The sequence below is a fragment of the Parabacteroides faecalis genome, assembly GCF_022809355.1.
Lineage (GTDB): Bacteria > Bacteroidota > Bacteroidia > Bacteroidales > Tannerellaceae > Parabacteroides > Parabacteroides faecalis.
This window is the reverse complement of sequence record NZ_JAKZMM010000010.1, coordinates 57672-111737: the sequence shown is the minus strand read 5'-3', so window position 1 is coordinate 111737 and position 54066 is coordinate 57672. Positions and strand designations below refer to the sequence as shown.

The following is a 54066-nucleotide window of genomic DNA, read 5'->3' as shown; positions in this document are numbered from 1 at the left end:
AAACTTCTTCGACAAGCGGTCTACTAATGCTGCTTCTGAGTCCTTCAATGCTAAAATAAAGAACTTTCGTTCTCAGTTCAGAGGGGTGAAAGACAAAGCTTTCTTTCTCTTTAGACTTTGCAATATTTATGCTTAAATTTCTAATCCCTCATATTTTTACGTTGATCCGAAATTAGCTCCAAGCCACCAATAATTAAACTAGAAAGGATCTTTTCACCAGAACGATATGATGACTTTCTATACATTCCGTGATATCTGCGATAATATCCTCGCTTATTTATGCCACCGTTATACCCCATAAATCAGATCTGCTATATGTAGAAGCAAAGTTACGATGTTTTTCATGTATTTCAAGATATACATAGATTCTGCTGTATAATAAAGTCTCATATGGGATCATTGGTATCTTATTTTAACGGAACACTAATGATAATAAGATATATTTTTCATAGAATCTTATAAATCAAGATTCTTTTCCACTGGATAATTGGAAACAATCCTAAAAATAAAAAAGAGTTAAGTGCTGAATGTTCAGTTACTTGACTCTTTTTTCCTTGTACCCAGAGCCGGGATCGAACCGGCATGGAAGTGAATCCACTGGTGTTTGAGACCAGCGCGTCTACCAATTCCGCCATCTGGGCATTTGATCAACTTTTACTTTAATTGAGTAGCTTTGTTTCTCAATTGCGATGCAAAGGTAAGGCTTTTTTTTGAACCTGCAAATATTTCTCCGCTTTTTTTCAACTTTTTTTTTCTGGCAGGCTAAATCAAAGATTATTTCGTTAGATTTGTAGTGTGTATAACTTTCTAAGTCTATTAAACTATGACCAACAATTATTGTGTTATTATGGGCGGTGGTATTGGAAGTCGTTTCTGGCCGTTTAGTCGGGAAGCTTATCCAAAACAGTTCCTTGATTTTTTTGGAACTGGCCGTACTTTGCTGCAAATGACGTATGACCGTTTCGCGAAGATTATTCCGGCGGAAAATATATATATCGTAACAAATGAATTGTATGCAGACCTGATCAAGCAGCAATTGCCTGAACTGGATGCTCGTCAGATCTTGCTAGAACCAGCTCGTCGTAATACGGCTCCGTGTATTGCTTATGCGGCTTATCATATACGGGCTTTGAATCCAAATGCCAATATGGTTGTAGCTCCGTGTGATCATCTGATCTTAAAAGAAGAAGAGTTTTTGGATGATGTACGGAAAGGATTGGATTTTGTTGATGGTCAGGATATATTGTTAACTATGGGGATTCGTCCGAGTCGTCCGGAAACAGGTTATGGTTATATTCAAAGTTGTGACGAAGCAGAGAATCGATTTTCTAAAGTAAAGACCTTTACAGAAAAACCGAATTTGGATTTGGCCAAGGTCTTTTATGAAAGCGGAGAATTTTTCTGGAATTCGGGTATTTTCTTGTGGAATGTAAATGCCATTATTAATGCACTTCATAAATATTTGCCTGATGTTACGGCTCGCTTTGATTTAGGTTTGCCTGAATTCAATACGGCAGAAGAATGTACATTTATTACGCAGAATTTTCCATACTGCCCGAATATCTCTATTGATTATGCCGTTATGGAAAAAGCTGAAAATGTATATATGCTTTGTGTTGATTTTGGTTGGGCCGATTTAGGTACATGGGGATCATTGTATGATATTGCTCCAAAAGACAAAAATAATAACGCTCCATTAAAAGCTCAGACATTGTTGTATGAAAGTAGTGGTAATGTGATTGCTTTGGCCGATCCGGAACGAATGGCCGTTATTCAAGGTTTGAATGATTATATCATTGCCGAGTCGGGAAATGTTCTGCTGATTTGTAAACGTGAAGACGAACATCGTATCAAAGAGTTTATGGCAGATGCCCAAATGCTACATGGAAAAGAGTTCAGTTGAAAAATAGAGAGAGAGCGAAGTAAGAAGGTTTCTCAAATGAAACTAACGGGAATTAAAATTGAAACTCACGAGAATCCTTCTTGAAATTAACGACTTTCGGTACATACTTTATATATAATGGAATCCTATTTCTTGTATGGTTTCAGACAAGGAATAGGATTCTTTTCTTATAAAGAATTAAATGAAGAATCATTATGAAAACAAGATTTTATTGGTTAAGTATATTGATGTTGCTGGTAGCTTTGCCGGCTTGGTGTGATATAAAGATTTTACATGGACCTTATTTGCAGAACTTAGGAGAACAGGAAGCTACAATTGTTTGGATATCGGATAAACCATCGGTGGGGTGGTTGGAGATGGCTCCTGATGATGCTAGTCATTTTTATGCGAAAGAACGGAAGAAGATCTTTGATACTAGAATAGGAATCAAAGTAACGTCAACGATTCATGCTGTGAAAGTAACGGGTTTGCAACCGGGTACGCGGTATCGTTATCGTGTTTGTGTACAAGAAGTATTAGAACATGATGGACATAAGGTTATTTATGGATGTATGGTCTCGACGGATGTATATGGGAAAGAACCATTATCATTTATTACGAATGATATAAGTAAGCCGCAAGTCTCGTTTGCTATGGTCAATGATATTCATGGAAGGAATGATGCGTTGGAACAAATGATTAAACAGTGTGACCTGAAGAAAACGGATTTGTTTCTGTTTAATGGAGATATGGTATCGATAGCAGAAGACCAGGAGCAGCTGTTTGGTGGATTTATGGATAAATCAGTGGAATTGTTTGCCGGTTCGGTTCCGATGTATTATTGTCGGGGTAATCATGAAACGAGAGGACCTATGGCTCCTGAGTTTCAGCAATACTTTAATCCGAAAGAAGAAGAACTCTTTTATATGTTCCGTCAGGGACCTGTTTGCTTTGTTGTTCTGGATTGTGGTGAAGACAAACCTGATACGGATGTTGAATATTATGGAATAACAGCTTATGATGAATATAGAACAAAGCAGGCCGAATGGTTGAAAACGGTATTACATTCAGATTTGTATAAGCAGGCTCCATTTAAAGTTATCGTTTGCCATATGCCTCCTTTTGGTGGCTGGCATGGTGAGCTGGATATCGCGGAGAAGTTTATTCCTTTGTTGAATGAGGCAAATCCGGATGTCTATTTGTGTGCACATTTACATCGGACAATCCAAAAGAATGCTGGGGAAGATGGTGTACGTTTTCCGATCCTCGTTAATTCAAACAATTCATTGTTGAAGGCTGATGTGGATAATAAGAAGATGGATATTCGCATTTATGACCTTTCTGGTAAGGAGGTTGAGCATTTGTTGATTGAGAAATGAACAGAATAGTACTGGAATAGCACAGACTGGTAAACTTAATGGTGAAGCAAGTCTGTGCTGATCCTTCTATTTCCGAATCCACTTTCTTCCAAGGTATCGTACGGGATACCAGGCTGCCAGGAATCCGATAACTAATACAGTAATGAAGATCATGCAGATATCACCCGGCAAGACATGTACCGGATAAGCATCAATGATGAAGGCTCCTGCTGTATCTCCCAGTTGAATTAGTCCGTATTCTTGTTGTATGAGGCAAAGAATTAAGCCAACCAATATGCCAAAGATGGCACCAAAACCAGAAATCATCCAACCTTCGAATAAGAAAATCTGCTGGATTTGTGATTCGTTGGCTCCCATATTGCGAAGTGTTTGTACATCTTCTTTCTTTTCAATCATCAGCATGGATAAAGAACCTACTATGTTGAAAAGAGCAATTGCCAGGATGAAGCATAAAATCAGAAAGGTAATCCATTTCTCTACTTGCATCATCTTGAAGGATGCTTCTTGTTGTTCAAATCTGTTTTGGACAATATATCGGTCGCCCACACAGGCTTTTATCTGTTTTTCTACGGACTCTATTGAAACTCCTTCTTTGATTTTGAGTTCCAAAGCTGATATTTCATTCTCATAATGCAATAGCGACCGGGCCTGCTCAAGCGGTATCAGCATATAATAATCGTCGTATTGCTGCTGGTTTATCCGGAATACAGCCGAGATAAACGAATAGCCGATGTTGAATGAAGTAGCCGGATTGGCCATATTAACCTTTTGGTCTCGTTTGGGTACATAAATCTCAAGGGGCGAGATAAAACCTGCATTAATACCCAAATGAGATGCCAGTCCGATTCCTAAAATAGCATAATTGGCAACTTCATCAGATAGTTTGAATTCTCCGTCTATCAAGACGGAATCAATGTTGACTAATTGGGAAAAACGGTTGTCAACTCCTTTGATGACACCAACTTCCTGCCGTTCTTTGTATTTGATAAGTGCATTGTCTTGTAGAACTTCACTGGCAATGGCTACTTCCGGCATGTTACGGATCTGCCGGATGGTATCATTATCCGGATTGAATACTTTTCCATAGCGGGCAGTAATCTTCAGTTCAGGATCAAAATGACTGAACAACGAAGAAACCAAGTCGTTAAACCCATTATAAACCGATAGAGCACAGACGAGTGCGATGGTAGCAATCACGACACCACATACCGAAATCAATGAAATAACATTGATCGCGTTATGTGATTTCTTGGAGAAAAGATATCGGCGAGCTATGTAAAAAGGAAAATTCAATGCCTTATTTTATTTCTTCAACAGTTCGTCGATATGTTCGATATAATCCAATGAGTCGTCGATAAAGAACGTCAGTTCAGGAATGATACGTAGTTGCATACGAACCCGTTGTCCCAGATCATAACGGATTGCTTTGGTATTGGCACGTATAGCCTCCATCAGTTCTTTTCCTTTTTCAGACGGGAAGATGCTGAGGTACGCTTTTGCTACACTTAAATCCGGACTGATCCGAACGGCGCTTACTGAGATCAGTACGCCTGGCATGCCTTTAGCCTGCTTAAGGAAGATATCTCCCAATTCTTTTTGTAGCAGTCTTTCTATTTTACTGATTCTTGTACTTTCCATATTGTCTGTATTTATCTGAATTTAATTTGACAGGAGAAAGATAGTCAATTCCTGAGAATGTTGATGCTTCAGAAGTGGATTATTTCTTCCAGATCATGGTTAATCCATCCCGTAAAGGAAGAATGACTTTCTCTACCCGTTCGTCGGCCTTTATCTTGTCGTTGAAATCTAAGATACCGTGTGTTTGTTTGTCGGCAGCCGGTACATATTCATCTGTTACTTTTCCGTCCCAAAGCGTGTTGTCTGCCAAGATTAATCCTCCTGGACGTACCATAGGGAAGACCAAATCATAGTATTCGGAGTACAAACGCTTGTTGGCATCGATAAAGACCAAGTCGAAGGTCTCGTTTAATTGAGGGATAATGTCCATCGCATCTCCGTAGTGAACCTTTATCTTGTCTTTATGCGGTGACTGAGATACATATTTTTGGATGAAGTCTTCCATCTCATCATTGATCTCGATGGTATGGATGAGCGAACCTTCTTCCATGCCTTCTGCCATACACAAAGTGGCGTATGCTGTGTAAGTCCCTATTTCAAGGGCCCGTTTGGGGCGTAACATCCGGCAGAACATCTTTAGGATTCTACCTTGTAGATGACCTGACAGCATACGAGGACGAAGGAGGTTTACGTTTGCATCCCGGTTGAGGGCTGCCAGTAAAGCTCCTTCGTCATCTGAGTGCGACAGGATATAATCGTTGATATCGATCTTTTCCATGTCTTTACTTTCTTCTTATTCCTGGAAGGTAGGTAATGTATAGTTGCTGTTTGCATCTAATACTTTTCCTACATTGTTGATTTCAAGGAATGTTGTTCCGCCTCCTTCTCCAAAGCTACCACTTAAGTAGGCAACCATATTGTCGCGAGTAATACGTCCACTCTTGATCAATTGGTTCAAAGCGTCATAGAAATAACCGCGGCGACTGTCGTTCCAAGGCTGGTGAACGGCCCATACTCCGTATGAAAGAGACAACATACGCATGACACGTTCGCGATAACAGATAGCAAATACTGTAGATGTTCCACGGAATGCTGCCAGATAACGGGCTGTACGTCCGGTATGACTATCGGTGATGATGGCCTTGACATTTAGTTTGGATGACGATTTTACAGCTTGTTTAGCCAGGAAAGAAGTTACATCCAAGTCGTTTCCTTCAATAGGAACACGAATGTCATTAGCCGCCAACTTTGTTTTCTCTGCTTCACGGGCTACTTTGGTCATGGTCTGAACAGCCTCTACCGGATATTTTCCATATGCAGTCTCACCACTTAGCATCAAAGCATCTGTGCGATAATAAATGGCATTGGCGATATCCGTTACTTCTGCTCTTGTAGGACGCGGATTGTTGATCATTGAATGCAACATCTGAGTAGCTACGATCACCGGCTTCTTGACTTCCACACATTTGCGGATAAGGACACGTTGGATTCCAGGAATTTTCTCAGCCGCTACTTCGATACCTAAGTCTCCGCGAGCAATCATAATACCATAAGCTGCTTCCAGAATCTCATCGATGTTATCTACACCTTCCTGGTTTTCTATTTTAGCGATGATCTTGATCGGGCTATTATATTCGTCCAAGATATGCTGGATGTCTAATACATCCTGCTTGCTGCGGACAAAAGAGTGGGCAATAAAGTCCAAGTCGTTTTGAATAGCCCATAAAATATTCTTCCGGTCTTTTTCTGTTAAAGAAGGCAGATTGATACGGACACCCGGTACATTGACGCTCTTCCGGCATCCCATGGTTGCTTCATTCTGCACTTCACAAAGCAAATAGTCTTCTTGTTTTTCAAGAACCTTAAGCTCCAAATCTCCGTCGTCAATCAGGATGGTGCTTCCAACGGATAAGTCATGTACGAACCGAGGATAAGAAACATAGATATGATCACGGGTAGTAATTTCATTCGGATTACCGGAGATCTTTACCAAATCACCTGACTGGAATGAAATAGGTTCTTTATTTTCAGTAAGGGTTGTTCTGACTTCCGGGCCTTTGGTATCCATCAAAATACCAATTCGATTGGAAACGGCACGGACATTATTAACAACACGTGATAAACCTTCTGCATCCATGTGTGCTGTATTCAGGCGAACAACATTCATGCCTGCCTTATACAAAGCGTCGATAAACTCGACATCACAACGCTGGTCTGATACAGTAGCAACAATCTTTGTATGCTTTAACATATAATTAATGAGTTTGAATAATTTACTTCTTGTTATTTCCCGATAAACGACTCTAATGCCAACCGGTAAGATTCTAATCCAAATCCTATGACGATACCTTTGCAAGCAGCAGAAATCATGGATACATGACGAAAAGATTCACGGGCGTGAACATTGGAAATGTGAACCTCTATAACCGGAGTTGTAACTGCCTTGATAGCGTCGTGTAGGGCAATAGATGTATGCGTATAAGCTCCTGCATTTAAGATAATGCCATCGTAGCTGAAGCCAACTTCATGAATCTTATTGATCAATTCCCCTTCTACATTGCTTTGGTAATAGGCTATTTCGCATTGTGGATATTTCTCACGTAACTGCTTCAGATAATCTTCGAATGAATCATTGCCATATACGGTAGGTTCTCTTTTCCCCAGCAAATTTAAATTCGGGCCATTGATAATTAAGATCTTCTTCATACGCATTGATGTTATTGCTGTAATAGTTGGTATAAGGAAATATTACGGTACAAAGATACGCATTTTTCTTGGATTTGTTGTTAGGTTTTGGCGAAACAGTTAAGGAATGAGCTAAGTGCAAAGAAGTCTTTCATGGAAATGGAAATAATATCCATCCATGAAAGACTCTATCTAAACTTGATATTTTGTTTGTCACTCGTTTAAAATACAGCTTGGATCATTACAGGGAAATGATCAGAAGGGAAACGACCATATTGCATATCGTTCAGTACAGCATATTTCGTTACAGTTATTGGTTGCGTAACCCAAATATAATCGATTCGGTTTTTCATTGGAGCATCTAATTGGAAACTACTGAAAGTTCCATCTGTTCCATATCTAGGTGTTTCTGTTCGTGTATATGAATCAAGTAATAATCCATCGGCTGCTAAAGTTGTGATGGGCTCATCTGTTGGTACTGCATTAAAATCTCCTGTAGCGAAAATAATTGATTCTTCTCCAGTAATTTCACGGATCTTTTTTAATAACAAATGAGAAGATTCCCGACGTGCTACTTTCCCTTGATGATCATAATGTGAATTAAAGAAGAAAAAGATTTTTCCACTTACCTTATCTCTGAATTTTCCCCAAGAACAGATACGGTTACAGCAAATAGCATCCCAGCCTTTTCCTGGAATATCTGGCGTTTCAGAGAACCAGAAGTTTCCTTTATCCAATACTTCAAAGCGGTCTGTTTTGTAAAAGATGGCAGAGTGTTCTCCTGCTTCTTTTCCGTCATCGCGCCCAACTCCTATGTAAGCGTAATTCCCTAATTCCAAAATGTTATCTAACTGATGTTTGAAACCTTCTTGTGTGCCGAAAATATCGAAATCATGGAAGCGGATTAATCCTTTAACCATTTCTTTACGATTAGGCCAGGCATTAACTCCATCTTTAGGTGTATCCATTCGTAAGTTGAAGGTTGCAACATTTACTGTGCAGGATGATTTTTTTGCTTGTTGGGCCACTACGGCTGGCAAGGTTGCAAACCATACCAGCGCAGTGCATAAATATAGAACGATTCTTTTCATACTTGTTTATTTGATTTATTCCCAACCGGGATTTTGTTTCAGATTTTCATTTAAGTTGATTGCTGATTTGGGTATTGGATAATAATACTGACGTCCGTCTTCATACCATACTCGGGAAGGATCATTGTCATACCAAGTCAAATTACCAGAATTATTCCCTGTCAGACTTTGACGGGTAACGTCGCCTCCATCCACAGCAATAGGAGTACAAGAAGCTGGTAATCCAGTTGGCGTGTCTCCTTTATAGAAAATAACATCTGTTGTTCCATCATGATCCAAGTCTATTTGTTCATTCAATTTGGGAACATAGATTCCGGTCCATCTCATTGTCATTAAATCTCCACGTTTCCAGCGTAATAAATCGGTAAAGCGGAAACCTTCTAATGCCAGCTCAATGGAACGTTCACGACGTACTTCCAAAATGGTTGGATCTGATATACTGGGGAAATAGGTCTCTTGAATGTATTTATCTACTTTTGTTGGTTTTACTGTTAATCCGCCTGTAATTCCTGCACGAGAACGTAATACACCAATTGTATTAGCCCAGTCCGCATCGGTCAATGTCCCCATTTCAGCTTTGGCCTCAGCATAATTCAGTAATACTTCTGCATAACGGAATAGAGGGATCGCATTGGTATTCAATGCTCCTGCATCATAGTATGAATCATCTAGCGTATACTTGATTGGTTGATAGCCGGTATAGGAATATCCATTGAAATTGGGAGCCGCAGGTTTGCCATCTCGCATATAACCCGGCGTACGGATTGTTTGGGCCAAACGTTTATCTCGGTTCTGGCATTCATCATAGAACTCGATTTTTTCATGGTTTGGTTTGTCCGTGAACGGAGTTCCATCAGTCATTAAGAACAAATTGATAAATGAACGGATCATGCTGAAACGAGGTCCGTATGTTCCGGATGTCCACCACCAGTTTGCAGAACCTAAGACTCCTAAACCTTCATCAGCGACGCTTGCCAACATCACTTCAGAAGTGATAGGTGAATTACTTATGAATAAAGAACGGAAAGAAGCATCTTCTCCTGCTCCAGTATAAATGGAGAGTCCACTTTCCTGCATTACAGTTTCAGAGGCATTGGCTGCTTCTTGTAACCATTTATCAGCCGTATCAGTTAATCCTAATTCTGTATGATATTTACGGAACGTTCCTTCAAATAGGCAAATACGGGATTTGAGAGCGTAGGCAACCCATTTTGTTACAAGCGAACCGGTTTCATCACTGGTTCGGGTAATATGTTCACAAGCAAAGTTCAAGTCTTCTAAAACATGATCCATGACAACAGTACGTGAATCACGAGGTGCGTAAAGTAATTCGTCATCAACCGTTAATGTACGGTCAATCCATGGAACATCTCCGAAACGAACGACTTTTTCGTAATAAAAATAGGCTCGGAAGAAACGGGCTAAACCTATGTAATTGTTCCGAATGGATTCATCTACCGCATCATTAGTACAGTTCTCAATAAAATAATTGATATTACGAAGATCTGTCCAACTCCAACCCGAACTAACTTCAGGTGAATAAGCTCCGGCACGGATAAAGTCATCATAATTAGTTACGGCACCGTAATCACACATGGCATCTTGGCTATATCCGTCAGTTACAGAAGGTAACATATTATAGAAAGAATAGGAATAGGTCTCGAGACCTTTCTCATTGCTGAATACCGTTTCTTTATCGACAGATGCCTGTGGTATTTCGTCCATGGAACAAGCAGAAAGAAATAAACAGGCGGAAACAAAAGGAACTATAATATTTTTCATCTTTGTCTATTCAATTAAAAAGTTACAGAAACACCTAAACTAATACTTTTCATTTGTGGATAACTTTGTCCATCACCACTTCCTCCATCTGTCAAATCCGGGTCAGAACCGTAAATGTTGGTTACGTCTAAATCTCGTGTATGTTTATATAGAGGAGACCAGCACCATAGATTTTCAGCAGAAATGTAAATACGTGCATTCTGCATTTTAGCTTTAGAAACGATCTCTTGAGGTAACGTGTAACCAAACTGTAAATTCTTGAGTCGGATATAAGCAACATTTTGTAAATAACGAGTCTGTGTTGTTGATTTTAAAGAGGAATTATAACCTGCATAACGAGGTAAATAAGCGTCGGTATTATCCTCCGTCCAATAGTTACCTAAATGCCATTCTGGTAAATTGTTGTATGGACGGTTGTATTGTCCCCAGAAAATACATTCACTACTTGGATACCAATCTTGTTTTCCTACACCTTGGAAGAAGGCAGAAACGAAGAAGTTATTCCAGTCACCACTTAAATTCAAACTGTAAGAAAAACGAGGTAAACTGTTACCTATAACGGTTTTGTCGCCATGATCGCTTAAGGTATTATTTCCATAATCAATGACTCCATCTCCATTTAAGTCCTTGATCTTAACATCTCCTGGATAAGTAACGTGTTGAGAAGATGATTGGATCAAGGTTTGGTCAGCATGATTGTCAATTTCTTCTTGGCTTTGGAACAAGCCTTCGGTTACGTATCCCCAGATTTCACCTACTCGCTGCCCTGCATAATAGTCGGAGAGTTTTCCGTCTTTATTATTATAACGGTCAATGGTAGAGATATAATCGGATAAGGTCCCTCGAATTTCATAATTGAATGGTTTGCTGGCTAACTGGAATTGATCTCTCCAAGTTAATGTGATTTCCCAGCCTCGTGTTGTCATATCTGCGTAGTTTCCTTTAGGAGAACTAGCTCCGAATACATCTGGCAGGGTCTCTCCTACAGTGTACATATCGGTTGTCTTACGGATGTAATAGTCTCCTGAAAAGCGAAGTCTTCCGTTCAGAGAACCGAAATCGGCTCCGATGTCGGTTGTTGTTGCTGTTTCCCAAGTCAATCCATCTGGCATAACTCCAGGAGCACTGGTATATTTGTTCTTTAATCCATTTAATACACGTCCAGAGGTGTTGATACTGAGTAATTCAAGGTAGCTATACGGATCAACATTACCATTTCCTAAAGAACCATAGGAAGCACGGATCTTGACATCAGAAAGAACCTCTGGCTTGACATTCCAAAATTCTTCTTCTGATATACGCCAGCCTCCTGAAATAGATGGGAAGAATGCCCATTGTTGATCTGTCGGAAATTTGGAAGAACCATCATAACGGCCGTTAACTTCAACCAGATAACGATCTTTGAATGCATAGTTTAAACGGAAGAAACCACCGGCAATACGCCATCTGTTATATTCACCCGATGTGGTAATAGCATCACCTAATGCCATGTTTATATTTTCAGAGTCTTCTAGCAATAAGCCGTTTCTCAGAACTTTCAGTCCATCGTATGTTGACTGTTCATAATTATAACCAACCATGCCTTTGAAGTAATGAGCTTCGTTGAATGTATTTTCATAATCGGCATAGATGTTAGTTGCAATATAATTGGTACGTGTCTTGTATTCTTGTATATCATTATATTGCGTACTTAATTCGCGGGTTTCACCTTCGTATGTGCTATAGGGAACTGGTACACGACGCTGTGTTTGTCCGTAATCTGTATTACGGAAGGTGAAGTCTCCACGGACATGTAATTTATTTTCCAGGAAAGAGGCTGTAAAGCCTGTTGTATTTCTCAGAACACGATTATTTGTATCTAATCCATTCTTGCCGTAGATAAAGTCTCCAATAGTATAGGCGGCTGAGAATGTTAATGAACCGTCTGGATTAAAGATTGGAGAACTGGGATGTCCTTCATCTGCTATATTACGCCAAATAGAACCTCCTTCACCTACATTAATGGGGTTATGGTAATCCATATTAGAGAATTCCATATTATTTTCGATCTTTAACCAGTCGAATACTTGAACAGAACCTTTTGCACGCAGGTTCATTGTTTTATATTCATCGGTGTTGTACTTGAACAAACCATCGTATCCGTAAAAACGGCCTGAAACATAGTAATTCAATTTCCCATTGTTTCCACTGACTGACAGATTATGATCTTGGGCAAATGTGTTTTTCTTGTATAAAGCGTCATAGTAATCTTCATTACCATAATAAACATATTTACCGTTCGAGTCAATTTCCCATTCTTGGGTAATACCTTGTTCTTTTCGTTGACGGAAATTCTCAAGCCAGGACAATGAGAATTCCTGTGTCTTATTGATGTTTTTGGGATCTGCTGAATAATTGTTCCATGCATGATAGGCCTCGTAGAAATGACTGGCGTATTCATAACCATCTGTTACGAAATCCGGAACTGTTGTAGGCTGTTGTAAAGAGAAGTTGCCTGAATAGGTGATGGATGTTTTATCTTTGTTCGGTTCTTTTGTGGTAATTAATACTACACCAAATGTACCACGTGCACCATAAATAGCTGCAGAAGCCGCATCTTTCAGTACTGAAACACTGGCAATATCATTGGGGTTTAGTGTTGAGGGATCGCCTTCAACTCCGTCAATTAAAACCAAGGCATCTCCTCCTTGTCCGATAGAAGTAGTTCCACGTACGTTATAACTAGCAGTACGTGTCGGTTTACCATCAGTAATTTGTATGTTTAAGTTAGGAATAGAACCTTGTAAAGCTTGGGTAACGTTGGGTACAGAGCGATTATCGAATACTTCACTTGTAACTTGTTCTACTGCACCAGTTAAATTGACTTTCTTCTGTGTACCATAACCTACGACAACCAACTCGTCTAATGCCTGGGAGTCTTCTTTTAGTACAATATGTAATGTTTGGGCAGCATTGACTGCTATTTCTTGATCGGAGTACCCGATATAAGAGACGGTGAGTGTAGAATTTTTACGGATTTGGATAGAGAAGTTACCATCGAGGTCTGTAACAGTTCCATTTGTTGTTCCTTTTTCAACGATGTTGGCACCAATGACAGGAATACCTGCTTCATCAATTACTGTACCTGTTAGCATGTAAGTGTCACTTTGCTGAGTGATACTTGGGATCATGTTGGGAACAGAAGCATACAAGGACGGAATGCCTTGTAGAGTACTTGCAACACAAAGTAGTCCGGTTAATCGAACCATTTTACTTGAAAGATCCATTTTTGAAAATTTAGTTTAAAAATCTTTTTGTTTGACGTTGCAAAGGACGGTTAACCGGATTAAAACATTATTGCTATTTTATTACATTTGTTTGTCATTATAGATGGTGGCTTTTCCGTATTTTTGTTTCATGATTCCTGTTGGGAGGATGAGGAAGAATGGATGGAAAAGAAAACATATATCAGCGATATAAAACCTATTTGCGCTTGGAAAAGGCGCTTTCTGCAAATACAATAGAGGCTTATCTGGCAGATTTAGATAAGTTAGTCCGTTTTGTGGAGTCGGAAGGAAAGGATATCCGGAAAATTACTTATGATGATTTGCAGCAGTTTGTGGCTCAATTACACGATGTGGGTATTCATGCGCGTTCGCAGGCTCGTATTATTTCGGGAATCAAGTCGTTTTATAAGTATTTGTTGTTGGATGGCTATATCGAATCGGATCCGACGGAATTGCTGGAGCTTCCTAAGATTGGGATGAAATTACCGGAAGTTCTTTCGGTACAGGAAATCGACCGGATGCTGGATTCTATTGACCTTTCTACGCCTGAAGGTCAACGGAACCGGGCTATGCTGGAAGTGCTTTACAGTTGCGGACTGCGTGTTTCTGAATTGGTAGGGTTACGTATCTCGGACGTATATCCGGAAGAAGGTTTCATTCGGGTAGAAGGAAAGGGATCCAAACAACGTCTGGTACCGATCTCGCAAACGGCTTTACGGGAAATCAAGAATTATTTGTATTATCGCGGTATGATGGTGGTTAAAAAGGGGGCAGAAGATATTCTGTTCCTAAACCGTCGGGGCGCGCCGTTGACCCGCGTGATGGTTTTCTATATTATCAAGCAGCATGCAGAACTGGCCGGAATACATAAGACGGTTAGTCCGCATACTTTCCGCCATTCTTTTGCTACCCATCTCTTGGAAGGTGGCGCTAATCTACGTGCTATCCAAGAAATGTTGGGGCATGAAAGTATAACCACAACCGAGATTTATACGCACATCGACCGGGAGTCGCTGCGGAAAGAGATTTTAGAACATCATCCCCGTAATCGGAAAAGGAATGAATGAGATGTCTAGTAAGTAAACCGCAGGGTTTATGCTACGTGGATATTTGCTAGATCACGGCCGATAGAACGAATTGTTTCCAGGATTTCTTCTAACCGTTCTTTTGAAGGCTTCTTGCTACCACTGATATATTGAGCAAACAAACTTTGTGATAGACCTAAGCGACGGGCTATTGCGGATGCATTCAATTCTGGATGTGTTATGAATAATTGGTATAACGGATTCTGTTTTTTCTCATGAAAGAATCCGTCGAAACATAAATCTTCATCTAACTCTTCCCAATGTATTCCCTCTGCACTTAATGTGTAATGTGATCTTTGTTCGGGAGTTGCGTATTTTAATCGTGGGTATTCGTTAAAGTTTTCACAGGCTTCTTTTCCGTCAACTGTACGAATCCATACAGCTGTTTCTGTTAACCATACCTTATCGATGAAGATTGTATCCATGTTCTGTTACTTTTCTTTGTTGAAGAACTTATTCCAATGCTCGGCAATGATTTCCTGATTTTCTTCGATGATTGACTCTACAAGTTTTATTTCTGATGGTTTCAAGCCTTTGTTCTTTACCAGATTAACCGGGAATAGTGAAAACTTTGCACTGATATCTCCTTTTACAACGTGTACATGAAGCGGCTCATGATCATTGGCATAAAACATAAACCGAAAACCAAAAAGAATAAAAATAGTAGGCATTGGATTGTCTTTTGATATTTCGCTTTAAATGTAGGTAATAATTTTATAACCAACAAATATTTAAACTAAAAATAAATTATCTGTAAGAAAAGTAGATAGAGGAGATATCTCTGCCAATCTGTCGTATTGAATCCCCTTTATTTTTGGCGTATTCGGACCGTGGTTCGGGAGTGTTGACTTTTATCGCCTGTATGGCGAGTTGAGGTTTTTCAGTTTGATAGTAGAAATGGCTGAAATGGAATCATTTGTTTGAGGGAACAAAACAAGGTAGGCAGGAAAGGTTGAGGGCTGTTAGTCGCTGGTGAAATTATATAGCAAAAAGACAGCTCAAAAAAGGAGCTTCTTTGGATCAAAAAATGAAGAGAAAATAGTTCTTTTAAGCTCATTTTCTGCAAAAATAGAGCCTTTGGGGAATTTCCCGGCGTGTTTTTTGTGAAACACGCCGGCTTTTCGTTCGTTTCCTACTAGGTTTTTGATGAAAAGTCGTAGGATTTTGCTTCAAATCCAAGCATAAAAATGGGTAGAATCAAGGCTTTTTTGCCTTATTCTGGTCTGAATTTTCTAAAAATAAACCAAAATGAGGCGAAAAAAGGACGGAATCCCTCTTTTTTTCTCGTCCGGAAGAAGAAATTTTTGTCAAAATGTCAGTCTTTCTAGACTTGGATAACGGCTTTTTGTATGCTTTCCCGGATTGGCAGATACAGTCCGCTTTCTGTCTTTTTGATACAGGCGGCCTGCGTATAGGCGTCGTGGCAGAAAACGATCCGTTGTTGTTCTTGAACAGCTTGTTCCAGCAATCTGCATTTTTCTTCGTATGAAGTCAATGGAGCGATATCGTAGGCTGAAATCCATTCCGGCGAGATGCTGGCAAAAAGCGGGATGACATCTCCGGCAAAAACGACTGTTTCGTTGGCTGTTCGGATATAAGGCACTATTTGTCCTGCTGTATGTCCGTCGAAGAGCCGCAAAGTCACATCCGGCGTAAGTACCAGATCTTCAAAAAGCAACTGTAATTTCCCAGCTTCTTCAACGGCCTGCATGTCTTCTTTGAAATAAGATTCTTTTTCCAGCGCATTGGGATGCTGCAGATTATGCCATTGGCGTTCGCTGACCCAATATCTGGCATTCGGGAAAGTCATTTTCATCTTTCCGCCTTCTTCTTGGGTACAAAAGCCGCAATGATCGAAATGTAAGTGCGTTAAAACAACATCGGTAATGTCTTCCGGTTGTAAGTTCCGGACAGAAAGTTCATCTGTTAGGTTATGCAATCCGAAGAAACGGTAATAACTTAGTCGCTGAAGATGCTTAAAACCAGCTCCGGTATCAATCAGGATATGCCGATGGTCTTCGGTTGTAATCAGCAGGCTGCGCATCGCCAGGATGCATGCGTTGCTTTCGTCTGAAGGATATTTCCGAAACCAGGCCGTTTTGGGAATAGCTCCGAACATGGCACCGCCGTCGGCATAGAAATAACCGGTGTCGAATAGATCAATTGTTGCCATAAACGATTCTTTTTGGAGTGAAAATATGCTATTTGCGCCCGAAAGTTATGAAAAATAAGAGAGAAAGCAATTCGGATTTTTGCAGATTTAGCGGAAAGTCGTAATTTTGCAGCATCTATTCATGTAGCAAATAATTATAACATAAAGAAAACAAATATGATTAACTCACAAGACATTAAGAAAGGTACTTGTATCCGCCTTGACGGTAAACTTTATTTCTGTATAGATTTCTTGCATGTAAAGCCGGGAAAAGGTAATACAATCATGCGTACCACATTGAAAGATGTAGTAAAAGGTTATGTTATCGAACGTCGCTTTAACATCGGTGAAAAACTGGAAGATGTACGTGTAGAACGTCGTCCTTATCAATATACTTATCGTGAAGGTGAACATTATCATTTCATGAATCAGGAAACTTTCGAAGATGTCATCATCGACAAGGAACTGATCAATGGTGTTGACTTCATGAAAGAAGGAGAAATTGTAGATGTTGTATCAGATGCTTCTACAGAAACAGTATTGTATGCTGATATGCCTGTTAAAGTTCAGTTGACAGTTACTTATACTGAACCGGGTGTTAAAGGTGATACTGCAACAAACACATTGAAACCGGCTACTGTTGAAACAGGTGCTGAAGTACGTGTTCCGTTGTTTATCAATGAAGGTGAAGTAATTGAAGTGAATACGCAAGACGGTTCATACGTAGGTCGTGTTCGTTAATTCATAAAAAGCCAGGGAACGTCACAAACCGCTAGGATACAACCCGGTTGTGACGTTTCTTTTTTATCAGAAAGTTCAAACCTTTTAGCTATGAAAAAGTTAACTATCAAAGATTGGGCGGAAGATGATCGTCCGCGTGAAAAAGTCCTTCTCCGGGGAATTACCTCTTTAAGCAATGCCGAATTATTAGCCATCCTGATTGGTTCTGGAAACAACGACGAATCGGCAATCCAGCTTTCCCAACGTATCTTGAATACGGTAAATAATAATTTATATGCTTTGGGCAAATTGTCGTTAAGCGATCAGACTACAGGATTTAAGGGGATTGGTGTAGCCAAAGGTGTGACCATTCTTGCGGCTCTGGAATTAGGACGCCGACGTCGGGAAGCCGAACCTGCTGTTCGTTTACAGATTACTTGTAGTCGGGATGTTTATGATTTATTCTTTCCTTTGCTGGCCGATTTACCCCATGAAGAGTTTTGGGTTGCTTATTTAAACCGTTCCAATCGTGTTATAGACAAGGTGAAGTTAAGTCAGGGTGGCGTTTCGGAGACAGTTGCCGATATAAAGATTCTATTGAAAGGCGCTTTGAATCTGTTAGCTTCCGGTATGGTACTTTGCCATAATCATCCTTCCGGAACATTACGTCCCAGTTCGGCCGACGATCAGCTCACTCGTCGAATCCAGCAAGCAGCAAAGTTGCTGGATATACAAGTGGTTGATCATCTTATCCTTGCCGAAAACCGATATTATAGTTATGCTGATGAAGGGCGACTTCACTGAATAGACGTTTTGTTCTTCCGCAGAGGCAGTTTGGGGAATAACTTTCGGAAACGGATCAAATGGGGTGAAATGTTATTCCCGGCGATAATTAATGTGACAGCTACCAGGATCAATATAATACCACAACTCAATTGAACGGTTAATGTTTCCCCGAAGAGCAAAACTCCGAAAAACAATGCTGTTAATGGTTCTAATGCTCCTAAGATTGCTGTCGGTGTAGAACCGATGTATTGGATAGCCTGTGTCGTACAGACGAAGGAAAGGGCAGTGGGCAAAGCGGCCAGTGCAATCAGATTGCCCCATAAATACCATTTATCCGGAACGATGAGCGATTGCCCAAAACCAACGCGATAAATAAATAAGGAAACTCCGAAAAGTAAAACGTAGAATGTAAGTTTTACCGTCGGTATTTCTTTGAGTGTAGAACGGTTGACACCAACAATATAAATGGCATACGAAAGGGCAGAAGCCATTACCAGTAAGACGCCTTGCAGACCAATAGGTTGCCCGTTGTCTCCTTGGTATAAAAGACCGATACCCGATAAAGCCATAAAGATGCAAAAGATAGTGAGCGGCTTGATCTCTTCTTTGAATACACAGCTCATGATCAGGGCAACCATGATCGGGTAAACGAAGAGTAGGGTTGAGGCGATGCCGGCTTCCATGTAATTATAGCTGAGGAATAAAGTCAGGGAAGAAAGAGCAACCATGATTCCCATGATAATCAACGGAAGAATTTCTTTTCGCTGCAAGCGGAAACTTCTTCTTCTGGACTTAATCATCAGTGCCATGATGGGAATAGCAAATAAATAACGGAAGAAAAGAACAGAATCCGGGTCCATTCCTTCTTTATAAAGCGGCAATGCAAATAGTGGATTCATGCCATAAGAAGCTGCAGCTATGGCTCCTAAGATATAACCTTTCGCTTTTACGTTCATACTTATAGGAAATTAATGAAATATTATTCAGCTTCGAACTGGTCCAAAAAGAGGCTTTCTCCGTCCCAGACGATATAAGAAAAATGTTGCATCCAGTCACCGGCTATCAACAGGCGGCTGGTACGTGATAACATCAGATCCAACATGATGTGGCGATGTCCGAAAATAAAGAAATTGATGTCAGGATGTGACTGTAAATATTGTTTGGCAAATAATACCAGATACTCCGAACTCTCTCCTTGATAGGTTACTTCCTCTTCTTTCTTCAACCCTTTTTTACGACTGCTAAGCGACCATCCCAAAGCGAAACCGAATGTCCAGCGCGGATGGATGGCACTGTATAGAATTTGACAGAAACGATTTCGGAAGATTTGACGGATTACACGGAACGCACGACTGCGATAATCGACTTCATCACCGTGGGCCAGGAAAAAGCGTTTGCCCAGCAAGTCAACGGTAAGTGGTTCCCGATGAATAATAGCTCCAATCTCTTGCGGCAGATAGTCGAACATCCATATATCGTGGTTCCCGATAAAAATATGAATTTCAACTCCGCTGTCAGACAATTCTGCCAGTTTCCCCAGGAATCGGGTAAAACCTTTAGGAACAACATATTTGTATTCATACCAATAGTCAAACATGTCGCCTAAAAACCAAACAGCCTGTGCATCTGCCTTGATACTGTCAAGCCAGCGGACCAGCTTCTTCTCGACGGCTCTTGGATCAGCATGAAAACGAGCTCCTAAATGAGCGTCGGAAGCAAAGTATATTTTGGTACGGGATGTTTCCATTACAAGAAGCCCAATTCAAGTTTTGCTTCTTCAGACATCATGTCTTTATCCCATTCCGGTTCGAATACCAGATTGACATCTACATTTTTGACATCGTCAATCGAAGCTACTTTCATACGGATATCTTCAATAAGAAAATCAGCTGCCGGGCAATTAGGTGCCGTCAGTGTCATATCAATGCGTACATTCTTTTGCTCGTCCACTTCCACTTTATAGATAAGTCCCAGATCATATACATTTACCGGGATTTCCGGATCGTATACGGTCTTCAACATAGCAACAATCGCTTCTTCAGTCTGGAGAAATTCGTTCTTCATTGTTTTATCAATAATCATTTGGTCTGCAAAGATACAATATGCAGCGATTGTCTGAAAGAGTTCCGTGCTTTATCCGGTAATAATTTCTGTTTCTTCCGGGAAATCTTTATCGAGATGCCTTTATGCAAGAAGACAGAATCGGAGTGTGACAACAAAAAGAAGAGGCAGCCTTTGGATTTGAGGCTGCCTCGTAGTTAAGTTCACGCTCTCATAAGCCTGACAAGAGTCAGCTAAACAGATGAGTGCCATTCGTATTAATAATAGTGTTGTAATATAAAGTTTATGTTCTACTTTCCGAGAAAGTAGCTTCTTATTATAAAAGATCTATGAGTGTTTCCAAAGCCATGCTGTGCGATCCCTTCAACAAAATATGAAAACCGCTGAGTGGATGCGCTTGTAGGTAATCTTTCAAAGCTGCTGTTGTTGGGAAAGTCTGGAAACCATCTCCTGTACGGCTGAAATGTTCACCACATAAAATAACCTGATCAAATCCGCTTCCTTGGAGCTGATGAACTACTTCCTGATGTAATGCATCACTTGTTGGTCCGAGTTCGCGCATATCGCCGAGTATAACGGCTTTGGGTGTTACATCCATTTGGGCAAAATTCTCCAGAGCCAGTTTCATACTGCTCGGATTGGCATTATAGGCATCTATGATGAGGTGATTCTTTTCCGTCTCTTTCCACTGCGAACGGTTGTTGGTTGGTTCGTAGGTAGCGATGGCCCGACTGATACGTTCGGCAGGAATCTTGAAATATCGTCCCACTGCGATAGCTGCCAAGATATTGTCCAGGTTGTAAGCTCCGATAAGATGCGTATCGACAACATGAACTTTCCCCTGTTGTTTCCAGTCGAAAGTCAGGAACGGATTACAACTGACTACATGTCCCACTGTAAAGTCTCCTTCTTCTTGTCCGTATGAAATTTGTTCCAATCCTTTGGCTATCTGCTGTAGTATCTTATTCTCATGTTGGATGAATATTTTGCCTTTAGTATGTCGTAAATAGTCATATAATTCACCCTTGGTTTGGATGACACCTTCCAAAGAACCAAATCCTTCCAGATGTGCACAACCAATATTGGTTATGATTCCATAGTTGGGTGCTACAATTTCAACCAATTCTTTAATATCCCCAGGATGATTGGCTCCCATTTCGATGACAGCCATTTCGTGATCATTGTCCAACCGAAGCAATGTAAGTGGAACACCGATTTGATTATTCAGGTTTCCTTCCGTATATAAAGTGTTATATTTGGTTGAGAGCACAGCTGCTATCAACTCTTTGGTTGTTGTCTTTCCATTTGTTCCGGTAATACCGATAATGGGAATACCTAACATTTTACGATGGCGATGAGCCAGTTGTTGCAATGTCTTTAATACATTGTCCACAAGAATGGTTCGTTCGTTTATTTGGTATTCCGGGTTATCAATGATTGCATATGCAGCACCGGCATCCAATGCTTTAGCGGCAAATTGATTGCCATCGAAATTTTCTCCTTTCAATGCGAAAAATAAAGAACCGAACGGACAATTTCGGCTGTCCGTGGATATTTTACGATGATGTACGAATAGTTCGTATAGCTCCGTTGTATTCATAGAATAACCTCATTTAAAGTTGGGGCAAAAGTAAGAATAAAAGAAGAATAATATTGTATCTTTGCCATCATAAAATAGAAAGATGATGAATAGCAAAACAATAAACATCAAAGGACAGCTTCTTTCGTTAGATGAACCACAGGTGATGGGCATTTTGAATGTTACACCCGATTCTTTTTACGCCGGAAGTCGGAAACAAACGGAAGCGGCTATTATTGATCGGATCGAAACGATATTGCGAGAAGGTGCTTCAATAATTGATGTCGGTGGTTATTCTTCTCGTCCCGATGCGGCAGAAGTATCGGAAACAGAAGAAATGCAGCGACTGGAAATGGCTTTGCAGCCACTTCTGCAACATTATCCGGATGTTGTTGTTTCGGTAGATACTTTTCGCTCGTCTGTTGCCAGGCAGTGTGTGGAAAAGTATGGTGTGGCCATGATCAATGATATTTCGGGAGGCGAATTGGATGAACGGATGTTTGATACTGTTGCTCAGTTACGCGTACCTTATATTATGATGCATATGCGAGGTACTCCGCAAACCATGCAGCAACAAACCGATTATGAAGATGTGACAGCTGACTTACTTAAATACTTTTCCCATAAGCTGGAGCGTTTGTTCCGTTTAGGAGTGAACGATGTTATTCTGGATCCAGGATTTGGTTTTAGTAAGACGTTGACTCAGAATTATGAACTGATGCGGCATTTAGGTGATTTCCGGATATTTGGTCTGCCATTATTGGTAGGTGTTTCCAGAAAGAGTATGATCTATAAATTACTGGAAACGACACCTGAAGAAAGCTTAAATGGAACTACGGTTTTACATACCTATGCTCTATTACAAGGTGCAGATATTCTGCGAGTACACGATGTTCGTGCTGCAAAAGAAGCAATTCGGATTGTTCAACAATTGAAAGGGTAATACAAAAGGAAGTTTTATATGTGGATGCACTTTGGTATAAAAGATCTGATTGACGTCTTGCTGGTAGCCGTCTTTTTGTATCAGACGTATAAGATCATGAAGAGTTCCGGCACGTTGGCTATCTTCAGTGGTGTTGTATCGTTTGTCATTGTATGGATTCTGGTATCTCAGATTTTAGAGATGCGTTTACTGGGAGCAATCTTGGATAAAGTGATTAGTGTGGGTGTCATTGTCTTGATTATCCTGTTCCAAGATGAGATCCGTCGTTTCCTGTTGGCTTTGGGTTCACATAAAGGCTGGAAATTCTTGAGTAAACTCTTTGGTAAACATCGGGAGAATGGAGAAAATGATCCCAGCTTTGTGGCTCCGGTTGTATTAGCTTGTATGAATATGGCCAAGAAAAAGACAGGTGCGTTAATCTGTATCGAGCAAGATGTTGATTTGACGGTTTATGAACATACCGGAGAAATGTTTAATGCCGATGTTAATGCTCGCCTGATAGAAAACATCTTCTTTAAGAATAGTCCATTACACGATGGAGCCATGATCATCGCCAAGAATCGTATCCGTGCGGCAGGTTGTATTTTGCCGGTAGCCCAAACGGCTAATTTACCTAAAGAAATGGGTTTGCGGCATCGTTCGGGTTTGGGTATGTCGTTTGAGACAGATGCTTTGGTAATTATCGTATCAGAAGAAAGAGGAAAGATTTCCGTGGCTCATAACGGGAATCTAAGCGTGAATATTTCAGGTGAAGAATTGCAACAAATCTTATGTGGAGAGCGGCAAGTGACAAATTACTGTTAAAAGATTTGAAAGCGGTCGGACCATCTTAAAAATATTAGTTGATTTTGCTAACTCTATATGGCATTTTGCCTACTTTTGTGAATCGAGAGAAAGACAATTATTAAATAACTATAAAATCATCTACGATGGACTTAATGCAAGGAATTATTGCGCGTGCTAAAGCAAACAAGCAGCGCATCGTTCTTCCTGAAGGAACTGAAGAAAGAACATTAAAGGCTGCCGACCGTTTATTGGCCGACGAAGTTGCTGACATTATTTTGATTGGCGATCCTTCTGAAATTAATAAATTGGCTGCTGAATTCGGATTGACTCATATTCAAGAGGCAAAGATCGTAGATCCGAAGAACCATGAAAAGAAGGCTGCTTATGCAGATTTATTGTTCCAATTGCGCCAGAAAAAAGGAATGACTCCGGAAAAAGCCGCAGTCTTGGTTGAAGATCCTTTGTTCTTGGCTTGTTTGATGATCAAGGCAGGTGATGCTGATGGCGAAATTGCCGGTGCATTGAATACAACTGGAAATGTATTGCGCCCTGCATTGCAGATTATCAAGACAGCTCCGGGTATGAGTTGTGTGTCTGGTGCTTTCTTGATGTTTACAAAGACTCCTCAATACGGAGAAGACGGCTTGTTTGTATTTGCTGATTGTGCTGTTATGCCGAATCCGAATGCTCAGGAATTGGCAAGTATCGCAGTTGCTACTGCTCAGACAGCTCGTCATATTGCCGATATCGAACCTCGTGTAGCTATGTTGAGTTTCTCAACAAAAGGTAGTGCATCTCACGAAATGGTTGATAAAGTAGTTGAAGCAACTCGTTTGGCTAAGGAAATGGCTCCTGATTTGAAGATTGACGGAGAATTACAGGCTGATGCTGCTTTGGTTGAAAAGGTAGCTGCTCAGAAAGCTCCGGGCAGTGAGATCGCTGGTAAAGCAAATGTATTGGTATTCCCGACTTTGGAAGTAGGAAATATTGCTTATAAGTTAGTACAGCGTTTGGGTGGTGCTGAAGCTGTAGGCCCAATCTTGCAAGGTATGGCTGCTCCGGTTAACGACTTGTCTCGCGGATGCTCGGTAGATGATGTATATAAGATGGTAGCTATTGCTTGTAACCAATCAATTGCCTTGAAGGCGTCAAAGTGATTATTAACCACATAAACACAAATAGGTATGAAGATATTAGTATTGAATTGCGGTAGTAGTTCTATCAAATATAAGTTGTTTGATATGACTTCGGGCGATGTGATGGCCCAAGGTGGTATTGAAAAGATCGGTTTGCCGGGTGCTTTCCTGAAACTGACAGATAAGAATGGTAAGAAGGTGATTCTGGAAAAGGATATTCCAGAACATCAGGCTGGTATTCAGTTTATCTTGAGTGTATTGACAGATGATACATATGGTTGCATCAAAGATTATAAGGAAATTGATGCGGTGGGTCATCGTGTGGTACATGGTGGTGAGAAATTTGCATCCAGTGTTCTGCTGACAAAAGAAGTATTGGATAAAGTTGTTGAATGTTCGGACTTGGCTCCGTTGCATAATCCGGCTAACTTGAAGGGTATTGCTGCTATGGAAGCTTTGATTCCGGGTATTCCTCAGGTTGGTGTATTCGATACGGCTTTCCATCAGACGATGCCGGCTAAGGCTTATATGTATGGTTTGCCTTATGAGTTGTATCAGAAATATGGTATCCGTCGTTATGGTTTCCACGGAACAAGTCATCGGTATGTTTCCAAACGTGCTTGTGAAATCCTGGGTGTAAAATATGAAGACCAGAAGATTATTACAGCTCACGTAGGTAATGGTGGTTCTATCGCTGCCATTATGAATGGTAAATGTATTGATACATCTATGGGTTTGACTCCTACTGAAGGTTTATTGATGGGTACTCGTTGTGGTGATGTTGACCCGGGTGCTATTCCTTTCATTATGGAGAAAGAAGGATTGGATGCTGCCGGTCTATCAAACCTGATCAATAAGAAGAGCGGTGTTGCCGGTTTGGTAGGTGGTTCTTCGGATATGCGTGATTTGGAAGCTGCTGTAGCAAAAGGCGACGAACGTGCCATCATGACATTGGATGTGTATAATTATCGTATCAAGAAATATATCGGTGCTTATGCTGCTGCCATGAATGGTTGCGATATCTTGGTTTGGACAGGTGGAGTAGGTGAGAACCAGTGGGAAACTCGCCGTGTTGTTTGTCAGGATATGGAATACATGGGCATGAAGATCGATGTAGAAAAGAATCATGGTATGCGTGGTGAAGAAATGGTTATCAGCACACCGGACAGTAAAGTGACCGTAATGGTGGTTCCGACGGATGAAGAGTATATGATTGCTTCGGATACGTTGGAAATCTTAAGTAATAAATAATTAATCAACCCTCACAGCTTACAGAAAACATTAGTGAGTGTTTTGGCTGCCCCGACACCGGTTGGGGCAGCCTTTTTTATGGGAAGTGCTTTCCTACTAATTTATTTCCCCGTCTGCATGATACCTGAATCGGAATCCTGGTTGCTTACTTTCTTACTGCCTGACTTATAGTGGCGGCCGAAAGAGAAGTTATAACTCAGTGTGATAAATGCCATGTGGGCGCTTTCTTGCAGGTGGTTGGACTTGCGGCTCGATGCATATTGGTTCCAGTTCTCGCTGATAGTCTTGTAATCGTTGGTAAATGGATTGATAACGCCGGCTCCGACACGTAAGTCTTTCCATTTGTAGTTCAACATCAGGACTTGTGCGTTTTCATCTCCCGAAACAGTTTCTCCTACAAGACGGTTCTGATTGGTCATGATCTGATACATGAAGGAGAAATTCTTCCAGTTAGCAGATAGGCTGGCATCCATCCACCAGTTGGAATACCGGTGCTTATAGGTATTGCCGTTGCTGATGTAATGATTCAATCCGCCACTGACAGAGAATTGAAGGATATTGGCTACCGGACCGACACGCAACTGTATCATCGGTGTAAGGCTTTGCCAGTTCTTCTGATTGTCCCACGTTTGGATAATCTTGTTTCCTTCTACATACTTCTCGTCCATAATAGCATTGGGCTTATAATTGTAACTCATACTGAAGTAGGTGTGGAAGATTCCTTTTGACCATTCACCATCCAAACTTGTCCGATAATATAAGTACGATTCCAGATTCGGGTTACCACGTTGGATTTGCAGGGAATCAATTACCTGATCGATGGCACTCAGGTTTCCTAACGAAGGCATTTCGTTACTGATGGACGACCGCAAGCGGAGATATGCCCGATCGTTGAAGGTATATTTCAGCGTCAGTCGCGGATTGGAGGTATAATATTGGTATAAATCCACACTTCCTTCCTGACGATAGAACGAACGTGTCCCGCCAATGCCCAACATATAGTCCAACTTCTTCGCCTTTCCCCGGAATTCTCCATACAGATAGGTCGAACCTTGTTGCATTTCCGTCCGGTATGTATGTCCGTTGATATAATCGTTGTTGGAGAAGGAATGCGTATGACGCAGACCCGCTCCCCAGCGGTTTCCGTTGGCCAGTTTCTTTTCGTAGATTCCTTCGCCGATGATGGAATATTTCTTTCCATATACCTTGTTCCGGATATTGGTCAGCATATCATTTTCCCGGCTTTCCTGATAAAGGCGGTCGGAGAATTCTTTGTTGTAGGTTCCTACCACATCGAAGATCAAGACCTGGTCTTTCTTCAGGTTGCGCTGATAATAGATGTCGAGCGAAGGACGATGGTAATGACTGCTGGTCTCGTCGAGCATATCCACATAGTCTGTTTCATCCGCCCGGTTGATCAATTGCCCTTTGAAGCGTTCGATAGGTACATTGTTCCCGGAATAATTGAGGGATACGTTGAATTGGTATTTATTATTGTCCTGCAGGTTGTAAGCTACGTTCAGCCATTGCTGCATCAGCTTCCAGTGTGAAGGAACTCCTTTTTCGTACCGATGCAGTTCCGTTCCGTTTCCCAAATTGAAGTCTTCCTGATTATCCCGATAAGCGCCGTAGAAGTCGCGTGGTCCGCCCCAGTAATTGGCCGAGAATTCCGACTTCTTATGGTTGATCTTCATGCTGGCCTGGTAATTTCCCCAGGCAACATGCGGCGACTGCATGATGTCAACGCCGAAGTTTCCGCCTGTTTCCGGTCGGCGTACGATGTAATCTATGACGATTTCGGCATTCCCGTAACGTAATCCGGGATTGTCATGATATTCTACCCTGATGATTTCATCCGGACGCAAGGCACGGATTTCCTGGTTTGTCACTTTCACTCCATTGATGCGCAACTGTACTTCGCCGTCGCCCGGAATCTGAATGGTATTATTTACCGGATCAACCTGAAGACGCGGGAGCATCAGTTGTTGCAACAAATCAACGCCGTTGGCCGAGGCCTTTTGCTGGCGTTCGGAAGGATAAACAATCTTCCGGTCTATTTCGCTCCGTTGTGCCGAAGCGGTTACCGTGACATTGTCGAGAGCAAAGGCTTCTTCTGCCAGATAAATCTCACCCAGGTTACGGGACTGGTTCAAGTCGGCCAGCCAGATTTCCTGTGTCTGATAACCGACGCTTGAAATGACCAGCCGGTACGTTCCGGCGTTGATATTCACTAATTCGAAATGTCCTTTGGCATCGGATGAAGCTCCGGTTACCATATTCGAATCGCGTGTCTGCAAAACGATGTTGGCAAACTCGATGGCCTGTTTATCCTCGTTCTTGATCGTTCCTTTCAGTTGGACGTTTTGTCCTAAACAACCCAAGCTTATACACAGTAATAATGCTGTAAAGAATGTTTTCATGATTTCTGTTTATTAATCTTATTTGTCCGTAAGACGACGGCACTCGGGTTTGCGTTACAGAAAAAATGTATTTTTTTTGAAGAAAGTTTTCCTACGAAATTTTCATGCAGGTCTGCACGAACTTTTTGTAGGGGTACGAAAGCTCCATGCAGGCTGCACGGCGTTTTTGTAGGGATACGGAAGCTCCATGCAGGCTGCGCGGCGTTTTTGTAGGGATACGGAAGCTCCATGCAGGCTGCGCGGCGTTTTTGTAGGGATACGGAAGCTCCATGCAGGCTACATGGCATTTTTGTAGGGGTACGGCAGCTCCATGCAGGCTACATGGCGTTTTTGTAGGGCTTCAACATTTTCGCTGAGGCTCATTGGTATTTTTTCCTTGCGGAAAAAACCTCGCTGAGACCTACATGATGCGATAAAAATGAAATATCTTCTCAAAATCTTTAATTTCTCATAGATTTCTGTATCTTTACGCCATAAGTAACTTACGTTTATGGATTTGATAGGGAATAACATACAGAAGATTGCTTCTTTATGCCAAAGGTACAATGTAAGCAAATTGTTTGTGTTTGGATCTATACTTACCAGTCGTTTTAATGAAGAAAGTGATGTGGACTTGTTGGTTACATTCAATAAGTCGGAAGTGAAAGATTACTTTGATAATTACTTTGATTTCAAATATTCACTGGAAGAGTTGCTAGGAAGAAAAGTTGATTTACTAGAAGAACAAACCATTCAAAATCCATATTTGAAAAAGAATGTGGATGCGACAAAAACATTGATCTATGGATGATTTGGAGAAGAAATCATTTTCTTATTAAAAGCATGAACAAAGTTTTTGTATTCTTATTTTGAATAATCAATATACAGAAAACAAAAAACACCGGGAGTTGATGATCTGATTCCCGGTGTTTTTCATTTTGTTATTTGGAGGAGATTCTTTGTCTTATTGTGCCAGCGAGAACCGGAGACTGATTCCGTAATTGGAATTGGAAGTCGGATAGGATTCGCTTGATACTAACGGCTTGTTGATTTGCAGGTCGTAGAAGGCTCGCAGAGTCAGGGCGCGACTCAATCCATAATCGGCAGAGAACTGGATCGTCTTGGCGATGTTTCCACTGGTTGCCTGCGTGAATTGTTCCTCAATCTTACGAATCAGCGACTGCGTCTTCCGGTATGAGAAGTCCAAATTGACTGTCAGGTCATTGCTGAAGTTCTGTGTTTTCTTCATCTTCAAGACTTTATTGAACTCGACAAACTTGTATCCCAAACCGATGACAAACTCGTTGGAGTTGGATTCTACCAGCTGATACGATGAGATGTTCAGGTTTAAGTTCCGGGTTGTCCGATATTCAACTTTACCGGTGATATTATTCAGGGCCGTGGCATCTACACCTAACAACGGACTGAAACCGTCGGTGATGCTGACTGCCGAGATATCATAAGGCGAAGACGGTGTCGGATTTCCTGTCAATACACTACGGACATAACCCAATCCATCTTGTCCGGCATCCACCCAGTTCAGGAATGATGAGAAAGAACCCACACTATACGATGCTTTATACTGATGACTCAGGGTAACATCTTTGAAGTAACGTTGTAAGAACGGTATTTTTGTCAGACCGTTGTAGGTGATTCTCCAGTTCGGAAGCAGACTACGGATCGACGGGAAAGCCGAGAGTTCTACCTTCGACGGGTCTTTTCCGGTATAAGCAGCCAGGAATGCTGGAATCAAAACATCTGCCGAATTAAGACTGACATTCCCATTATCCGGATTATAAGGGCGGTTTGCCAAGGCCGTTCCTTCAATGAATCCGGAGTTCGGATAAGAAGTCCGTGCGTAAGCATTTTCCATTCGGGAAGCAATGATTTCCCGATAGGCTAAGAAGTTATCGAACTTCTTGGAGGCATAATTATTATCTGCATTACCGCCTCCGCCTAACGAACCGCCAATGGCAATGGTTGTCATCGTGAAGTTACCGCTATACGTTTCAGGCATGCCGGCATACATGAATTGAACCTCTGTATTTCGGGTATCAACCCGGTTGGCATTCAAGTCAATCTTCAATCCTGGAATTGGTTCCAAAGTTGCATTGATATTCAAATTACGTGCGTTGCTGATCATCGCCGGTGTGATGTTCGTCGAATCATTGGTGATCAGCCAGCCACGGTCGTTGGCATAGTCGATATAACTGCGACTTACACCTCCGAAAGCAAAGCCGAGTCCCGGAGCCATACCGATGCTTGAGCGCGATTGTCCGAACATATCACCAACTTCCGGCAAGAAGCCAGGAAGCATCATACCATCGCTGGTTGTATATTGGATGTTAATACGTCTCAACATCATGGCAAAGCGAGTTGCATATTCGACGGATTTGTTCCACATTTCCTCACCGCCCGAAGGACCCGGTTTGATAGTCAGTTTCAAATGTGCCGTATCCTTGTTGAGAATCATTACCTGTGCATAGTTGATCGGCTTGAATTTGACGGCATATACTTTACCATCGGCTCCACGAGCTGTAATGCGCAGTTTCTTGGTAAACATACCGTGCTGTACGATGGTTCCACTATCCGGGTTCAAGACGATGTCTTTCTCCAGTTTTACCTCTTTCTTCACCTTCTTCTTCTGGTTGTTGTTGCGTGAAGACGTATTGAACTTCTGGTTGATCTTCTTCAGATACTTGTTCTTATTATACAGGCTTTGCAGATTCAGGTTCATTTGTCCGTTGATCTGACGCTGGTTTTTGACGACGTTACCAATCGGATCATCTCCTTCAATTTCCGCGCTTCGTTCCCAGTTATAGGTAGCATCATAAGAAACCGAACTGTTTACCCAGTCGAGAACCGGAATATATTGCAACGGAAGATTCCAGGTTACTGTAAACTGCTGGTCGTATTTCAGCGGCGTACCCAAATCTTTGATACTTTGCATCACCGAGTCTTTCCACACTTTATACCCGTCCGGATTCAATTGCTTGTTGACTTGTACATACGGTTCCTCGATACGGGCATTTGTTCCTGACGTGAAATTAACCGACAAGTTGTTGGTAAAGTCCCAGCGCAAGCTGAAAGCCCGGTCCCAATAAAACTCCTGACTGAATGAAACCGGAATATTATTCTTTCCTCCGGTATATTGCTGACTGGTCAAATCGCGCAGCTGCAATTCATAATAATTACGCATCAACGTTGTCTGGAAACTGATGTTCGAAGGCAGATAATTCAACGAGAACTGTTTGAGATATTTGGTATATCCGTTGTTCTGTTTCATTTTCTGGAAAGGACGGAATGGCTTTGCGTATGGGGTATAGTTATAAGCAAAGCTACCGTTCCAGTCTTTGGTCCGTTCATATTCCGTTTCCGGATTCTGTTTACTGTTCTCGCTATAAGAATAGCTTAACGAGAAGTTGGCCGGATCATACGGCATCGGATTCTTGCTTTGGATATCTACTTTGACATTATTGAATGATACGCTCTTGATTGTAGTCCGGTCGATAGAATAATTCTTGATAGAATCTTTCTCGGCCTGAGTTTCTACATTATCCAAAGCATCTTTCATCTTGATATCCTGATTTAACGGATCATACTTCGGAGTCGTTGTCTCTTTCGAATAAGCATAATAGAACGGAATGCTTACCTTGGCTTTTTCAGGGAAGAACTTACCCAGTTCAAGCGATGTTGAAACACTATATTGAGAGTAGTCGTCCAATCTTCTTTCGTTGACAGATTGATCCAATGCACCGAAACCTGCCGTCTCGATACGACCCGCAAAGTTGACTGTACCCAGGTCTGATAAGCCAACGTTTAAGGAAGCATTAGCTGCCCAGCCGCCTTCTTCGTTGAAGTCGGTCAGACGTAATTCATTTACCCAAATTTCAGCACTCTTGGTCTCGCGCGAATTATTACGGACACCAATCATGATGACTTTTACTTCGGCCAGACTAGGATTACCCACAATACTGATTTTATTACGGGTATTGTTCGGATCATATTCCGAATAAACCGTCTGATAAGTTACTCCTGTTTGTCCTTGCCGTTTGGCCCGGTTACGGTTTAGTTTTAAGTTCGTCAGTGTCTCTAATTGAATATCCAATAAGTTCTGAGACGGCCATACGGTTTCCGAACCATCGCTGTACGTACCTGCAGGAGTCAGTTTCAGCGGAACTTCATATTCGTAGTAATTGTTCTTATAGTCTGAACCCAAACGCAGGAAGACGGATAATTCACCGTCGGCTAATGCTGTTGCATCGTTGATGAATGCTTCGGCATGACTGAACAACTGCATCCGCTTGTATTGACGCAAATCGTAACTGGTACTCTTATAAACAGCCAGAGCATCCTGTGAAGCCAGGTTGGTAACTTTTAATGACAAAGATTGTTCGTTCTCTTGTCTGATCTGCGGTTGACTTGGGTCGCGCATACGGGATACACCCGGCGGCAATACATAATTGACCGGAGTCTTTTTGCTGTTCTCTTCGATATTAACCGTAGATACTTCTAACGTACCATCGGCTACAGGAACATCTGAATTAGAAAGATCACCCTCGTAGGTACGCCATTCGCCTCGAACCAGATCGAAAGCTCCGAAACGGAGAATGGTTGATTCCTTGAAGTTGGTCATATACATACGCATAAAGCGGATGGTCTTAAAGTCTTCAATCGAACCAACCTTACGCTGATATTGCTTAACAGGTATTTTAAACTGATACCAGTTGATACTTTCGGAAGTTCCATTCGCTAATGTCACCGTGACAGGTTGAATATTCACGATATAATTAGAACCGATTTGTAAATCTTTCGGACGAAGAGAGATCTTGTACTCGAAATACTTCTCATTCGTATTTAACGTATTGTCTTGGTTCAAGTCTTCTACATCGGGAGTAGTTCTAGAAGCCGTGTTGTATGCTTCCGTTGATTCTTCCGAGTTTCCTTCCGTACCGTTATATCGTTTGTATCGGCTCAAGATATCCAATTGTTGAGCGTCATAGTCTGAACCACGGAAATAATGAAATTTATCTCCAGAAGGGTTGTTCAAGACAGACAGCGGATCGCTTGTCATCTTTTCCAATGTCTCTGCAGAAAGCCGAGGTGTCAGTTCGGATAAGAATTGCTGATATGTCGGGAAATTTAATTCTTCTTCAGACGACAGACCGTTTAATCCGACATCCTGCAAGCTTCTGGCTCCGGCTGAATTATCGAAAGCATACACTGTACTTTGTTGCTTGGGAACTTTACCCCATACAGTTGTATCTACCTGGCTCATATCTCCATCAACCGGAAGACCGTTCTCGAAGAATTTCTTTTCGTCTTTCAGAATATCTTCGGAAATATCTCCTAAGTTGAAATACAAATCACCTCCTTGTGCTGTATTGGCATTATAGATGAAAGGATCCATTAACCAGAATTCGATATATTCGATATTCGCTGTCTCGAAATCAACCTGATCAATCTTTCTCATAATACCACCCCAGCGTTTCTCGGGATTTGTCAAGGTACCATCCGAGTTGACGCCTTGTGCATCCAAGTTATACGGACCACGTTCGTTGGGGTAATAGGCGACGTTCAATACGGACAACTGATTGTCTTCATTAATGCTGACATCCCGGTTCGGGAACAATTCGGTCGTCTGAACGGCACGAACATAGTGATTGGACAAGTCATCTTTCGTAATATGACTTGGCAATGAACGAGAATTCTTACGGGTAAAGATACCATCTACGTAATACCAGGCCATCAAAGCACGGTTCTTTCCGTATTCCACGTCGTTGATCCTGCTGGCTTCGGGGAAGAGAGCTGTCGCCGCATCATCATACGGTGTACTTGCCAGGTTCCAGGGATAAGGATTCAGCAAATCAATTGTGCTTTGAGTAGATTCGAAGTCGTCCAGATAAGAGTACTGGCCTGTATAATCGTTCTCGTAATGTCCGGCAATCAACTGGGCAAATTCGGCATTCAAAGCAATCTGACTGGGTTTCGTTAAGGTGAGCAACGGCAGCTTGTCCAGCATATTTGTCAGCCACTGACTTTCTCCTTTGTACGAAGCATTTAATCCCCATAATGTATTCTTCACGGATTCATCACCCATCACCGTTTTGGTTGTCAACGGCATTTCGGACATATGCATCAAGGTGGCTCCCAGACTGAAATCAGGAGTAAACTGATAATTCAGGTCAACACCCATCATCGTCTTACGCTGCATGTTGTAAGTGGATTGGTTTTCAAGACTTACACTGACAGGAGTTCCACTGGATATAATATTTTCATTCAGGATGGTTACGATACCTGAAGCATAATCGACCGTATAATCTACATTTTCCGTCAGCACAGCTCCTCCGGCAGTAACTTTAACCGAACCTCTTGCCACATTGGTTGCTTCGAGTTGTATTTCTGCTCCTGATGAGGCTTTGTATTCACCCTGCAGGATAAACTTATTCTTTTCAGCTATCTGTCGGGCATAAGTCAGCGTAGAATCGTACAATTCCTGGAAGACATATTTATCAGCAATAGCATCATTTCCTATTTTCTTGCGGAGATGTGAACCGAAAGGTTCTACTACCGGGAAAATAACCTTACCTTTATCAGCCATGATGGTATAACCGTCTACAAAGTCGAAGAAACCATCCGAGTAGGCTTCTTCCTGAGAGTTCAAGCGGTCCAGATTCATTACTTTCAGCAAGATCTGATCTTTGATAGCTCCTTCTGATATATAATTGACGGCAGTACCTACGGTATCGTTCTGATATAAGATGTTTAACTGGAATTTCTCTTTCTGTACGGAATAAGCATTCAGCGAATAAACGTTTTTCATCATCAAGTCCCAGAAAGGCATTTTAGGTGACATATTGGAACCTTTCAACAGTTTCAGATACAGACAGGTCGTTGTATTGTTCGTATTGTCACTCGAAAATTCACCCACCTGATATACTTTTCCGCCGCTGGTATATTCGTAGGCAATTGCCAGAACATCATCCGGCTGCAATTGGGTATTCAATGAAATGTATCCGAGTTGTTTATTGATGGTATATTCAGACTCATTCAATAACCGGGCACTTTCTATCTTTTCGTAATCCCGTCCGCTTTCCAATACTCCGTTTAATGTTTGGGTTACTTTACTGATCTCGCGGGCATCCGGATAATTGTTTACGATAGTCTGGTATAAATTATTGGATTCGTTGTTAGGCAATTCGGAACTTCCTTGTGGAGAAAATTGAGGATTGCTGATGTGTTTATTCTCACCCAAGTCGGAGAAGGCTGCGATATTACGAGCCTGGTCGTAATTCCCTTGCTTATTGGTAATCCAGACTTCCACACGATTGATGGTAACGGCAGAATTGACACGGGGTAATTTCTCCAATGCCTGATCATACCGGTCACGGAAATATTGGGCAATGAAGAAGTGACGATTCTCATCATAGCTATCGATTGTGATTTCAAACGGTTTGGTTTGTACGCCACCTTTGGAATTGACTGTCTTGGATTCAGATTCCTGTTGGGCGAGTAAAGCGTTGACACGCAATTTACCGAATTGCAGATCTGCTTTCATACCGAACAACGCTGCTCCACCATTGATCAGCGAATTACTGGTGGTCATACTGACGTTCCCGGCTTCGATCGACTTGATGATCTCGTCTTCTTCTCCCGTATAAGCCAGTTTTAACTGCTTAGAGTCAAAGTCGAAAGAGGTTTCAGTATTGTAGTTCATACCGAAATTTACCTTGCTACCGACGGATGCCTGAACATTCAGCTGTACATCTTCGTCGAAATTGAATGATGTTTGCTTTCGAGAACGGATCGGGAGTGAAGGGTTGTCCGTCTTGTTGGTTTTCAATCCAATCGATAATTGGGCGGAACCTTGCGTCTTTACCCGTACACCTCCTTTACCGAAGATGCGTTCGGCTGGTCCCAAATCGAACTGCATGTCGGTGATATTAAACTTCTTGTTGACTTCCTTCTCGAACTCTTCAGCATTTTTCTCACGGAAGTATGATTGCAAAGATTGCTGCATGCTATAGTCTTGATACTCTTCGGGTGTTAACGTCATGGGAGTACCCAGTTCCATATCGCCCAGTTTCGTCCGGACAATATAAGCACCCGTTTTGATATCATACTCGATGGTCGTCTTGATATTTTCCGGATCTTTCAGGTCGGCAGGCGACTTTTTCAGCAAATCTTCGTATTCTTCTGTTGTTGTTTTGGAAACAGGAAACCGTGGAGGTATCGTATCCGGTACTTGTGGGGCAGGAGCTTCCAGCTCAAACTCCGGCAAGAATCGGGACGATTCCAGGAAATCTGCGTTCAATGCCCATAAGCTACTTATCAGGATGAACGAACAAATCAATATAATATATTTGCTATTCCGTTTCATTAAAGCATTTTAAGTGCCAGTTTGATAACCTGTTCAACAGGCGAAGCCGGCTCATTTTTTAGAATTGACGTAACCACTTTCTGAGATGCTGCTTTCTGGAATCCTAACATAACTAGGGCAGCAACGGCTTCCTCGGCTACTTCGGTGTGAGCCATGATCTTGGTATTTTGCGAAGGAGCCGGAGCCAAAGCCTCCATTGATTTTACTTTGTTCTTCAGATCTACCAGAATGCGTTGGGCGGTTTTTAGCCCGATTCCTTTGACAGAAGTAAGGGCTGTTTCATCTTTTGAGGCAATGACTTGAACCAGTTCGGTAGGCTGGAAGGAAGATAAGATCATACGTGCAGTATTCGGACCTACACCCGAAACAGACGTAAGTAACAGGAATAATTCCCGTTCAAGAACCGTAGCAAAGCCATACAGCAGATGGGCATCTTCACGGATTACTTCATATACATAGATTTTTCCTTCCTTTTTCCCTTGATAGGCTGTAAAGGTGGTTAATGATATATTTATCTCGTAACCAATACCATAACATTCCATCAACATGCGGGCTGGAGCCAGATCGGCGATTTCGCCTTTTATATAGTCAATCATTCTTTATTTCCCTGTTTATTCTTTCGCTCGTATTCCCTTGATCCGGTTGATCCGTTTTGCTGATCATATTTGCAAAGATAAGGACGAGCAACGGTTATGTTTCTGATTCTATCGTATATTGTATAACGGAAGAATCGTTCAAAACGTATATCTTATATTAAAAAAAATCAGTTGTTTTCCTGTCTGTTCCAAAATAAACGAGAATCGATTTCGAAACCCTCGAATTTCATGGTCGATTCTCGTTTATTTTGTAGCTGATCTAATCCTCTTTCCGGATTCCAGATCTCTTATTGTTTCCAGAATCCAGGTAACAGAATAGTCAGTACGGTGAATATTTCCAGACGTCCGGTCATCATAACAAACGACAAGACCCATTTACTTAAATCAGAGTAACTGGAGAAATTACCAACAGGTCCGTAAATACCAAGACCTGGTCCGGTATTGCTGACTGCCGAAGTTGCCGTACCCACAGCTTCTTCGAAACCTGTTCCGTCCAGCATCAGGAAGAATGCCGTGGCGAAAATCAAAGTGATGTAAATGAAAGCAAATGCAAGTACCCGATTGACAATATCGGTCGAGACCACATGTCCATTTACACGAACCGGAAGAACCGCATGCGGGTGAGTTTGTTTCTTAAAGGCATTCACCACATTTTTGGCCAGAATAACCACTCGTCCTGTCTTGAATCCACCACAAGTAGAACCAGCACAACCACAGACAACCATTAACATCAAGGCAATCATCCAGAAGAACGGTCCCCAAGGTATGAAATCGACGGTAGCATATCCGCAGGTTGAAATCAAGGTTGTCACTTGGAAGAGTGATTCCCGAAATGCCTCTTCCGGATCCGTGATAATACCTTTGAAATAAACCCAGGCCATAACGATCATGGTAGAGATTGCTACAATGGAATAGAACCAGCGGGTTTCTTCATCTTTCAGTAATTTCCCGAATCTGCCGTTCATGAAGAAGTAAATCAAAGTCATGTTGGTTGATCCGATACACATAAAGATGGAGATAACGTATTCAATGTAAGCCGAATCCCAATAAGCAATACTGGCATTCTTGGTAGAATATCCTCCGGTTGCCATACAGGTCATGGCATGGTTTACAGCATCGTATAAGTTCATCGGACCGATCCATAGTAAGCCGGTTAATAAGAGCGTAATGAACAGGTAAATACCCCATAACCGTTTGGCAACCTGGGTGATTCGTGGACGGAAACGTTCGTGGGTGATTCCCGGAGTCTCTGCATCGAACATCTGGCTGGCTCCACCTCCGAAGATAGGCATTAAGGCTACGGTAAAGACAATCATTCCCATACCGCCTTGCCATTGCGTCAGACTGCGCCAAAATAATACACCTTTCGGTAAGGCTTCAATATCCGTCAGGATGGTAGATCCCGTTGTTGTGAAGCCGGACATGGTTTCAAAGTAGGCGTCGGCAATACTGTTGACATAACCGCCTAAGTAGAACGGCAGCATTCCGAAAAGGGAAAGCAGTGTCCAGGTCAGCGTGACGATAAGCATACCTTCCCGCCGTCCGGCAGAATGTTCGTTAGCTCGTATTCCGATCAGATAAAAGAGGACTCCGAATCCGAACAGAATACCACTTGAAAGGGCCAAAGGTTCGACATCGTTTCCTTGGTAGATGAATGCAACAGCCAATGCCATCAGCATGAATAAGGTCTCAAGGATGAACATCAGCCCGAGCATTTTGAATATGAAACGTACATTCAGCATAAGCGAAGGTTTTTCGATCAGTTAAAGTAATCTTCCAGTTTACGCATGGCTGTATCCAGGCAGAAAACGACCACATGGTCGTAGGCTTGGATTTGTGTATCACCATCGATCATCATCGGTTTACCATTTCGGATCAGTCCTCCCAAAGTCATATCGCGAGGCAAGCGCAGATCACGTACGATCTTCTTGGTAATCTTAGAGTCTGGTCGGGCAACCAGTTCGGCCACGTCGGCATTGGCAAAGGTCAGACACTTGACATTCGAAACGTCTGCATCCAATAAGAATTGATAAATATGACTGGCTGCAATCAGCTTCTTGTTGATGACCGATCCGATATCCATGCTTTCTGCCAGAGGAATATAGTCGATATTCTCAATCTTGGCTACAGTCCGGTAAACACCGAACCGTTTGGCTGCCAGACAAGCTAATATGTTCGTGCTTGAGTTTTCTGTCAGGGCGATGAAGGCTTGTGCGTCCTGAATGCCTTCGTGCATCAACAGATCCATATCGCGGCCGTCGCCATTGATGATTAATACATTGCCCGGCACCGCCTCAGCAATACGGTAACTCTTTTCCTCGTTCGTCTCAATCACTTTTACCCGGATGTTATTCGGCAAATACTGACAGGCACGTAAGGCGATACGGCTGCCACCCATGATGATCACCTTCTTGACTTCCGGATTCTTTTTCCCGGCCAGCAGGCGTACATCTTCTATATAGTTTCTGGTTGTTGTAAAGAAAAGGAGATCGCCCGATTCGATATGATCATTACCACGAGGAATGATAGTTTCATTCTTTCGCTTGATTGCCACAATGTGATAGAATTTCTGTTCCATCAGCAACTCCGAGAGCATTTTGTTGACAATCGGTGCATTGTCGCGTACCTTCACACCAATCAGAATCAAAGCTCCACCGAAAAGTTCCCAGTATTGTCGCGCCCACGGACGCTTGACTGCCGTGACTATTTCGCGGGCTGCCAGCATTTCCGGATAGATCATCGAGTTGATTCCTAATTTCTCAAAGAGTTCTTTATTCTTGGGTTGCAAGTATTCGTAGTTATTGATACGGGCGAATGTCTTGTGAGCACCCAGGCTATGAGCCAGAATACAAGCTGCGATGTTGGTTGTCTCTTCGGGTGTGACGCTTACAAATAAGTCTGTCTTTCGGATTCCTACTTCTTCCAGGTCTTTCAGAGAAGTAGGATTGCCTACAACCGGAAGGATCTCCAACGTCGAACTCATCGTGCTGAGGCGTTCTTCCTTTGGATCCATCAGTACGATATCTTGGTTTTCCTGTGATAACATTTTTGCCAAGTGGGTTCCCACCTCACCGGCTCCTGCTATGACTATTTTCATACTTCACTCTGTCTGTATTGGGTTGTTGTTTTCATTGGTCGGATGGCGCATGCAACTGTCGGATAATTCCGGCAATGTTGTCTGCATCCATGCCACATAATTTGTATAGCTCCGGTATAGAGCCGTGTTCTATGAATTGATCGGGCACACCGATTCGTTTTACAAAAGGTGTATAACCGTGGTCGGCCATGAATTCGAGTACTGCGCTACCCAAACCACCGGCAATCACGCCATTCTCAATGGTGATGATACGTTTAAACTTACGTCCTACTTCATGGAGCAAAGCCTCATCCAGAGGTTTCAGGTAGATCATATCGTAATGGGCCACCGAAATACCTTCCTGCTCAATCTGGTCGATTGCTTTCATTGCTTCGTTGCCAATCGGCCCCAGTGACAGAACGGCGATATCATTACCTTCGCGTAGTTTTCTGCCTTTTCCGATGGGAAGGATTTGCATCTCATTCCGCCAGTCGCTCTTTTCCCCTTTACCTCGTGGATAACGGATCACAAATGGACCGTCGGATATTTTGTATCCAGTGTACATCAGATTACGCAGATCCCATTCATTGAGAGGGGAAGAAATCACCAGATTCGGTATCGGGCGCAAATAGGCCAGATCGAACACACCATGATGTGTTGCTCCGTCTTCTCCCACCAGTCCGGCACGGTCCAGGCAAAGAATCAGATGTAACTTCTGAAGAGCCACATCGTGAATGACCATGTCGTAAGCCCGCTGCATGAAAGAGGAATAGACGTTACAGAAAGGAATCATCCCTTCTTTAGCAAGTCCGGCAGAGAAGGTCACGGCATGTCCTTCGGCAATACCCACATCAAAAGCCCGGTCTGGAAATTCCTTCATCATATATGTCATGGAACAGCCCGTTGGCATGGCCGGTGTGATGCCTACAATACGTTTGTCCTTTTCAGCCAGTTCTACCAGCGTGTGCCCGAAGACATCCTGATAGAGCTGAGGCTCATTCAGCTTGTGTACAATGATACGCTCTCCTGTTTCCTTGTTGAAACGACCCGGAGCATGCCATTCCGTAGCCGATTCCTCAGCCGGCTTGAAACCTTTGCCTTTCTTGGTCTTGATATGCAGGAGCTTTGGCCCCTTCATGTCTTTAATGTCGTTCAGCAATTTGACGAGATAGCCCACATCGTGTCCGTCGACCGGACCGAAGTAGCGGATACTAAAGCCTTCGAACAGATTGTGCTGCTGGGTCAGCAGGGCTTTCAGACTATTATTGAAACGAAGAATGTTATCCCGCCGGTCGTCGTCGATCAGTTTGATCTTCTTTAGGCCCCGATAAACATCATAACGCATCTTGTTGTATGCCTGGCTGGTAGTAATATCTACCAGGTATTGACTCAGTCCACCGACACTGTGGTCGATGGCCATATTATTGTCGTTGAGGATAATCAATAAGTTATTGGGGTTTACCGAAGCATTATTCAAGCCTTCGAAAGCAAGACCACCTGTCATGGCTCCATCGCCAATCACGGCAATTACATGCCGGTCTTCGTGTTTCAGGGCAGAAGCCACCGCCATACCCATTGCTGCCGAGATGGAATTGGATGCGTGTCCGGCAATGAACGCGTCGTATTCGCTTTCTGCCGGATTAGGAAATCCACTGATCCCGCCGAATTTACGTAATGTATGAAAAGCTTCCCGCCTTCCGGTCAGGATTTTATGTCCGTAAGCCTGATGACCTACGTCCCAGACAATCCGATCATACGGCGCATTAAATACGTAGTGCAGGGCAACAGTCAGTTCTACGGTTCCCAGGCTGGCTCCCAGATGTCCCGGGTTCTCCGACAAAACATCGATGATATATTGACGCAATTCTGCACACACTTCCGGCAGCTGTTCTTCGGAAAGCTGGTGCAAATCGGCCGGAAAATGGATCCGGTTCAAAAGATGTTCTCCCATGTTGTCAGCCATATCGCTTTATTTTTTTGACAAAAATAGAGAATAAAGCGCAGATATCACAATATGGGAAAGATATTTCAACCGGAATTTATAGGATGCTTGTCTTCTTATTTTGCAGAAAGGCTTTGATAATCGTAAAAAAGAAGAGGAAAAAGACCGAAGTCTTTCTCCTCTCTGTTGATTCATGTTCCCGCATTTTGCAACGGGGGAAAACACATTATTCATATACTAAAAAAACGTCAAACAAAAAAGCCAAAACTTTCTTGCCGCCATTTTCTCGTTTCACAACGAAGGTATGGCTATGTATAAAAAAGAAATATTAATTATAATAAAACGTTTTTCTTATTTTATTCTACCGGGACGAATTCCAAACCGCCCTCCCCTTTATCGCCATCTTCCGGTTTTTCCGGCGTGGTGGTCGAGGTATGTTTTGCCTTGTCGCGCAGGTTATAGGCCGTCTCAACATCGCGAATCAAGCCGTTCAATCCGGATAAGAAATAGAGGGATTCTTCCGTCTCATGCAAAAGATTGGTAGCGAAAGCAAAGTCTGCCATCTCACGGTAAAGGTCCATCAGTTGCCGGCGCAAGGCATCACTTTTGTTCCCCAGGTTCGCAGCGGCCCGTGCCACATCCGCTCCTTTCACCAAGGCTTCATACTGCTGATTGCAGGTCGAAAGTTCATCAATGTAGTCTTCCAGCCCCAAGGTCGTGATCGCATCCTGAATCTCCGGCTTGTTCAAGTCGGTAAGCAAGCCTTTCACCGTTTCCGTCTGCTGGTTGTTGGGCAGGCGGTTCATTCCCGTATAAGGTTTCACCACGATGTAAAGTTTCTCTGCAGCCGCACTTTCGGTTGGTATCGGCACGTTGCGCGAGGTCAGGATCCGTTGAATAATGGCTGTCCAAAGCGCATCACGCTGGCGGTCGATTTCCGCTTTCGATTTCGTTTCTGCCTTGACCTTCGTCTCGCGGTTGAGATCGTTCATCTCCGACAGATACGTTTTGGCTTCCTCAATCTGTTCAGCCGTAATACCCACTTTAGGTGCCCCCATCGGATCGCCTTCCTCGGCCGCTTCTTCGGCTTCCAACGGAAGCAAAGCCAGGAAACGCTCCATGAAGTTGATAAACTCGGCGTGCGAAAGCCTCGGGAGACTTATATTTTCTACTTTGATATACTTCTTTCTCATATTTTGAAGCTTTAAGTGTTAATATTCTTAACTTTCACATGGTTTACGACCGTAATTCAGGCTTTGCACCCCTGCAGAAGAGGAATTACGACCGTAATTTGGGTTTCGCACCCCTGCAAAAGGAGAATTACGATCGTAATTGGGCTTTCACACCCCTACAAAAGAGGAATTACGACCGTAATTCGGGGCTTGCACCCCTGTAAAGGGGAAATTACGACTGTAATTCGGTTTATGTTATCAGGAAAAATCGTCAGAGTACTGACGAGACTAAACCATTCGCCCGATTTCATCCCTTCATTTATCATCTTACTCATAACGGATTTTCATAAAAACATAATTCGGTTCAACTTCTCAAGATCCACTAGCTTGGCGATATTATGAAAAAACTATCTAATATCCTTTTTTAGCATTAAAAAGAAATTTAGTTTCGTCAGAACTATCTTTCTTTTTCAATACAGCACAAAAGTAAAAATTAATTTACCATCTCCAACCTTTTTTTGTACAAATATTTTCATTTACAGGTTTATGCTTCCAGCTATTAATGGAGTAGGTCTTTAAGTATGGTGATTGAAGGAGATATGGGTTATCTCTTGTATATGACTTGAAAGGTTAAAGGATGAGATACAACTAAGAAATCTGAATACGGAAAGATAATTGGTAACGATGTTTCGGTAGAATCAGTTAAAAAGATTACCTTTGCCACGTATTGAATGAATTAACGTAGAAGCGTTTCGATATTATCCCACTTTGGAATCTGGACAATTCTAATTACTCAGGATAATAGAGGAAATGATTTCTGCGTCTGTGTTTGCATAGGTCTATCCTTAAAGGGTGGATTATATACTTAAACATTAGGCGTGGAATCATTGTCTTATTATTGAGTAGTGGGCTGTCCAGAGCCTCAAAGTGGTAATAAGCGATGGTCTCCACGCTTTTCTTTTTTGTTTTAGAATCCGAACGAAGGAGACACGGGCGGAATAATATTTGCATATGAGATCTTTATTTCTGTTTCTGTTTCTTGTGTATAGTACTTTTTCTATGGCCCAAGTTAATCGCTATGATACTCCGGCGCAGGCCATTTATGGTAATACGTATGTTTCTCCAAATTATGATGCTTTATTGCAGTTGGGAGCTTTGGCTAAGCAAAAAAGAATGAAAATACGAGAATTAATTCAAAAATCACTAAGTACATATAATTCTTATCCTCGTTATCCTAATAAAATAAAAGAGGGTTGGCATCAGGCTATATGGTTGTGTCAAAATGAGGATTTATTAGTTGAGGTTAAGGCTTATGTAAATAACAATAATGAAATCACAGCAGTAGATTTTGGAACTCAGTCTATTTCTGATATAGAGATAAAAATAGTGAATGGGAGGGCACAGACAGGAGATTATTATTTTTATTTTTTCGAGGATATATGGCAGTATAATAAAGATTATGAAGCAAAACAAGCTCAGGGAGTTGAAAGACAAAGGGCTAATATAAACACTAATTTAAGTGCTATAGGTTTTGCTAAAATAAAATCAGATTATTTTAAAATGTTAGATATTTTAGTCTTGAGGTCAATGCCAAATCCTAATTCTTTTATCCTGTATAGACTCCAGAAATCAGATTTGACTGAACGAATCCAAGTTATTGAAGATGGGGAATTTTACGTGAAGGTAAATTTAAAAGGACATATCGGATACATATCTCGTACATTTTTAACAACAATCTAAATATAAAGTTCCTATGAAAATGAAACATTTTGCTTGTCTATTCTTACTATTAAATTTTTTAGTTAGTGGAATTTTTGTGGCTAATGCCCAATCTGTAAATTCTTCTGTTCGGTATCAGAAAGGATATGTAAAGAAAGATGGAACCTATGTCCAAGGACATTATAAGACTAATTCCAATAAGACAAATCACGATAATTTCTCTACTAAACCGAATCGAAATCCATATACGAAGGAGAAAGGACTGAGAGCAAAGGATTATTCACGAGAGGCCTATAAATATGGAAAAGGAAAAACTATTCAAACAGGTCCGAAAGGAGGACAATATTATATAAATAATAAGGGGAGGAAAGTTTATGTGCCAAAAAGAAAGTAGTATGACGATAAAAGGACGACTATCTATATTATTAGTTTGTTTATTATCATGTTTGAACTTGTATTCGCAAAGTTCAGAGGATAGAGCTTATGGAGCTTATCAACAACTAGAAGATTTGACATATGATGCCATAGCTTCATTTTGTCAACATCCGAATGTTCATAAGAATACCTTGGTTGTATTTGAAACTTTAGAAAAAATAAGTAAACCTGTTAGTGACATATGTTCCATGTCTGCTCCTGATGACGCTATGGATTTATATACAAAGTATGAGAATCTTAATTTTCAAATAGATTGTTTTAGAGAATTATTAAAAGTAATCTGTGGTTATAATTCAGCAGGACTAAAAGATGATCAAATGTTTTTTGTGGTTGATTGTTTAAAAGGTATGGGCTGGACAGAGAAGGTGTTAGGCGTAGAGTGTGATAATGCCTATTTTGTAGAATATCAATATCAAGGGTTTAAAATGTTGTTCATAAAAAACACACTGCTGGCTAAGCAATATGATTATACTCCTGGACCCAGTAATTTGATAGAAGTTGATTTTACCTATGATCATTTAGGGTTAGGAGGTTCTTATAATGTTGGAGCTGGTAAATATAGAATGATTCAATATAAAGATGATGTAAAATCTGATTATTATAAAGTGATCAAGGCAACTTCTCGATTGGTGAATTGAAAATATCTAAGTATTCAAATACTGCCTCTAAATGAGAGTTTCATCACCATCGAAATTCCCATTTAGAGGCCTAAATTTGACTTCGCAGGCAGATTAGGGTTTCTCTACCTGCAAAGTTTGGTGATGGAAGGTGATGCGGGCTACACCCAGATCGTTCAGTGCAGTGACGACTTCGTTAAGAGAAGCCGTACGTGGGAAACGGAAATGGATGCGACGCTCCAAGAAAGACTCTGATTGTGCTGTGATACTGACGTTGTACCACGTGCCGATATGTTTCATCACTTCGCCCAGTGGCATATTATCGTAATCGAAGAGGCCTTCAATCCAACTACCGGCTTGTTTCAGGTTTACGCTGGTGATATTCAGATGGCGGTTGTCTTGCAATACTGCCTGTTGTCCCGGATGAATGTCGAGTTGTTCCTGCTGATGGCCGATTCGAACATGGCCTTCGTACAAGATGACTCGGGCACGATTGCCGGGATAAGCATTCACATCGAAGACGGTTCCCAGTACTTCGGTTCGCATTTCACCTGATATTACCCAGAAAGGATGATCTGCATCGTGGGTAACTTCAAAGCGGGCTTCGCCGGACAAGCGGACTTCGCGTGGCGCATCCAAGGCAAACGAACGAGGATATGTCAGACGAGAGTTGGCTCCCAGGACAATCCGTGTTCCGTCGGAAAGCCGGACTTCAGCCGTTTGTTCCGGTGGTGTGGCAAGAACGATGGAATCACCCGCTTCGACGGTTGTCGTTTTGGAAGGTACATCCAAGGCAGCATAGAGTTCGATGGGGCGCTCGTTCGTCCGTTCCCCAATGAAAGGAAGGCCTAAGGCGAGGAGACAGACCACGGCTGCCGCCACGCTGGCCCATATATATCGGTTGTTCTGACGTTGCCGGTGTTGTTGCCGGAATTGCTGCCATGCCTTTTCGGTCTCTTCGGCCGAAGGTTGCTCGCCTGCCGCTTCGCCCAATACCTGAAGCAGACGCAGGTCTTCGTCGCTATACATGTTCTTTTCTTCGTCGTTCATCGTTCATCTCCTTTCTTCCCCAAGGCTTCACGTAAGGCACGCAAGGCTTTGGAGATATGTTTCTTGACTGTATCCGGACTGATGCCCAGCCTTTCGGCGGCTACCCGGTAGGTGTTTTGCTCGAAATAGCAGAGGCGTACAATCGTCCGCGTGGGTTCACCTAAAGCTTCGACAACTGCTTCAGCCTGACGAAGCAGGCGTTCGTGTTCCCAATACCGGGCTTGCAAGTCGAATACCGTTGCTTCGCGGATGGCTTCCGCATGATCGGTTACTACTTGCCGGTGCTTGAGCCGGTTAAGAGCCAGATGCCGGACCGTAGTAAAAAGCCATGAGGCACGTTGTGCTTCAGCCAATGTATCCCACCGTTGCCAGGCTTGTTCCATGGCTTCGCCCACCACATCCCTTGCTTCTTCCGGATCGCCCAAAAGCTGCGTGGCATGCCGTACCAAAGGCGGGTATTGCTGACGGAACAAACCCTCGAAAGCGGTTGTCTTATCGTCGGTCTTCTTTTTCCAAATCATTCACATTCGTTTTCTGTCCGGCGACAAAGGTACGTTTTCCTATGCAGATAGCCAATACATCCTTTACAATCGGCTCTTCTCGCTTTGTCCGGCTCCTGAACCTTTGTACTTGCTCTTGGTTGCATTGAATTTATAGCTGACACGTACTCCGATGCGTTGGCTGTCCATGTAACCGTCGGCATACGTGTTTGTTCGGTCTCCATAGATATGTTCGAAACGAGTCCGTTTGGCCGTGCGGAACAGGTCATATCCTGCTAATGATATTTGTAAACTTTGGTCCGGCAGGAATGTTTTGGAGATGCGGAGATCCACCCTTCCTTGCCGGTTGAAGATGGCGTAACTCTGCTTGGCCTGTGTATTGATACTTCCAGTCAGGTTGATATACCAGCCTTGAGGCAGCAAGAAATTATTGTCGAGTCGGAAACTAAACTGAGGTTCGTTCCAGAACTGCTCGATTCCTAACGAACGTGCATCCGAGTGAAACCAGAAAACATCGGCACTGATGTTGGGTTGCCAACAACCGATTTTAGGACTGGCGTAGATTCCTCCACCATACGCATAGGTATGTGGAATACTTGCTTTTGTATGAAGAGAAACGCCCGGATGGGTCTCATCATGGTAAGGCTTGAGGTATGAGGTGTACATATCCAACGTATGATCATAAAATAGGGAGATATTGATCCATTTCCAACCGCCATCCAAAGAAAGGTTCCGATGTATTTGCGGAACCAGATGCGGATTACCGTTGCTGTATTGATACTTGTTGATATAAGAAATGGCACTTGATAGCATAGTATAATCCGGATTGATTTTGTTTAGCTTGAAGCCTAAACCGGCATTCCAGTCGCCTTTCCGATAGGAAACAGAAGCCGTCGGCAAGACATGATGGTAGTCCGGGCTTTGTGTGGGCTGGAAGATACCTGCTTCGTAATAATGCGTCTTTTGGTATTCATACCGTAATCCGGCTTGCAGACTGAATGTTCCTAATTCCAAGGAATAATCAGCAAAGGCAGAAGCAATGGTTTGCTGGATATGGTCGTCGGCATCGGCCGAGAAGCCGTCTTGTTCAAAACGGTCGCGGCGGTCGGTCCAGGTTTCTTCGGTTCCAAAGGAGAGATTTCCTTTCCATACAGATGTGGTGGCGATCAGCTTGGCGGCCACCAAACGATTCTTGATTCGGTTGGTCGAAGTGGCGTCTGTCTCGCCATTGTTGAGGACAATCTGTTCGTTTCGATTTTTCCCTTGGTAGAAATCGGCATTGAAGTCGATATCCCATTTCCCGAAAGTCCCGGTATAATAAGCATTGACCGCATGTTCCAATCCTTTCTTTCCGGTATTACGGGCATCCGATTCCAGTTGGTCAACCAATACGCCGTCCCGATACATATCGGTGGAACTGATAGAGGTGTTCTGATATTCGCCGATGTTCTGTTCCGGTGCATATCGTACTCCTAGAGACTGATTCTCGTTCAGTTCGTAATTCAATCCGATTTCCCCGTTGAAGTAGTTGTCTCGTCCGGTCGTTTTTTGATCCGAATGGCTTTCCCAAAGGGAAGATGTCTGCATTTGGGTGATTGTTTGGTTGGTACTATACGAATTAGATTCCTGAAAGTAAGTCTTGGCAAAGATATCCAGTCCGCCGGTTCGGTAATTCAAAGTGATGCCTTCGTTTCCTTTTCCTGCATGGCCTTGGTTGTAATCCGCATAAAAGCTGCCGCTGAGTCCTTGTCCGCGCTGACGGATGGTGCGGATTCGGATAACCGCCTTGACATCCGATGCATACCGGGCGCCGGGAGTGGTAATGATTTCTGCCGAAAGGATTTCATTGGCCTGTAAACGCGATAGCTCGGAGGTATCACGTACCTTTCGTCCGTTGATGTAAATCTCGGGCGTACCTCGTCCGATGACCGAATAATTCCCGTCTGATCCTGTCACGAAAGGCAGATGTCCGATCATATCTGCTGCTGAACCCATCAGAGAAAGCGGTGTGCCGGTGATATGTGTCAGATAAGCTCCGTTCTTCCTTTCTACCAGTGGACGGGTTGCTGTTACGGTGACTTCCTTCAGTTGGTTCTCTTGCGGTCGCATCTGCAGATAATTCTCGGCCATGCAAGTAACCGTTTGGGACTGATAACCTACATACGTTACCCGCAATAAATAATGATCGGCATACGGATCGGGTAGGAGAAATGTTCCGTCGTCTTCCGTAACGCAACCGTTTACAAAGGTAGAATCTCCGGCTTGTAAGACCAGTACATTGGCATACGGAATAGGTTTCCCTTGTTCGTTGACAACCTTCCCCCGGATATATTCTACTTTCTTGTTTTTATCCATCCGTTGTACAACGAAATAGTCCTGCCGTTCCAGGCAGATAAACGGCTTGTCTTTCAATACGAGCTGGAGAGCTTCCGCCAATGGCTGCTTTTGGATACGGACCGTTACCCGGTAAGCTTCTACTTCATCATTGACGAACAAGATGTTCTTTCCTCCTTCACGTTCCAGTTGGCGTAAGGCTGTTGATAAAGGAACTTCGTTCAGTTCCAGGTCAATCAGTCGTTTTTCCTGTGCTTGCAGGAACGGAATCCAGGATAAAAAGAGTGCGATGCAAAAGATACTCCGTACCCATCTGTGTATTTCAAGTTGTTTCATTCTTTTTCGTGTTTGTCGTTTTACATAAGTTAGGTCGTGCATGCTTGACTTTCTATTTATATGACAACCGAAACAAGTAATCGGGTACGGTTCCATGAGATTATTTTTTATTGGCTGCCCGATATTGCTGGGGAGAAACACCGGCTTCTTTCGAGAACACCCGACTGAAATACAACGGATCGGTATAACCTAATAAGGTGGCGATCTGGTTAATCTTCAAATCGGTGTCTTTTAATAGTCCGTAGGCCTTGTTGATTTTCATCTTGGTGAAATAGGTCATCGGAGCGATACCGATTTCCTGCATGAACTTACGGTAGAAATAAGATGGAGAATAATTGACAAACGAGGCAATTTCCTGTACCGTCAGGTTTTTGTTGATATTCTCGTTCATATAGTAAATACTGCGGTTAATGATTGTACCCATATATTCACTTTTCCCTCCCGATTCGCGATACTGTTGTATATATAATAAGGTACTGAGAAAGTAACCGAAGCAGAAGTTCGCGTAATTGATATGTTCGACCGACAAACTACTTTTCAAAGTCGTATAGATTTCTTCAAACAATTCCAGCCGATTTTGCTGGCGGGAAGAGACGGAAGGAGTCACGGTATGCGGTACGTCTTGTCCTTGGGCGATATAGGGAGCTTTTGTTCCTTTGAAGTGAAACCAATAAATACTCCACGGATCTTTTTCATCCGCTTCATATTGATGATAAATATGTGGCGGAAGAATAATATACTGATCTGCCGACAGTTCATATTGTCGGTCTTGTATCCGCACATGGCCTTTCCCGTCTTTGCAATAGATAAGCAGATACTGGTCGCATCCGTTTAACCGTTCGATATAATGGAAGGCAGCTTTGGTAAAGTAGCCTAATGAATAGATATACAAGTCTCCTGTCAGTGGGTTTTTCTCCATCTGTTCCAGGATGGAAAGAGGTAAATAAATAAACCGTTCGCCTTTGAACCCTAATTCCCGTTTCATAACCATCTGTTTCTACTTGTTGCTTGTAACGATTCTGCGGCTGCCGGATAATCTCCATCGTGTATTGCCAGACAAAAGTTCGTTATCTTTCATATTTTTGACAGATGTCGAAAAGCTTTAGCATATCCGTCAAAAAGCTTTAGCATAACTATGGAAAAGCTTTTCGACAAATGTCAAAAAATTACTTGCTAACGGGTTTTGTATCCCTGAGTGCCTAAAGTCGTATCACGCAGTATCGTTACCGTTTTTCTTTGGATGGATAAAGGTAGGAAAAATATGAGGGCAGCCCATCATCCAGCAAGCGGAAAAAACAATAATTGTCCATATAGAGGGTTATTTTTATCTATTCTTTTAATGGAGATATGCTGCTAACTTGCACTCGGAAAAAGAAAGAAAAACATGGAAACACATATGATACAGGAAATAGACTTGCAGGCGTTGACTATTTGCCGGTCAATGGGCTTTTTAGAGCAGGAACCGGATCCAATGATTTTAGAGCGGACACAACAACTATTGGAAGAAGCTATGCAGATAGCTGTCCCGGTTTTTCATTATGAAGTGAAAGATTCTGTTGTATTGGCAGACGACACCGTTTATATAGAGGATAAGGCTTTTCGGACAGGAAAGACGATTACCCGTTTGTTGGCTGGTACCACCCGACTTGTCTTGTTTGTGGCAACGGCGGGAATGGCTTTCCAACATTGGATGGATGAGATCAAGAAACAAGGTGATGGATTGGATACATTCATAGCCGATACGATTGGCAGTTGTTTGGTGGGTGCTTGTACGGAACAAATGGAAGCAGAGGTAATCCGGAAGTTGGCCCCATTACCACATACCAATCGTTTTAGTCCGGGTTATTGTGGATGGAATTTATCAGAACAAAAAGGATTGTTTGCTTGTATGCCAACAGGCGTATGCGACGTCACGCTGACGGAGAGTTGCTTGATGTATCCTATTAAATCAGTAAGCGGCCTGATTGGTTTTGGAGAACAGGTTAAGAATAAAGTCCATGAATGTGACTTATGTGACAAGCGGGCCGAATGCCTTCAACGGAAACTAAGAAAGAAAAACCTATAAAAACACTACTAACAATGACAAACTCAAAAGAACGTGTATGGAATGCCTTGAATCATCGGGGCGGTACGCCGGTGCCTGTTGATTTTGGAGCAACAACAGTTACAGGCATTCATTGCCGGATTGTGGAACAGCTCCGGAAATATTATGGATTGGCAGATAAACCGGTTCGCATCGTGGATCCTTTTCAGATGCTGGGCGAGGTAGATGAAGAACTGCAGGAACGTATGGGCGTTGATCTGGTTCCTCTTTTCGGACGGAAGAATATGTTCGGCATAGACGAATCGGAAGTGCATGAACAAGTGACTCCTTGGGGACAAAAAGTATTGATTGCTAAAGGTATTGATATGACTCCGGATGCCGAAGGAGATGTTTATATTTATCCCGAAGGAGATCGTTCGGTTTCTCCAAGTGCTGTTATGCCCGAAGGTTATTATTTCATCAATGCGATCGAGCGACAACAGCCTATTGACGAAGCCTTGCTGTCTTATCAGGATAATCTGGAAGAATATGCTTTATTGAATGAATCCGACTTGGCTTATTGGAAGCAGGCGGCAGGCAAGGCGGCTGCTACCGGTAAGGCAGTTGTTGCCGGCTTTGGTGGAACAGCCTTGGGTGATGTGGCATTTATTCCAGCCATGGGACTGAAACATCCGAAAGGCATTCGGAGTGTGGCAGAATGGTATATGTCAACGCTTATCCGTCCGGATTTCGTTCATGCCTTGTTTGAACATCAGACGGACTTGGCTATCCGGAATTATGAAATGCTTTGGAATACTGTCGGGGATCAAGTGGATGTAGTCTTTACTTGTGGTACCGATTTTGGAACACAAGATTCGCAGTTCTGTTCGGAAGAAGTATTCCGTGAATTGTGGCTCCCTTATTATAAACGTTTGAATGATTGGATTCACACCCATACAACCTGGAAGATCTTCAAGCATTCGTGTGGAGCGGTATTACCTTTGATTCCGGCTATGATCGATGCTGGCTTCGATATCCTGAATCCGGTACAGATTAATGCCAAGGATATGGATTCGAAAGTCCTGAAAGAACAGTTTGGCGACCAATTGGTATTTTGGGGCGGTGGCATTGATACGCAGCGTGTCCTGGCCTTTGGAACAAAAGAAGAGGTGCGCCGTCAGGTAATGGAGCAATGTGAGATTTTAGGAAAGGACGGAGGTTTTGTATTCAATACGGTTCATAATATCCAGGCCAACGTTCCGGTTGAGAATGTAATTACAATGATAGAAACATTAAATGAAATAAGGAGATAACACCATGGCTAA

Annotated in this window: 43 protein-coding genes and 1 tRNA gene (1 of these 44 cut by a window edge); 17 read left to right on the top strand and 27 right to left on the bottom strand. The window is 42.4% G+C overall.

All coding sequences use genetic code 11. The annotated features are described in order from the left end of the window. Positions 1–136: transposase (locus MUN53_RS18275; protein ID WP_245406149.1), on the top strand; the 136-nt coding region annotated here is incomplete at its 5' end. 421 nt (positions 137–557) lie between these two features. Here MUN53_RS18275 and MUN53_RS05760 read toward each other — a convergent pair. Next, positions 558–641, bottom strand: a tRNA-Leu gene (locus MUN53_RS05760). A 182-nt stretch (positions 642–823) separates the two neighbouring features. On the opposite strand from MUN53_RS05760, the gene MUN53_RS05755 reads away from it, so the two are divergent. Together MUN53_RS05755 and MUN53_RS05750 are read left to right on the top strand one after the other, a co-directional pair. Further along, entirely contained in the window at positions 824–1903 is a 1080-nt protein-coding gene (locus MUN53_RS05755) for a mannose-1-phosphate guanylyltransferase (RefSeq protein ID WP_243323832.1), read from the top strand. 194 nt (positions 1904–2097) lie between these two features. Beyond that, a complete protein-coding gene (locus tag MUN53_RS05750) occupies positions 2098–3261 on the top strand; it encodes an FN3 domain-containing metallophosphoesterase family protein (RefSeq protein ID WP_243323829.1) in 1164 nt (387 codons plus the stop codon). A gap of 66 nt (positions 3262–3327) precedes the next feature. Here MUN53_RS05750 and MUN53_RS05745 read toward each other — a convergent pair whose 3' ends face one another. The 8 genes from MUN53_RS05745 to MUN53_RS05710 form a co-directional block, all read right to left on the bottom strand. Continuing rightward, positions 3328–4554, bottom strand: a complete 1227-nt coding sequence (locus tag MUN53_RS05745; protein ID WP_243323828.1) for an FtsX-like permease family protein — start codon at positions 4552–4554, stop codon at positions 3328–3330. 9 nt (positions 4555–4563) lie between these two features. Further along, positions 4564–4899 (bottom strand): 30S ribosome-binding factor RbfA, encoded by a 336-nt coding sequence (gene rbfA / locus MUN53_RS05740; RefSeq protein WP_022456174.1) that lies wholly within the window; start codon positions 4897–4899, stop codon positions 4564–4566. Positions 4900–4978: 79 nt separating this feature from the next. After that, a complete protein-coding gene (locus MUN53_RS05735; RefSeq protein WP_243323827.1) occupies positions 4979–5617 on the bottom strand; it encodes an O-methyltransferase in 639 nt (212 codons plus the stop codon). Between the two features lie 15 nt (positions 5618–5632). Then, positions 5633–7090 (bottom strand): pyruvate kinase, encoded by a 1458-nt coding sequence (pyk, locus tag MUN53_RS05730; protein ID WP_022456172.1) that lies wholly within the window; start codon positions 7088–7090, stop codon positions 5633–5635. A 32-nt stretch (positions 7091–7122) separates the two neighbouring features. Beyond that, a complete protein-coding gene (gene aroQ / locus MUN53_RS05725; RefSeq protein WP_243323826.1) occupies positions 7123–7545 on the bottom strand; it encodes a type II 3-dehydroquinate dehydratase in 423 nt (140 codons plus the stop codon). A gap of 200 nt (positions 7546–7745) precedes the next feature. Beyond that, complete coding sequence (locus MUN53_RS05720; RefSeq protein WP_243323825.1) at positions 7746–8615, bottom strand: endonuclease/exonuclease/phosphatase family protein; 870 nt, start codon at positions 8613–8615, stop codon at positions 7746–7748. A 15-nt stretch (positions 8616–8630) separates the two neighbouring features. Further along, the gene (locus MUN53_RS05715) at positions 8631–10397 is read right to left on the bottom strand and encodes a RagB/SusD family nutrient uptake outer membrane protein (RefSeq protein ID WP_243323824.1); all 1767 of its coding nucleotides are present in this window, start codon (positions 10395–10397) and stop codon (positions 8631–8633) included. A 14-nt stretch (positions 10398–10411) separates the two neighbouring features. Further along, on the bottom strand, positions 10412–13663 hold the full coding sequence (locus MUN53_RS05710; RefSeq protein ID WP_243323822.1) for a SusC/RagA family TonB-linked outer membrane protein: 3252 nt from the start codon (positions 13661–13663) through the stop codon (positions 10412–10414). Positions 13664–13821: 158 nt separating this feature from the next. Between MUN53_RS05710 and xerD the strand changes: the two genes are divergently transcribed. Beyond that, the gene (xerD, locus tag MUN53_RS05705; RefSeq protein WP_243323821.1) at positions 13822–14730 is read left to right on the top strand and encodes a site-specific tyrosine recombinase XerD; all 909 of its coding nucleotides are present in this window, start codon (positions 13822–13824) and stop codon (positions 14728–14730) included. A 26-nt stretch (positions 14731–14756) separates the two neighbouring features. Here the strand turns inward: xerD and MUN53_RS05700 are convergent, their stop codons facing one another. The 3 genes from MUN53_RS05700 to MUN53_RS05690 all read right to left on the bottom strand — a co-directional run bounded on the left by MUN53_RS05700 (position 14757) and on the right by MUN53_RS05690 (position 16921). After that, positions 14757–15173, bottom strand: coding sequence for a DUF2442 domain-containing protein (locus MUN53_RS05700; protein ID WP_243323820.1), 417 nt, complete (start codon positions 15171–15173; stop codon positions 14757–14759). Positions 15174–15179: 6 nt separating this feature from the next. Beyond that, positions 15180–15419: a DUF4160 domain-containing protein gene (locus tag MUN53_RS05695; RefSeq protein WP_243323819.1), complete on the bottom strand. Its 240-nt coding sequence runs from the start codon at positions 15417–15419 to the stop codon at positions 15180–15182. 653 nt (positions 15420–16072) lie between these two features. Continuing rightward, on the bottom strand, positions 16073–16921 hold the full coding sequence (locus MUN53_RS05690; RefSeq protein WP_243323818.1) for an MBL fold metallo-hydrolase: 849 nt from the start codon (positions 16919–16921) through the stop codon (positions 16073–16075). A 156-nt stretch (positions 16922–17077) separates the two neighbouring features. Here MUN53_RS05690 and efp point away from each other — a divergent pair, with 156 nt between their 5' ends. Both efp and radC read left to right on the top strand, forming a co-directional pair. Continuing rightward, on the top strand, positions 17078–17641 hold the full coding sequence (efp, locus tag MUN53_RS05685; protein WP_243323816.1) for an elongation factor P: 564 nt from the start codon (positions 17078–17080) through the stop codon (positions 17639–17641). A 90-nt stretch (positions 17642–17731) separates the two neighbouring features. Continuing rightward, on the top strand, positions 17732–18424 hold the full coding sequence (gene radC, locus MUN53_RS05680) for a RadC family protein (protein WP_243323814.1): 693 nt from the start codon (positions 17732–17734) through the stop codon (positions 18422–18424). On the opposite strand, the gene MUN53_RS05675 is transcribed toward radC, so the two are convergent. The 4 genes from MUN53_RS05675 to MUN53_RS05660 form a co-directional block, all read right to left on the bottom strand. Further along, positions 18418–19362, bottom strand: a complete 945-nt coding sequence (locus MUN53_RS05675) for an EamA family transporter (RefSeq protein WP_243323812.1) — start codon at positions 19360–19362, stop codon at positions 18418–18420. The genes radC and MUN53_RS05675 overlap by 7 nt on opposite strands. 23 nt (positions 19363–19385) lie before the next feature. Then, a complete protein-coding gene (locus MUN53_RS05670; protein WP_243323810.1) occupies positions 19386–20153 on the bottom strand; it encodes a UDP-2,3-diacylglucosamine diphosphatase in 768 nt (255 codons plus the stop codon). Further along, positions 20153–20470 carry a metal-sulfur cluster assembly factor gene (locus MUN53_RS05665; protein WP_022456160.1) on the bottom strand — a complete coding sequence of 106 codons (318 nt, stop codon included), beginning with the start codon at positions 20468–20470 and terminating at the stop codon, positions 20153–20155. Before MUN53_RS05665 ends, MUN53_RS05670 begins: the two co-directional genes overlap by 1 nt. 313 nt (positions 20471–20783) lie before the next feature. After that, on the bottom strand, positions 20784–22067 hold the full coding sequence (locus MUN53_RS05660; protein ID WP_243323808.1) for a UDP-N-acetylmuramoyl-tripeptide--D-alanyl-D-alanine ligase: 1284 nt from the start codon (positions 22065–22067) through the stop codon (positions 20784–20786). 85 nt (positions 22068–22152) lie between these two features. On the opposite strand from MUN53_RS05660, the gene folP reads away from it, so the two are divergent. The 4 genes from folP to MUN53_RS05640 all read left to right on the top strand — a co-directional run bounded on the left by folP (position 22153) and on the right by MUN53_RS05640 (position 26162). Next, positions 22153–22989, top strand: a complete 837-nt coding sequence (gene folP / locus MUN53_RS05655) for a dihydropteroate synthase (RefSeq protein WP_243323845.1) — start codon at positions 22153–22155, stop codon at positions 22987–22989. A gap of 18 nt (positions 22990–23007) precedes the next feature. Beyond that, complete coding sequence (cdaA, locus tag MUN53_RS05650; RefSeq protein ID WP_022456157.1) at positions 23008–23793, top strand: diadenylate cyclase CdaA; 786 nt, start codon at positions 23008–23010, stop codon at positions 23791–23793. 125 nt (positions 23794–23918) lie between these two features. Then, entirely contained in the window at positions 23919–24932 is a 1014-nt protein-coding gene (pta, locus tag MUN53_RS05645; RefSeq protein ID WP_022456156.1) for a phosphate acetyltransferase, read from the top strand. A gap of 27 nt (positions 24933–24959) precedes the next feature. Then, the gene (locus MUN53_RS05640; RefSeq protein WP_243323806.1) at positions 24960–26162 is read left to right on the top strand and encodes an acetate kinase; all 1203 of its coding nucleotides are present in this window, start codon (positions 24960–24962) and stop codon (positions 26160–26162) included. Positions 26163–26263: 101 nt separating this feature from the next. Here the strand turns inward: MUN53_RS05640 and MUN53_RS05635 are convergent, their stop codons facing one another. Beyond that, positions 26264–28582 carry a TonB-dependent receptor gene (locus MUN53_RS05635; protein ID WP_243323805.1) on the bottom strand — a complete coding sequence of 773 codons (2319 nt, stop codon included), beginning with the start codon at positions 28580–28582 and terminating at the stop codon, positions 26264–26266. A gap of 490 nt (positions 28583–29072) precedes the next feature. Here MUN53_RS05635 and MUN53_RS05630 point away from each other — a divergent pair, with 490 nt between their 5' ends. Then, positions 29073–29372 carry a nucleotidyltransferase family protein gene (locus tag MUN53_RS05630; RefSeq protein ID WP_022456153.1) on the top strand — a complete coding sequence of 100 codons (300 nt, stop codon included), beginning with the start codon at positions 29073–29075 and terminating at the stop codon, positions 29370–29372. Between the two features lie 153 nt (positions 29373–29525). Here MUN53_RS05630 and sov read toward each other — a convergent pair whose 3' ends face one another. The 6 genes from sov to MUN53_RS05600 form a co-directional block, all read right to left on the bottom strand. After that, entirely contained in the window at positions 29526–36941 is a 7416-nt protein-coding gene (sov, locus tag MUN53_RS05625; protein WP_243323804.1) for a T9SS outer membrane translocon Sov/SprA, read from the bottom strand. Then, a complete protein-coding gene (gene ruvA / locus MUN53_RS05620) occupies positions 36941–37537 on the bottom strand; it encodes a Holliday junction branch migration protein RuvA (RefSeq protein ID WP_243323803.1) in 597 nt (198 codons plus the stop codon). The genes sov and ruvA overlap by 1 nt, the downstream gene beginning before the upstream one ends. 287 nt (positions 37538–37824) lie before the next feature. Next, the gene (locus tag MUN53_RS05615; RefSeq protein ID WP_243323802.1) at positions 37825–39279 is read right to left on the bottom strand and encodes a TrkH family potassium uptake protein; all 1455 of its coding nucleotides are present in this window, start codon (positions 39277–39279) and stop codon (positions 37825–37827) included. A gap of 17 nt (positions 39280–39296) precedes the next feature. Beyond that, positions 39297–40634, bottom strand: a complete 1338-nt coding sequence (gene trkA, locus MUN53_RS05610) for a Trk system potassium transporter TrkA (RefSeq protein ID WP_243323801.1) — start codon at positions 40632–40634, stop codon at positions 39297–39299. 31 nt (positions 40635–40665) lie between these two features. Beyond that, on the bottom strand, positions 40666–42576 hold the full coding sequence (gene dxs, locus MUN53_RS05605) for a 1-deoxy-D-xylulose-5-phosphate synthase (protein ID WP_243323799.1): 1911 nt from the start codon (positions 42574–42576) through the stop codon (positions 40666–40668). Between the two features lie 335 nt (positions 42577–42911). After that, entirely contained in the window at positions 42912–43748 is an 837-nt protein-coding gene (locus MUN53_RS05600; RefSeq protein ID WP_243323798.1) for a DUF6261 family protein, read from the bottom strand. 1038 nt (positions 43749–44786) lie between these two features. Between MUN53_RS05600 and MUN53_RS05595 the strand changes: the two genes are divergently transcribed. The 3 genes from MUN53_RS05595 to MUN53_RS05585 are packed head-to-tail and all read left to right on the top strand — an operon-like array spanning position 44787 to position 46519. Then, a complete protein-coding gene (locus MUN53_RS05595; protein WP_243323797.1) occupies positions 44787–45467 on the top strand; it encodes a hypothetical protein in 681 nt (226 codons plus the stop codon). Positions 45468–45480: 13 nt separating this feature from the next. Beyond that, a complete protein-coding gene (locus MUN53_RS05590) occupies positions 45481–45840 on the top strand; it encodes a hypothetical protein (RefSeq protein WP_243323796.1) in 360 nt (119 codons plus the stop codon). Position 45841: 1 nt separating this feature from the next. Continuing rightward, complete coding sequence (locus tag MUN53_RS05585; RefSeq protein ID WP_243323795.1) at positions 45842–46519, top strand: hypothetical protein; 678 nt, start codon at positions 45842–45844, stop codon at positions 46517–46519. Between the two features lie 93 nt (positions 46520–46612). On the opposite strand, the gene MUN53_RS05580 is transcribed toward MUN53_RS05585, so the two are convergent. The 4 genes from MUN53_RS05580 to MUN53_RS05565 form a co-directional block, all read right to left on the bottom strand. Further along, entirely contained in the window at positions 46613–47548 is a 936-nt protein-coding gene (locus MUN53_RS05580) for a FecR family protein (RefSeq protein ID WP_243323794.1), read from the bottom strand. Then, a complete protein-coding gene (locus tag MUN53_RS05575; protein ID WP_243323793.1) occupies positions 47545–48069 on the bottom strand; it encodes a sigma-70 family RNA polymerase sigma factor in 525 nt (174 codons plus the stop codon). The genes MUN53_RS05580 and MUN53_RS05575 overlap by 4 nt, the downstream gene beginning before the upstream one ends. A gap of 63 nt (positions 48070–48132) precedes the next feature. Continuing rightward, positions 48133–50718: a TonB-dependent receptor domain-containing protein gene (locus MUN53_RS05570; RefSeq protein ID WP_243323791.1), complete on the bottom strand. Its 2586-nt coding sequence runs from the start codon at positions 50716–50718 to the stop codon at positions 48133–48135. A 100-nt stretch (positions 50719–50818) separates the two neighbouring features. Beyond that, a complete protein-coding gene (locus MUN53_RS05565) occupies positions 50819–51703 on the bottom strand; it encodes an AraC family transcriptional regulator (protein ID WP_243323790.1) in 885 nt (294 codons plus the stop codon). A 399-nt stretch (positions 51704–52102) separates the two neighbouring features. On the opposite strand from MUN53_RS05565, the gene MUN53_RS05560 reads away from it, so the two are divergent. The 3 genes in view from MUN53_RS05560 to MUN53_RS05550 are tightly spaced (at most 14 nt apart) and all read left to right on the top strand, a layout consistent with a single transcriptional unit that may run on beyond the window. Then, positions 52103–52783, top strand: a complete 681-nt coding sequence (locus tag MUN53_RS05560) for a vitamin B12 dependent-methionine synthase activation domain-containing protein (RefSeq protein ID WP_243323787.1) — start codon at positions 52103–52105, stop codon at positions 52781–52783. 14 nt (positions 52784–52797) lie between these two features. Then, positions 52798–54054, top strand: coding sequence for a uroporphyrinogen decarboxylase family protein (locus MUN53_RS05555; protein ID WP_243323785.1), 1257 nt, complete (start codon positions 52798–52800; stop codon positions 54052–54054). Positions 54055–54058: 4 nt separating this feature from the next. Then, positions 54059–54066: the 5' end (the start) of a corrinoid protein gene (locus MUN53_RS05550; RefSeq protein ID WP_243323783.1), read on the top strand. Its footprint extends 631 nt past the window's final position; the window shows 8 of its 639 coding nt (coding positions 1–8); the start codon lies at positions 54059–54061; the stop codon falls past the right edge of the window.

Bases quoted from the DNA above. Each gene is read 5' to 3' on its own strand.
- trkA (WP_243323801.1), bottom strand. From the start codon at position 40,634: ATGAAAATAGTCATAGCAGGAGCCGGTGAGGTGGGAACCCACTTGGCA.
- cdaA (WP_022456157.1), top strand. From the start codon at position 23,008: ATGTGGATGCACTTTGGTATAAAAGATCTGATTGACGTCTTGCTGGTA.
- MUN53_RS05560 (WP_243323787.1), top strand. From the start codon at position 52,103: ATGGAAACACATATGATACAGGAAATAGACTTGCAGGCGTTGACTATT.
- pta (WP_022456156.1), top strand. From the start codon at position 23,919: ATGGACTTAATGCAAGGAATTATTGCGCGTGCTAAAGCAAACAAGCAG.
- xerD (WP_243323821.1), top strand. From the start codon at position 13,822: ATGGATGGAAAAGAAAACATATATCAGCGATATAAAACCTATTTGCGC.
- MUN53_RS05565 (WP_243323790.1), bottom strand. From the start codon at position 51,703: ATGAAACGGGAATTAGGGTTCAAAGGCGAACGGTTTATTTATTTACCT.
- folP (WP_243323845.1), top strand. From the start codon at position 22,153: ATGAATAGCAAAACAATAAACATCAAAGGACAGCTTCTTTCGTTAGAT.
- MUN53_RS05660 (WP_243323808.1), bottom strand. From the start codon at position 22,067: ATGAATACAACGGAGCTATACGAACTATTCGTACATCATCGTAAAATA.
- ruvA (WP_243323803.1), bottom strand. From the start codon at position 37,537: ATGATTGACTATATAAAAGGCGAAATCGCCGATCTGGCTCCAGCCCGC.
- MUN53_RS05615 (WP_243323802.1), bottom strand. From the start codon at position 39,279: ATGCTGAATGTACGTTTCATATTCAAAATGCTCGGGCTGATGTTCATC.
- MUN53_RS05630 (WP_022456153.1), top strand. From the start codon at position 29,073: ATGGATTTGATAGGGAATAACATACAGAAGATTGCTTCTTTATGCCAA.
- MUN53_RS05590 (WP_243323796.1), top strand. From the start codon at position 45,481: ATGAAAATGAAACATTTTGCTTGTCTATTCTTACTATTAAATTTTTTA.
- MUN53_RS05585 (WP_243323795.1), top strand. From the start codon at position 45,842: ATGACGATAAAAGGACGACTATCTATATTATTAGTTTGTTTATTATCA.
- radC (WP_243323814.1), top strand. From the start codon at position 17,732: ATGAAAAAGTTAACTATCAAAGATTGGGCGGAAGATGATCGTCCGCGT.
- aroQ (WP_243323826.1), bottom strand. From the start codon at position 7,545: ATGAAGAAGATCTTAATTATCAATGGCCCGAATTTAAATTTGCTGGGG.
- MUN53_RS05735 (WP_243323827.1), bottom strand. From the start codon at position 5,617: ATGGAAAAGATCGATATCAACGATTATATCCTGTCGCACTCAGATGAC.
- pyk (WP_022456172.1), bottom strand. From the start codon at position 7,090: ATGTTAAAGCATACAAAGATTGTTGCTACTGTATCAGACCAGCGTTGT.
- MUN53_RS05710 (WP_243323822.1), bottom strand. From the start codon at position 13,663: ATGGATCTTTCAAGTAAAATGGTTCGATTAACCGGACTACTTTGTGTT.
- MUN53_RS05640 (WP_243323806.1), top strand. From the start codon at position 24,960: ATGAAGATATTAGTATTGAATTGCGGTAGTAGTTCTATCAAATATAAG.
- rbfA (WP_022456174.1), bottom strand. From the start codon at position 4,899: ATGGAAAGTACAAGAATCAGTAAAATAGAAAGACTGCTACAAAAAGAA.
- MUN53_RS05715 (WP_243323824.1), bottom strand. From the start codon at position 10,397: ATGAAAAATATTATAGTTCCTTTTGTTTCCGCCTGTTTATTTCTTTCT.
- dxs (WP_243323799.1), bottom strand. From the start codon at position 42,576: ATGGCTGACAACATGGGAGAACATCTTTTGAACCGGATCCATTTTCCG.
- efp (WP_243323816.1), top strand. From the start codon at position 17,078: ATGATTAACTCACAAGACATTAAGAAAGGTACTTGTATCCGCCTTGAC.
- MUN53_RS05695 (WP_243323819.1), bottom strand. From the start codon at position 15,419: ATGCCTACTATTTTTATTCTTTTTGGTTTTCGGTTTATGTTTTATGCC.
- MUN53_RS05635 (WP_243323805.1), bottom strand. From the start codon at position 28,582: ATGAAAACATTCTTTACAGCATTATTACTGTGTATAAGCTTGGGTTGT.
- MUN53_RS05675 (WP_243323812.1), bottom strand. From the start codon at position 19,362: ATGAACGTAAAAGCGAAAGGTTATATCTTAGGAGCCATAGCTGCAGCT.
- MUN53_RS05570 (WP_243323791.1), bottom strand. From the start codon at position 50,718: ATGAAACAACTTGAAATACACAGATGGGTACGGAGTATCTTTTGCATC.
- MUN53_RS05750 (WP_243323829.1), top strand. From the start codon at position 2,098: ATGAAAACAAGATTTTATTGGTTAAGTATATTGATGTTGCTGGTAGCT.
- sov (WP_243323804.1), bottom strand. From the start codon at position 36,941: ATGAAACGGAATAGCAAATATATTATATTGATTTGTTCGTTCATCCTG.
- MUN53_RS05595 (WP_243323797.1), top strand. From the start codon at position 44,787: ATGGCCCAAGTTAATCGCTATGATACTCCGGCGCAGGCCATTTATGGT.
- MUN53_RS05720 (WP_243323825.1), bottom strand. From the start codon at position 8,615: ATGAAAAGAATCGTTCTATATTTATGCACTGCGCTGGTATGGTTTGCA.
- MUN53_RS05665 (WP_022456160.1), bottom strand. From the start codon at position 20,470: ATGAAGAACGAATTTCTCCAGACTGAAGAAGCGATTGTTGCTATGTTG.
- MUN53_RS05700 (WP_243323820.1), bottom strand. From the start codon at position 15,173: ATGGATACAATCTTCATCGATAAGGTATGGTTAACAGAAACAGCTGTA.
- MUN53_RS05555 (WP_243323785.1), top strand. From the start codon at position 52,798: ATGACAAACTCAAAAGAACGTGTATGGAATGCCTTGAATCATCGGGGC.
- MUN53_RS05670 (WP_243323810.1), bottom strand. From the start codon at position 20,153: ATGGAAACATCCCGTACCAAAATATACTTTGCTTCCGACGCTCATTTA.
- MUN53_RS05575 (WP_243323793.1), bottom strand. From the start codon at position 48,069: ATGATTTGGAAAAAGAAGACCGACGATAAGACAACCGCTTTCGAGGGT.
- MUN53_RS05580 (WP_243323794.1), bottom strand. From the start codon at position 47,548: ATGAACGACGAAGAAAAGAACATGTATAGCGACGAAGACCTGCGTCTG.
- MUN53_RS05600 (WP_243323798.1), bottom strand. From the start codon at position 43,748: ATGAGAAAGAAGTATATCAAAGTAGAAAATATAAGTCTCCCGAGGCTT.
- MUN53_RS05755 (WP_243323832.1), top strand. From the start codon at position 824: ATGACCAACAATTATTGTGTTATTATGGGCGGTGGTATTGGAAGTCGT.
- MUN53_RS05690 (WP_243323818.1), bottom strand. From the start codon at position 16,921: ATGGCAACAATTGATCTATTCGACACCGGTTATTTCTATGCCGACGGC.